The following is a 57,671-nucleotide window of genomic DNA, read 5'->3' as shown; positions in this document are numbered from 1 at the left end:
AAAATGGATTATGACATTGCAACGGATCTATTATTTGGAACACCACTATGCGTTCCTCATGGAAAAGGAAGATGCCTTATACCTTCATCTAATCTATAAATTCATGAAACATAAGAGCAATGGGGTTAGTGCTGTAGTTATAAAACCAAAAGATCATATAGAATAACATCAAAGCGTAGTAAGTCCAATGATATGGGGTTACTACGCTTGTTGTATTATCTAGTGATTTAAAATAGAATGTAGGCAAATGATCTGGGGGGAGATTATATGGATAAGCCATCTTATTTTTATCAGTTTCTTGAACCTATTTCAAAAGAGCTCGCTTTTGTGGCGCGTGAGCTTGAAAATAGTATTTTTACAGGTCCGCGTACGATGCTGACGCATGCAAGAATATTTGTTGAGAACATCTTGCAGCAGGTGATTCAAGCAGAGAAGTTACCAGATGATCAATGGACAAATTTGAAAGAACGAATTGATTTACTCAATGAGAATGGTTATTTGACACCCGACATTCGTGGTGCGCTTCATCATGTCCGGCAAGTTGGCAACCAAGCGGCGCATGATTCCCGAATGTTTCGCTATTCTGAAGCACTGCTGTCATGGGAAGCGGTGTATAAAATTGTTAAATGGTACGTCGAAGTGTACGGACCTGTAGAATTTACAGTTCCGATTTATCAAGATCCATCGCCTCAGACGGAACAATCGTATGATATTACTGAACTTGAAGAACGGCTCAAATCTTTAGAGAAGCTGCTCATGTCATCTATGCAAAAGCTGAAACAAGAACCGAAGACGAAAAAAACAGGGGAGCCTGCCGTGCCAGCGCTGCCGGAACTAGAACGACCAGGCTTCACAACGATTCGGACCATTATATACAAAGGTCAAACATTGGAAGTTCCGTATTTCCTGCGTGATGCCTTCTTATTGCCCCAGCGTTTTGCTAAGTCTGAAACCTTTCTTATTAGACTAGGCGCCGAGCAGCAAGCGCGCATCATGAGTGAATTGCCGAACAATTTCGAAGGACTACATGAACATGTGAAACGCTATAACGAAAAGAACGATGAAACCTTCTTTGAAGAATTAAAATTATTCACTGAAGAAGAGAAAATTCGGAGGCAGCTGATGCTCGAACGCCCAGGGGAATTATTCTTCTTTTATAAAGCCGAGCACATCATTGTGACAGAGGAATTGTCCAAAATATCTCTTAACGCAAATGAATTCACAGGCATTCCGAGCCTCATTAGACAGCTAAATGAAGATCAAATTGAAACAGTTGGGCAGCTGCCGCAAGAACTTGTCATTCTAGCTAAGTATGCAAATGTTGGGGTTGGGACAGTGGAGAAATTGTTTGAGCAATTGAAAGCAAAACAACAAAGCCTAGTGGAAATAAAGTGAACATCGATAGAAGAACCTCATCTATTTTTCCGAAATGTAAGCAGCGAAATACGGATGGCAATCTTCCATTAAAGTATTTTTTGATAGGTTATAATCTGGATTGAGCCCACTATTTAACTTTATTTACTTTTTATTGATGTTATAATCTAAAGTATTAGGTCATTAGTACTGAAAGGAGTAATAATGTGAAGAAATACCTTAGTGGACTATTAGTTTTTTGTCTGTTTATTAGTAGTACAATAGTGGCTTCGGCAGCATTTGAAGATGTTTCCAGAGAGCACTGGGCGGTCGATGAAATCACCTTTTTAACTGATAAAAAAGTGATTAGCGGATTCCCGGATCGAACGTTTCGCCCTCAAGCACAGGTTACGAGATTGCAAGCCATGATTTTAATGGCTCAAGCATTAAAACTTGATCTGAAGAATCGACCTGATCCTGGGTTTAAAGATTTGTCAAAATCGAACGCTAACTATAAATATGCGGCTGCCATCGTAGATGAAGGGATTTTCCCAAAAGTCACTTATTTGAATCCGAATCAACCGATTACACGTGAGCTTATGGCCCGTATGATTGCTATTGGCTTTAAGCTGAAACCTACCGGCCAAAATAAGTTTGCAGATGTTCCTTCCAGCCATTGGGCTCACCCATATGTTTCTGCACTAGCAGATAATAATATCACACTGGGTTACTCAGAAGGAAAATTCGAGCCATCTAAAACTCTTACGAGAGGGCAATTTTCTGTATTCTTGGCACGTGCATTAAACGATCGCTATAAAACTTTTAACTTTTATAATAAAAGATTCAACTTTATTCTCCCGCTTCCTAACTATATGAAGGATAAATTAACTTATAATACAACAATAGAAGGCGGCATTTATTACACAAGCTTTTATTATAATGATCAAACGTTTCTAAATAATTCGTTCTGGGTTGGGGGAATCGATCAAGTACATAAGAGTAAAAAGTCAATCTATGACAATCCATGGTCCGTATTTGTGAAACAATCCGGCGATTATTATTACTATTTCGAGCTGCCCCATGAACACCCTTATGCAAATGTGGATCCATACTATAGTTCGCGGGAAGCAAAAGAGTATTTTCAATATGCTAATCGGTTATTCAATATGTCCAAAAGCATTCAATCACAATAAGTAAAGAAGCTTCTTTTAGCGAACAGTGTTTAGTCCTGTTCGCTAAAAAATATGAACAAGAGGATCTAGAATTAAATGAGACAACAAAAAAGAGCCAGTTTGTCATTCTTGATGAATTATTGAAAGAAACCGATTTAAATGTATGAAACTGATATTTATAAAAATGGCTCTGTTAAATTACAATGTTGATAATTGGTCAAAAGTTAAGGGAAACCCAATAGATATGGGGTTTCCCATTTCTATTACTAACAAACTTGTTCGTTAAAGTGGTGGGGTTTCCACGCCTAAGTGAATCCAATCTTCTTTTGGTGGTCCATAAACCCCAAAAGGTTTTATTCCTGCTTGACGCATAAGAATGGTAACTTGTCCACGATGATGAACAATGTGCTTGACTAGTCCCATTAAAATTTGAGCATTTGTTTCTTCCCTGCCAAATGCAGTCTGCACTTTCTTCAAAGATTCGTCTGTCCATTGTTCTTCAATGACTTTGATTGCAGAAGAACTTATATGTTTAAAGGTTTCAGCAATTTCTCTAGCCGAGTCAGGGACATTTTCTGCATTTTCTACTTTATCTACTTTCAACCCGAAATGAGCTAAATATTCTGGAATATTTGTTGTGAAATGCCAAACAATTCTTCCCAAAGTACGCCCTTCTGGGTAAACTTCTTGTTTCAATGAATCATCAGTTAAACCTTCCAAAACCTTTTGAGTCAGCGCTGCCTCCCCATTCCATTCTCTGATAAAGTCTGAGATCGTTACATACATCTACAATACCTCCATAATCAACATTTCTATGATTTTTTATTTCAGAAGAAATATTACGAAACAATCGTTCGTGTTTTTTGAATTTCCTTCTTTGTTATCTTTCGTTACCACGACTATCAACAAATATAAATCAAGCAAGATAATTATCGCTATACTTTAACAAGATAATCTCACCGAATACGTGTTCTTATGTTGATTATATCAAGACTTTGAACAGGTATCAAAAATCAATAATTACCTTTAACAGGGCCATAAAAATAATCGTTTTGTGAAATTCCGAATGAATTCATTGGGGATTTTTTTAATTTTTGGTATGATCTGTTCAAGGTCAATCGAATGAATAGGGGTGTTTTTCATGGATTTACAATTACAAGGAAAGAATGTATTAATTACTGGCGGATCGATGGGGATAGGGAAGGCCATTGCTAAAGTGTTTGTCGCGGAGGGAGCGAATGTGTCGATTGCGGCACGCAGGATAGAAGCATTAACGAAGACGAAAGAGGAACTTAATGGGAACGTATCTATTTTTCAAGCGGATATTTCAAATGAGGATGAGCGGGAGAAGCTGATCCAATCTTTTATCGAGCAAAAAGGAACGATGGATGTTCTGATTAATAATGCAGGCGGCAGTAATGGCGGCAAAGCGGTGGAAACGGAGATGAGTTTGTTTTATGAGGCGCTGGAACTGAATTATTTTTCCGCTGTTCATCTAAGCAAGTTAGCGGTTGAAAGGATGAAAACAGCCGGAACAGGAGCCATTATTAATATTTCCTCTATATTCGGAAGAGAGAGCGGCGGCAAGGTGACATATAATAATGCAAAAGCGGCTCTCATCAGTTTCACGAAGTCATTGGCAGATGAAGTGATTTCCTCTGGCATTCGAGTGAACAGCATTGCGCCAGGAAGCATCCTGCATGAAACAGGAAATTGGAAGAAGCGTCTGGAAGAGAATCCTGAGGGGATTCAAGCGTTTATTGCTAACGAAATTCCGGCAGGGCGTTTCGGTACGCCGGAGGAAATAGCGAATGTGGCTGCTTTTCTAGCTTCAGAGAAAGCTTCTTGGATTGTAGGGGCAAGTATCAATGTAGACGGCGGGCAATCTAGGATGAATTTTTAGAAAAGAAAAAGCCGTTGAATGTTCAACAGCTGTCGCAGTTTAGGAGCGCTGGATTGTAGAGGTGGAAAAACTTTTAATTAATCTTTGTAAATTTCTATGTCCTTCTCTCACTTTAACCGTTTCTTCCATGATTTTTTGGAAACCTTCTAAATCTTTATCGGAGGCATTTAATACGGATTTGGTTACGCTTTCGGCGATTTGTTGTAAAGATAAATCTGAGCTCATACATAACGGCCACCTTTCCACTTATTTGTTGGGGGATGTGTATTTCTCTCTTTAAAAACTATTTAGCAAAGAGAGTGTATTTTCCTGCAAAAAGTATGATAAACTTCTCAACAAATCTCAACAGAATCCCCAAACTTAAGTGGAATGGCAAAAAGATAAGCGAATAGTGTCAAAGGCAAGGGTTGCTTTTGACACTATTCGCTTCAGGCTGTTGACAAACGCTCGCTTTCTTGGTTGCTTGTCAGGGCTTCACGCCTCGAAAGGAAAATGTTTTCAAGCAGCTTGAAGGCATCTGCAATGAACAAACGCTTTCTTTCATTTATAAATAATCACTCGCCTGCATGGAGTTTTTTATAAAATCGGTCTCTGATTCGTTTCATTTTTTGATGATATCGGAGGATTTCCAAGCGTGCTTTTTCTGCTTCAGGTGCGATCGGCCGTAATTTTTCAAGTTCCCAATACTCAACGATGACATCTAATACTTGATCAAAATATTCTAATGGACCATAATTTGCCTCTTTGGCAATAATGGACATTCTATCTTCAAAGTCAGGCATAACAGCCCCAGGCATTTGGAAGTTCATAATGACTTTTCCTAAATAGTAACAATAGTTTGGCTCTAATTCTAAATGATACTTGATGACGTCCCGATAAAAGGCATAATGTAACGTCTCGTCTTTTGCCAGTCTTTTTAAAAGGGCAGTTAAATTTTCATCATGTACTCTAGCATTCTTAGCGACGTTATTGTAAAACACCATTGTGGCTAATTCTTGCAGTGAAGTATAGACCATCGTTTCGAAAGGTGTATCGAAATCCGGACTCCAGCCCATTTCTACCGTTTGTTTATGAAGAACGTGTAAGCGTTTCGGATCGACATTTCTTGTGATCAATAGATAATCTTCAAGCAAGTTAGAATGCTGATCTTCCTCTGCTGTCCACGTGTGAACAAAGTCACGAACGATAGATAAGGAGCCTTTAAATGTTTGCTCCAAATGAGAAGTAAACCACGGTAAATTGACTTCTGTTAACAAGGCTGTTTCAACAGCAGTAATTAACCCCTTCGGCAGCGTAACCTGGCTTTCATCCCAAGGGACTCTTCGAAAGTCTTTCGCTTGATCCCATGGCAAGAATTCATGGTAGCTCCAATCTACTTTTTCTGATCTTTCTTTATGAAGCGCATACAATTCTTTTAATCTTGGCTCTAATCTGAAATCTAAATGATTTGTTAGCATGTTTATCTCCCATTTACGGTATATTATTGTACAGCGGTTTATTAGTTATACAAATCTTAAAAGTTCCAGCGGCGACGAGTAGAGTCTATAAAGTTATTTATACAAAAAAAGAACCCTGTTCACAGTCTGATGCTGTAAGGAATAGGGATGGCTTTTTGTTGATCGTTGTAATCTTGGTTGAAAAACCACTAGTCTACTTTCTACTATTATAAATGACGGTAAAGGTGATTTCAATTTTTACTTTAGATAGAAAAAATGATTGACAAACTAGTATATTTGTTAATGATGCTTCTGTTCATGTTAGCGGGCTATGAAGAGGAGAGAGTAGATTCTCTGCACCAGAAGAAGCAGAGGGGTGTTAAATAAGCTCGGAGAAAGCGGTTCAGCACGTTTGAGTGCTTCTATGTAATCAGAGAGCAGACAGTGGGGAGGGGAATGATGAATTGCACCCTAATTGCGTATATGACTAACTGAATGTCATGTTTTTATGCTTCTTCAGCCTTGCTTGATTCTCAGTGAATATTTTACCATTAACAAAAAAATAGTTGTTAATGGCAGCTGAATTAATGATTTTATTCTCCTTTTAAATGGAATCTCAATAGTAAGAGGGAAGAGGCCGTCCTATAATGGTCTGACAATTTGGGTTTGGAACGGCTCCTTCCCCTTAGAGGCATAACTTACACACAACTTGTCGGATGTTCGTGTGTAAATAACAAAAGAGGCAAAATGAGCTGTAAATGCTCATTGACGGAGCTTCCTCCTTATTTTTGCAATTTTCATGCCATGATTAATGAGTTTTCTTTGTTCATTAATGGATCGGTTGTGAATGCCTTGAAAAGTATGTCTTCAACAGAAAAAATTAATTCAACGAAGCTTGTCATTCATATGTGAAATAGGAAAAAAGTAAAAGAAAATTGACAAGATAATAAAAACTTTACCGTTGTCATTTGATTATTGATTCTCAGCTTCGTTAATGGCTGTTTGAGCCAACTTAGAGATGGTCATATCGTCCATTGGCGGATTATGAAGACCTGCTCTTACATCGCGATAGTATCTTTGCAGTGGATTAGACATTTGCAGGCTTTTGGCGCCAACGATTCTCATGGCCTGATCAACGATCGTAATGGCTGAATTCGTGACGATATACTTGGCTGCAGCCAGTTCATTTGTTATGTATGGACGGCGTGAAAGATCATCATAAGCAGCTGCTGTACTGTATAGAAAGTGTCTTGCCTTCATTAATTCTAAGTCCATTTGACCAATTAAGCGTTGGACGTTGGGCAGCTGACTAATGGATCCATGGATACTGTTTGGGGAATGCTCGATGGCAAATTTCACTGCATAATCACGGGCTGCCTGAGCAATGCCTAAGTAGCAAGCTGGAATATGTAGAATCCAGCCATTTATATTGCTGCTTCTCGGTCCGAAACTAAATTCTACAAAGTTTTCTTCAGTGACTTCCACACGGTCGAGCACGAGATCGTGGCTTTCTGTTCCTCTCATGGCGATCACATCCCATGTTTCTTTAATAGATAGACCACTAGAATTACGGTTAACTAGGAAGAATCCAATACCTTGCTTCTCTTCCACCCATGCAGATACAAGAAAGTGGGTTAACACGGGTGACATCGTTGTAAAGTTTTTTTGACCGGAAATGATCCATTTGTTTCCTCGTTTTACTGCGCTTGTTCCCGGACGGCCGCCGCGGGTCGGGCTGCCGGTTTGCGCTTCACTGGCAGCTCTGTTCACTAAAGCGCCGTTTAAGATTTCATTGGCGAACGTACGCAGTTTGTCTTCTTTCCAAATAATCTTCTCATACAACTCACCAACGACTCCTTGATGCCAGCCGATGGATAAACCAGTAGCGCTGTCGAAGCTGGCAATCGTTTCTTGGAAAAGAATCATATCTGTTACACGAATGCCATCGCCGCCGTATTCTTTTGGCAATGTCAGCCTCGTATAGCCTATATCAACAAGTGCTTGGATATTTGCTTTTGGAAACGCAGCTGTTTCATCCACTTCTTTTGAATAACTTTTAAAAGTATCCTCATATTTTTCTAGTTTTTGAAGCCAATCTCTCTGTGTATCAGTTGTAATAAATAATTTTTTTGACACAATTGCCACTTCCTTAATCATTTCTATTGCATCAGCCTGGGAGTGTCTAAAATAGACTTTGTCTAAGGTGTCTTCGTTAAATATGTCATAGTTTTAAACTAATCATCTCTCTATCATTATACGTGTTAAAAACTTACTTTAAAACCCAGGATGGCTAGTTAGGAATTGTCCAACAACTCCTCGTTAAAATCCATTTCACAATGTCAGTACTTGTTTAGAAAAGATTCACTCTCTTCCAAAGTCTGCTACTATGTTAATTAACTGATTCGAAAAAAATAAAAATGAAAGTGAAACGGAGGAGAAAACATGAATTTTACATTTGATCATTTAGTCCATTTTGTCGAGAAGCCAGATGAAGCGATGGCAATTTTAAAGGAGAAAGGAATATATGCGGTTGAAGGAGGAAGGCATGAAAATCGTGGTACGTATAATGGGTTAAGCTATTTTGATTTAAGTTATATTGAATTACTAAGTACATATGATAGAGAGTTAGTAAAGAAGACGAAACACCCGCAGCATAGCTTTCTAGCGACAGTCGTAAATGATCAGTTCGTTGAAGGGTTTTCCCGGATTGCGGTTCGTACGACAGATATTGAAGGAGCCGCTCAACACTTTCGCGACAAAGGATGGATAGTGAATGGGCCAGAGCCTTTTAGCCGGAAAAGACCTGATGGAACGGTGATTGAGTGGCAGCTTTTATACGTAGGAGATCCTGAAGGCGGGCTGGAACTGCCATTTATTATTCAATGGAAAGAGAGCGACAAGGAGAGAAGAAAAGAGTTAATCGGTCGGAACATGATTCAACCTCACCCTTCTGGAGCTGTTTTTTCACATGTTGCCTTTGCTGTTCATGAGTTGGAAAAAACAGTGCAGAAGTGGTCGAGTTTATTCGGTTTAACAGCCGGGGAAATGTTTATTGACGAATCACTGGGGGCACAATGCCAAATGTTAGAGCTTCGAGGAGGCAATCTGCTATTTAGCAGTCCGATTGGAGATGGAATGGTTTCAAATATTCTAAAGAAACGGGGAGAAAAGCCGTTCCAGGTGAGTTTTTCTGGCAGCCAAAGCAGCGATGTATTCGAATTATTTGGCGGTATCTATAAAATAGGATGATAAAATAGGTATTGTTCGTTCAAAAGTGTCGGCCCCGTTATCCATACATTGGTGATGCGGGGGCAGGCACTTTATTTTTTTGCTTTCGGGCTCTACATCTCATCAAGTTCGGTATCTGTATAAATGGCGATTAACACGATTGCCGGTTCATCCCCAATATTTTTCACTAAATGCGGGGCACACGCATTCCAGCTAAATGAATCTCCTTCTTCTAAAATGACGGAATCCTCTCCTTGTTCTGCAAGAATCTTCCCTTGTAATACTAAATGACACTCGATCCCTTTGTGAGTGTGAGGCTGCTCTCCTGTTGAAGTCCCTGGAGGAAACTCAACATGTTGTAATGTCAATCCATCTCTTGATATTAAATGTTCGACTTTAATATTTTCTTTCTTGTGAGTCGTATATTGCCGCTCATGCTTTCTAACGACATGCATGCGTTGATCTTTTTCTAAAAGAAGATAGGGCAAAGGCACACCAAGAAAGTGAGAGACTGTTTGTAACGTATTAATAGACGGTGACGTATTGTTATTTTCCATATTGCTAATAAAGCCTTTGGAAAGTCCGGTTCCTTCACTCATCTGTGCAATTGTGATTTTTTTTCTATTTCTGATCGATCGAATCGTCGAACCAATATCCATAGTATTTCACCTCTAGTGTTTTCTAATAAGAAACTTAATTACATATTAGCAAAAAAAACGTTGACAATCTATCGGTAATTTTGTTACCTTATAAACAACAAAGATTCATATTAAGAAACAAAAAGGGTTTTTTCAAAGATGTTAGAATGCAAACAAAACAAATGACACAGCAAAAGCTAGTTTTGATTAAGAATGAATGATTTATGTATTAAAAATATGAACAGGAAAAATGAAGGGAGACACATTCATATGATGCCAGCTTTTTTTATTGCTCATGGAGCGCCGCTGCTAGCGATTGAAGAGAATATGTACACAAGGTTTCTGAATCAATTAGGGAAGGAATGGCCGAGTCCGAAAGCGGTTGTCTTATTTTCAGCTCACTGGGAGTCAGCCGTTCAAAAGGTAAGTGAAGTTGATGAATATAAAACCATTTATGACTTTGGCGGTTTTCCTGAAGCTCTGTATCGTATTCAATATCCGGCAAAAGGTCAAAAGGAAATAACGAAGGAAATCGAAGAATTATTCACTAAGCACGGAATAACGTATGAAGTAGAAACAAGCCGCGGATTAGATCATGGAGCATGGATCGTTCTTAAAATGCTTTATCCGAATGCAGATGTTCCAGTGATTGCTATGTCTGTTAATCCCCGCCTGACGCCAGAGGAACAGTACAAAGTTGGAAAGTCGTTAGCAGCATTAAGAGAGAAAGATATTTTAATGATTGGCAGCGGGGGAACCGTGCATAATTTGGGTGCCTTAAGGATGGTGACAGACGATGGAGAAGTCGATGATTGGGCACTTGAATTTGATCGGTGGCTAGAAAAACATTTGAAAAGCTGGGATTTGGAAGCCCTTTTCAATTACAATACTTTAGCTCCTGCAGCGAGCTTGGCTGTTCCGCCATATGGAAACGAGCACTTTATCCCTATTTTTTACGCGATGGGTGCAGCACATAATCAGCCAACAGCGGCACTTATCCACCGGAGCTATCGGTACGGGAATTTAAGCCACAGTGTATGGCAATTTGGAGGAGTGGAAAAATGATTAACAAATCTGAATGGGGCACGTTCATTCTGCGTGTCGTGTTAGGTATCACTTTCTTTGTTCATGGGCTGGTAAAATTTCAAGGCGGCATTGAAAATATTGCCGGGTGGTTTGGAAGCATTGGGCTGCCAGGATTTTTGGCTTATGGTGTAGCCTTATTAGAAGCAGTCGGCGGAATCGCCTTAATTGTTGGTTTAGGCACTAGAATCGTATCCGCTCTTTTCGCTTTATTAATGATTGGAGCGATCTTCAAAGTAAAATTAGCTGCCGGCTTCCTTGGCAATGGGCAAGGTGCGGGATATGAATTAGACCTAGCACTTTTCGCTATGGCAGTATCTATTACCATCACAGGAAGTAAGATCTATGCGCTCGATCAAATGATTTTTAAAGGGAAAGATTATGGGAGTGACACTCCTAAATCGATTTGAATAACTTAACAGTTCCTATGATGTGGGGTTATATAATAGAAGATTATGAGCGGCTGATTAACAGCTTATCTAAAGAAATTCGAATAAATATGTTTAGAGCTTATTTTTGATTAAACTTTATGTCAAAAATAAGCTCTTTTTTTATTTGATAAATCAACAATTGAAGCCAGCAGCAACGATCGTTACCATAACATCATCTTTTAAGTTTTCGTTAATGACAGAACCGAAAATCATGTTTAAATCGTGATTTGAAGCGGAAGCAATAATATTTGCTGCTTCTTGTACTTCGTGCAGACTTAAATTGGGACCGCCTGTGAGTTTCATTAGCACACCTTGCGCCCCATTGATGGAAGTATTAAGCAATGGGCTGGCAATGGCTTTTTTGGCAGCTTTCACAGCGCGGTCTTTACCTGCTGCTTTGCCAATGCCAATTAAGGCAGAGCCTTTATTAGACATGATCGTTTTCACATCAGCAAAATCAACGTTGATTAAACCTGGCACGGTAATTAAATCAGAAATACCTTGAATACCTTGGTGAAGGACGTTGTCCGCTTCACGGAACGACTCAAGTAATGGTGTGTTTTTATCTATAATCTCTAATAGGCGATCGTTTGGAATAACAATTAATGTATCCACTGCTTTCTTCAGTGAGGCAATTCCGTCTGTTGCTTGTGTTGCACGCTTACGGCCTTCAAACGTAAACGGACTTGTTACAACACCAATGGTGAGTATACCAAGCTCACGGGCAATTTGAGCAATAGCAGGAGCTGCTCCTGTTCCTGTACCCCCGCCCATTCCAGCTGTAATGAACAGCATATCCGTATCTTGTAATGCCTTTTGGAGTTGCTTTTTGCTTTCTTTAACTGCTTCTTTGCCTACCTCTGGATTTGCGCCCGCTCCTAAACCTCTTGTCAATATTGTGCCGATTTGTATCGTCAGCTCTGCTTTTGATAAATTAAGAGATTGCGCATCTGTATTAACAGCAATAAATTCTACACCTTGAACTTTGTGCTCGATCATACGGTTAATGACATTGTTTCCGCCGCCCCCAACACCGATTACTTTAATGGTGACTAGAGGGGCCGTACTTGTATCAAACTCCATCTTATAGTTCCTCCTAGTTTATCGAATGTACCGTTTTTCAAATCATTCAAATAAATATTTATAGCCCATAAATTCACTTTATTTGACAAGTTTTGCTCTTTTTTTGATTTAGTAGTTGTTAAAGGACGGACTGCATCCCAATCATTGCTTCTTTTACTGAGTGATTTTACATGTGTTAGATACGTTAGATGAAGCTGTTCAAAAACACGAAACAACTGAATTTTTTTACATAGGAATCAAGGTTCTTTATATAGGATCCATACCTATCAACATTTAGCCAAAGAAAAAGGCATTGTCACCAGCGTACCCCGTAGGGAAAGCTGCTTTGACAATGCCTTTCATCGAATACCTTTCCCTCTTGTTAAAGTTGGAAGGATTCACTCCCCTGAAAAGGGAATCTTTACTTTATTTTAAGGTAATCTAACTTGTAAATCAATATATACGTTAGCGCCCGCAATCGAATACACATTCAAGAACGCGGTTCTAGTGTGTCAGAATGGTTATAACATCCATTTTAGATCAAATTCAGCTTTTTTAAGATGGGATTGACGTTGTCTAAAATAGTATCGTCTTTCAAAAGAGATGGAGTAAAATAAAAACCTTTCATTTGGCTGCCCTCAACAGATTCTTCTTTTAACAAATAAAGTTTGTCTATTCATTTTTTCATGAATTAGTACAATGTGCATAAGTCTAACTCTCTTCATAAAGGCCCGGGACAAACTTCATCTTTTCATATTTCAACAAAGGAATAACATTTCACTTTGGAAATGTTATTCCTTTGTTTGCTTTATCTATAAAGTAGTTAACAATGATCTTTTTTAGGAGAGATGCCTGCTGTTTAGAGAAAAAGTGAGAAGAATTTGTCCTTTTTCAAAAGATGGCACGAATATTGCAAATATTCATAAAAGCATTTTTTGGATGTTTTCTTTTTATTTGTAAATGCTTGAGAAATGGGGGAGGTTTTATGGAGAATTTAGGGACTTATGTGATTTATGTCATTATGGCCTTTGCGATTATGGGGGCGATTGCTGCCGTCCGTAATGAGGAGGAAGGAATGGGAAAGGAGTTTATGCAAGGGATTTATACGATCGGTCCTATCTTCATTCCGATTGCCGCTACGTTAGCATCGATTCCGTATTTATCAAAGTTCATTGAGTTTGCATTTGGTCCTATCTTTTCAGCAATTGGGGCTGATCCGGCGATGGCGGCAACGACATTGATTTCTAGTGACATGGGCAGTTACCAGCTTGCTGATGTGTTAGCCAGTGATCGTGAAAATTGGATTATTGCTACAGTCAATGGGATTATTATGGGGCCTCATATTATTTTTACGATTCCCGTTGCGCTCGCGATGCTCCAAAAACGTGATCATAAATATTTAGCCCTTGGTATGATGTCAGGTGTGCTTACTGTGCCGATTAGTGTATTCATTACGACGAGCATTCTTGCTCTAACGGACACGAAAATTAGAGACACGATTAGTACAACGGCTGAGCCGACGTATCAATTGTCCATGTCCATCAGTACGATCTTGATTAATCTTATCCCTCTAACGGTTGTTGGAATATTTATCGCTGTAGGATTACGGATGTTCCCTAATGTGATGATTAAAGGGTTTATGGGAATCGGCTGGTTTATGAGCACAGCGATGAAATTAGTGCTGGCATGTTCGATTGTCGAATATTTTACGGGTGTGTTTTCTACTGTGTTCGGGAGCTGGGGATTCGATCCGATTATTGCTGATGCAGAAGATCAATTTAGAGGATTAGAGATTGCTGGTTACATTGGAATTATGCTCGCTGGTGCTTTTCCGATGGTCTATGCCATTCAGAAATATTTAGCGAAGCCGCTTCAATACTTCGGTAAAATGCTCGGCTTAGGCAGTATCGGCAGTGCAGGAGTGATTGCCGCGACAGCGAATCCACTGGCGCTTTTTAAAATCATTAAAGACATGCCTGCTAAAGATAAAGTGTTAACGATTGCTTATGCTATTTCCGGCGGCTGGATGATTGGCGATCAGCTTGCTTTTCCGGCTAATTTCCAGCCGACTATTATTATCCCCGTCATGCTAGGTAAATTTCTTGGAGCTGTGTTAGCAATTATTTTATGTTACTGGATTTCTATTCCAAAAGCGCTTGAACTTGAACGAATGGAAAAATTAGAGGAGGAAGCGAAGAAGGGGAGCGGTGACTCAAATGGAGCTCCTCTGGAAGCAACAAGCTGATAGATACTATCACATAGCTGCACTTTTAACAGAAAGAAGGGATCTCAAAGTTTTTTTGGGATTCCTTCTTTTCTTTCTTTGAAACTTAAAGGCATGGCTATGTTAACGATCATTATTAATTTTGCCTCTTTGTTGATTGGAGCGGAAGGTATGAGATTCCTGTGGACAAAGCGTGTTTACGGGAGACTCCATGGAAAGCGAGTGCCTGCAGCGGAAATCAACAGGGGAGTTTATAAAATAAAAGATTAAAAAATTTTAATAATGATCTTATGATTTTTTTATGAACACTTCATTTCATTTTTAGATTCTTAGGATAAGATTCTTTGTGTAAGGTCAATCAACTAGGAGGTAAGAAGAATGAAGAAAAAAATAAATAAATTTGTTATTCCAGCATTAGCGGCGATTGTTATCGGTGGAGGGGCAACGGGTGCAGTCTATGCATCTGCTGTAAAAGGCGGTACTGTGCAGCAAGAGGAACTAAATGATCGGCAAGAACAGGACATGCTGGCGAAGCAAGCAAAGATCTCAGAAAAAGAAAGCATCCAAATCGCTTTGGGGAAAGTGGCTGGGACTGTTAAAGAAGCAGAATTAGATGATGAAGATGGAACAGTTATATATGAAATCAAAGTGCAGGGAAAAGACGGCAGTGAACAAGAAGTAAAAGTGGATGCCCAAACAGGAAAAGTGATCAACGTTGAGAAAGAGGAAGAAGACGATGATGATCAGCAAGAACAGGAAATGTTAGCGAAGCAAGCAAAGATCTCAGAAAAAGAAAGCATCCAAATCGCTTTGGGGAAAGTGGCCGGGACTGTGAAAGAAGTAGAATTAGATGATGAAGATGGAACAGTTATATATGAAGTCAAAGTGCAGGGGAAAGACGGCAGTGAACAAGAAGTAAAAGTAGACGCCCAAACAGGAAAAGTAATAGGAACAGAGAAGGAAGATTAAAAAAGCATATGGTAAAATCTTTTTAAATACAATCAGGCTGATGGGAAACGTTAGTCTTTCGAGGGGCAGGATGACTATAAAGTTCATAAGCACCGAAGAAAGCGGGCGGCTTCCATCAGCCCGTTTTTTTTATTTTTTCAGCTTGAGACGATAATCGACACCGCGAATCGTTTGAATATAACTATAAATAGATAACTAATATTGAAAATTGTAACATGTTAACTAGAATGATTGGTCATGGATTCTAATAAATATGTAAAATTTGTATTTTATTTGAATAAATAGTAAAAATATGTATAAAAAAGACAAGAAAATTGTTATATCGTGTCTATTTTTTACTTTAATAATAAAATAATCTAGTTTTTTTTTATGGTTGTGTTGTATAACTATATAAAGAAGCGATAGATTCGAAAGATTCAAACTAGTCTTGCGGAGGTGGTCATACTTAACGAAGTGAATCTATTTGCCTCTACTTGATGTGTCATACGACTGACTCAAGGGGAAAAGACAAATTTGAATGAAATGTGGAAGCGATTGCAACGAAGTGTAGATCACCGTACATGATTTTTCTTTTCTTGAAACAGCTTTTAATTTAATCAACCGTGTAAAGACAAAACGGAATAAAGGAGAACTGTGTATGACCGTGGAAAAAAATCAAGCTCCTACTGAATTAAAAAGAACCATGACAAGCAGACATTTATTTATGATCTCTTTAGGAGGAGTGATTGGAACCGGGTTATTTTTAGGTTCCGGATATACGATTAACCAAGCTGGACCAGGAGGAGCTGTTCTAGCGTATATTGTAGGCGGATTACTTATCTATCTTGTAATGCTGTGTTTAGGAGAACTATCCGTCGCCATGCCTGTCGCCGGTTCATTCCAAGTATATGCGAGCAAATATATCGGACCAAGTACCGGTTTCGTCATCGGATGGATGTATTGGTTAAACTGGTCTGTTACTATAGGTGTAGAGTTTACTGCATCAGGTATGCTAATGCAGCGTTGGTTCCCTGATGTGCAGATATGGATATGGTGTGTAATCTTTGCCGTACTTCTCTTTACTTTAAATGCTATCTCTGCCCGCAGCTTTGCGGAATCAGAATTCTTGCTTTCAAGTATTAAAGTTGCTGCGATCGTGTTATTTCTTATCATAGGCGCCGCAGCTATGTTCGGATTTGTTCATGTTGATGGAACTGATTCAGCCTCTGGTTTTTCAAATTTCACGAATAACGGCGGACTCTTTCCAAATGGTTTTGCTGCTGTCTTTCTTACTATGATTGCCGTTACTTTTTCATTCCAGGGAACCGAGTTAATCGGGATCGCTGCTGGAGAAAGTACGGAGCCGCACAAAACGATTCCTAAAGCGATCAATAATACAGTATGGCGGACGATGTTCTTTTACGTATTAACTATGATTGTACTCGTTAGTCTGATTCCATGGCAAAATGCCGGTGTGATCGAAAGTCCTTTCGTAATGATTTTTGATGGTGTTGGTATCCCATATGCAGCGGATCTTATGAACTTTGTTATTTTGATTGCTGTCCTTTCAGTAGCAAACTCCGGGCTGTACGCTTCAACACGTATCTTGTGGTCGATGTCCCGCGATGGAATGTCAAGCCCTGCTCTTAGTAAGTTAAGTAAGCGTGGTGTGCCGCTAAATGCTTTACTCGTTACTCTTGCTGTTTCTTGTTTATGTCTTTTGTCAAGCATTGTAGCAGCAGATACTGTATATATATGGTTAGTATCTATTGCAGGAATGGCTGGTCTTGTCGTGTGGACTTCAGTCACTGTTTGTCAATACTTGTTCCGCAGACGCCTTCTTGCAGAGGGAGGAAAAGTGGAGGATTTACAGTACCGTACTCCTCTTTATCCGATCGTACCTATTGTAGGTTTTATCATGTGCTCAACTGTCCTAGTCAGCATGGTATTTGTTGAAGACCAAAGAATGGCGATTTACTGTGGAATTCCATTCATGATCATTTGTTACCTATATTATTATTTAAGAATTCATTCGAAAAAATCATCATTAATTTCGGAAGAAGTGTCTGAATCAACGTCCGAAGAAAATAATCTGAAAATTTCTAATTAACAACCCGTTTAGAATTTTCAGCGTCCTTTTGCTTAAGTTTTTATATAGATATCAGATAATGAAAGATACTTCAGTGGTTGACTCTTTGATTTCGAGTCAACCTTTTTTATTGTTTAGAGAATTTTTGGATAAGTGTACGATCTCTAACTTCAGCGTCCAGCCCCCCTCGGACTGACCAAGGTGCTTGCGCTTTTGTTCTTTTCTCTATTAATAGGGAGATATGACTGCCTAAACTTTATTTTAAATAGACTATACGAAAAAGAGTTCAATGAAATTAATTGTTAAGGTTATCATTGAAAGGAATAGCTGAATATACTATAAAAAAGCATAGTTTTCGTTTGTGCTGCTCATCATGTCGCGGGAATGGACCGGGAAAACAAAACCCGCAAAGGCGGGAGATGGGGGCATTGATTTGTATAAAGCAGGAGCTTGGGTAAAAGTTAAAAACAGGAATGTTATCGGGTTTGTGTTGGAGGCAAGTTATCACGGGGCTGTGCTCTTCGTCATCAAAAACGGGCAGCCGATTGGGGCGCACAGATACAGTTATCATCAGCTGGCACTGATGAATGATGAGTTAACAGCGGAAGAACTTCTTGACCTGGCTAGACTAACGGTAGATTTAAATCAAAAAGAATGGTTTATGGAAGTGACAAAGCGGATGAAAGAGATATCCGGGTGAGCAAATCGGACAATATGTCAGGTTGTCAGTCACAAAAGTAGAGGCTCCTGCGCATTTGGCGTAGGAGCCTCCTTTAGGCTGTTGGCAAACGTTCGCTTTCTTCGTTGCTCGCCTGTCTGTGGTGCTCATGACCCCTTGGTCACTCCGCTCCTCGTCAGGTTTCGCGTCTCGAAAGACAAGCGTTTTCAATCAGCCTAAAGATATCTGCCTTAGTCAAACGCTCGCTTTCTTCGTTGCTCGCCTGTCTGTGGTGCTCATGACCCCTTGGTCACTCCGCTCCTCGTCAGGTTTCGCGCCTCGAAAGACAAGCGTTTTCAATCAGCCTAAAGATATCTGCCCCAGGCAAGCGTTCGCTTTCTTCATTGTTTACGCTGTCTAATGATTAAACTGAATGGTCTTCTTTCAATTCTTTTCCCATGCCTTTGAGAAAATGAATGCCGAATCCAACGGCGCGGTTAATGTCGGGGTCTTTTAGCACTTTTAACAAGTCAAACATGTTGATTTGCTTATCGTCATGTAGATGTTTATTTGCTTCTTCCATGCCCGCTGTCATGCTGCCAGCCAGTTTTTTCGTCATGTTCGGGTCCATATTTGCCAAAGCCCCTGTTGCACCTAAAAAGTGATTGATCAAATTAGTTACTGGTTCACGCGATGCCTGGTGTAGAGCGATATCCACAATTTTTTCTTTGGCCTGCAGCATAGCATTTGCTGCCTCGAGTGCTCCAATATCGTTCAATTCACTAACGATGCTGAAGATTTTATTTAATGCATCTTCATTGTCTGCCAGAAGTTTTTGTAAGTCTTCTAGGTTTTGCTGAGTGCGTTCTTCTGTTTGTTTATGTTCTTGGATAGAAGTGATCGGTGCAGCCATGAGTAAACACTCCTTTCTTTTATTTTGTTGTTAAATGTACATATCCTGGGCGCTCCCATTTGCGCTGAACTTCGACGCCGTTTTGCGGATGGCGTTTTTTGTTGCGCGGGTTCGTTTTTGGAAGTGGATTTTCTCCATCTACACGAAGTACTTCCATTCGTACTTTCGTTTGTTTATAGGCCGGTGTGTTTGTACGCTGATCGACAGCAGGACCTGTTAAAAAGTTAATTGCTGATTCTTTATCGACAGAGTTCATTGGCAAAAACAGTTCGTTCTCTTTAACCCGATCGGTAACTAAAGCTGGTAACTTAACGGCTCCATATGGAGAGACTAAGCGCACGAGCGACCCGTCTTTAACTCCCCGTTCTTTGGCAAGCTCTGGGGATACCTCAACGAAAATTTCTGGTACTTTCGCCTGAATTCCTTTTGATTTATTTGTCATATTGCCTTCATGAAAATGTTCCAGCATCCGGCCATTATTAATATGAAGATCATATTCTTCTGGAAACTCAGCTGGTGAAACCCAGTCAGACAAAGCAAAGCGTGCTTTCTTGTCCGGGAAATTAAACCCATCTACGTAAAGAAGAGGAGTGCTCGATCCATCATGACTTCCCCAAAGGAAGCTGTTCCACCCTTCCAGCTTTTCGTAGCTTGCTTGACTGAAAAGGGGGACAAGGCTTGTCATTTCGGCAAAAATGTCGCCGGGATGACTATAGTTCCAATTGGCCCCTAAGCGGTTAGCGATTTCTTGAACGATCCACCAGTCCGGCTTAGCCTCACCGAGCGGAGGAAGGACTTGGTATAACCGCTGCACACGACGTTCGGTATTCGTAAAAGTTCCTTCTTTTTCAAGAGACGGTGCTGCCGGTAAAATGACGTCTGCATATTGAGCTGTCCGGGAAAAGAACATATCCTGAACGACAAAGAAATCAAGTGATGATAATACATCGTGAACATGATTAGCGTTAGAGTCAACGAGCGCCATATCTTCGCCGACGACATACATCGCTTTCATATTGCCGGCTTCGATAGATTGAAGCATTTGAATGTTATCAAGACCCGGGACTGCAGAGATTTTTACGCCATACGTCTTTTCAAATTTTTCACGTGCCGCATCATCTGTCACGTGCTGATACCCAGGAAGCCAGCCAGGAAGTGTTCCCATGTCACAGGCGCCTTGTACATTATTGTGGCCGCGAAGCGGATAAGCGCCAGCTCCCGGACGACGGTAGTTGCCGGTAGCAAGCAGCAAGTTTGAAATAGCCGCAGACGTATCAGAGCCGCCGGTATTTTGAGTAACGCCCATTCCCCAAAGAATGCAAGTACCATCGGCATCACGAATCATTTTAGCTACTTCAATGAGCGTCTCTTTGGAAATGCTTGTTACTTTTTCGGCATATTCGAGTGTATAGGTCTCAAGCACTTTTTGATACTCATCAAAGAAGTTTACGTTTTCTTTAATGAATGTTTGATCATGCCAGCCTTGATCGATCATGTATTTTGTTACGGCCATCAGCCATACTTGATCAGTTCCTTGTTTTGGACTGATAAAAATGTCTGAGCGTTCCGCCATTTCATGTTTGCGGACATCAGCGACGATGAGCTTTTGGCCATGCAGCTTATGAGCACGTTTGACCCGAGTAGCCAGAACAGGGTGTCCCTCAGCAGGATTGGCCCCGACAATGATCACGAGTCCAGCTTTTGCAATATCTTTAATTGTGCCGGCATCACCGCCCATGCCGACTGTCCGGAATAGTCCATCCGTTGCCGGAGACTGGCAGTAACGGGAGCAGTTGTCGACATCGTTCGTTTCAAAGACTTGGCGTGCTAGTTTTTGAATGACATAGTTTTCTTCGTTTGTGATTTTAGAAGAAGAAATAAAGCCGACTGATCCTGGCCCATGTTCTTGTTGAATCGAGCCTAATCTGCTGGCCACTAAATCCAAAGCTTCTTTCCATGTCGCTTCCACAAACTCTCCGTTTTTGCGGATTAAAGGAGTAGTGAGGCGCTCTTCAGAGTTAATAAAATCCCAGCCGAATTTTCCTTTTACACAAGTCGAAATAGCATTCACTGGTGCTTCGGAAGTTGGCTGGACTTTAAGAATTTTGCGTCCTTTTGTCCATATCTCAAATGAACAGCCGACACCGCAGAATGTACAGACTGTTTTTGTTTTTTGCGTACGCGTTTCACGCATGGCGGCTTCGATTTCGGATATCGCAAAAATACTGCTGTATCCTGGTTCAACCGCTTTGACGAGATCAATCATTGGACTTAGAGTTTCTTCTTTCATTCCTGTCATAAAGCCGGCTTCCCCGAGCATCGATTTTTCCATTAAAGCGTTGCAAGGACAGATGGTCACGCATTGGCCGCAGCTGACACAGGAAGAATCGTTAATCGTGCTGCCCTTATCCCATAGAACGCGGGGCCGCTCGGCTTCCCAGTCGATGGAAAGGGTTTCATTGACTTGCAGGTTTTGGCACACTTCCACACATTGGCCGCACGCAATACATTGATTGGGATCATAGCGATAGAAAGGGTGGGACATATCGACTTGAGATACGTCTGCTTTTGGTGTGTAGGGATACTTTTGATGTTCAATTTCCATTTGCTCGACGGTATTGTGTAATTTACAGTTGCCATTATTGTTGTCACAAACCGTGCAGTAAAGTAAGTGGTTTTCTAAAATACGATCCATTGCTTCTGTCTGTGCCGCTTTGGCCGATGGAGAAGAAAGTTCAATATTCATGCCGCTTTTTATAACAGTGGAACAAGACCGGACGAGTTCTCCATTCACTTCAACGATACAAGTATCACATGTTTGAATGGGGTCTACTTCGGGCACGTAACAAATTTGCGGATGGGGAATATGATGCTGATTAATGACCTCTAAGATGGTTGAGCCGACATTAGCCGAATATTCTTTGCCATTGATCGTGATCGCTGCCATATGGAAATTCATATGTATGCCTCCTTTTTAAAAATAGGTGATGTTAATGATTTGTCCCTTTGTTGATTGGAGCGGAAGGCTAGAAACTCCCGTGCGATAGAGAGACGAGGAGGTTCCGGGAACGCCCTCAGCGGAGATCAACAGGGGCGTTTAACAAAGCCTTAAAATAAAAAAATCCACCATGAAACTATGCCTAGGTAATAGACACAATGTGCTCATGGTGGAATAGTTCTTTAGCAGTTCATACTAAATAGCCAATCCAGTAAAATGTTAAAATTTGAAAGAACCAAAACAATCTCCACTATTCTGATTCCATCTTTGTTATTATTATTATTATTATATTATTTATGTTAAAAATAAACAAGATATACTGACTTAGGACTAGTAATAATACTAAATACAATTAGGAGACTGCTAGTATGTCCAAAAAAATTCATGAATTTAATGATATTATCCGTAAGCTGCGTAAAGATCTATTTGGCAAAGGCCCAGAGCGTATTCATAGCGTGTTCGTTGATAATATGGCTATTTCCACCTTGTATGGGAATTTAACTCCAACGGAAAAGTTTATTGCCAAAACGCCCGAGGGGAAGGAGATGGTGCATGCGGCCAGAACGAAGTTAATTCAGGACGTGTATGCCGACCATCCTCCCGAGGGGCTGGAAGAGCTAATTGGAGCGAAGCTGGTTCATTTATTTTCAGACATCAAAGTAGAAGAAGATATTGCGGTTTCGGTATTTATCTTTGATAAGAACATTATTTAGGGGTGACCAAAGTGAAAGAGATAGAGGTGAAGAGAGAGGTTCTTCGCTTTACGAATGGCTGGTTTGAACATGTGGAAGATCGTGTTGTGACAGAATATCCTTTAACGATCAAAGTCAACGGTGCAGAATTTGTAACGATGGTTTGTACTCCAGAGTATATCGAAGAGATGGTGATCGGCTACTTAGCTTCCGAGGGAATAGTTCGCCGCTACGAGGATATTAAAGATATGTGGCTTCAGGAAAAGGAAGGATATATTCATGTTACCGTAGATAAAATGAATCCTTACTCGCAGAGCTTTCAAAGTAAACGGTATATCACATCGTGCTGTGGTATGAGCAGACAAGGGTTTGTTTTTGTTAACGATGCACTGACAGCTAAAAAAATGAAGGATATCCACGTTGTTCTCTCCCCGGAAGATTGTTTTCGGCTCATGGACGAGATGCAGAAGTCGGCTGCTCTCTTTCATGGAACGGGCGGCGTTCACAATGCAGCTTTATGCGATATAAATGGAATTGTCATGAGCAGAATGGACATCGGCCGTCATAATGCTCTTGATAAAATTTATGGACATTGTATCAAAAATCATATTTCCCTGCGTGACAAAGTTCTTGTGTTCAGCGGCCGTTTATCTTCAGAGATTTTATCAAAAGTGGCTAAAATCGGCTGTGAGATTGTCTTGACAAAGTCTGCCCCAACGGAACTTGCTTTACAGTTGGCAGAAGAATTAGGAATTACCACCGTCGGGTTTATCCGCGGTCAATCATTGAATGTGTATACACATCCGGAACGGATCCGTATGGATACTGTGCATGCGGCAGGTGACAGGCAAGAGAGTGATCTGCCTTAAGAGATTGAGGGGGAAAAGTTAACTAGTGAATAAAAAGGTGTACAGCAATGGAAGGGTTTTCTAGAAAGTGAGTAAATGACTTTCGGGAAGCTCTTTTTTTATGGCTTTATTATAGGGCAATATTATCAAGATCTGACACTTTGGTTTGGAGACGGCTTCATCAACTTATAGTGCCGTCATGCAGTATCGTTTTTCTACGAGAAAACCTACGGGTCATATTTCTTGTTTTATTGGGATGTCTCGTTGTATACAATCCTTTCAATACGCACAAATTAGAATCACAGGCCGAAGTCTGTGAAATCTCATTTATTTGGAGGGATAAAGTGAATATTGCAGATTCTTTAATTGTTATGGGCTTCATTTTGATCGTAATTGTTCTTATAGCATTAATTATTTTGGTCGTATATATGCTTTTGTTTGATAGGAATCAGAAGCATCATGCCATTTTAAGAAATTATCCGCTGCTTGGCCGAGTTCGTTACTTTCTAGAAAAGATAGGTCCAGAAATGCGGCAATACTGGTTCAACAGCGATACAGAAGGCAGACCTTTTTCACGAGATGATTATGAACATATTGTTAAAGGAGCTAAATATAATCGTGACGTTGTTGGATTTGGTTCAAAACGTGATTTTGAGGAAGAAGGATTTTATGTCCGAAATGATATGTTTCCTAAATTAACAGAGGAGCTGAAGATGGACAAGGAAGCGAGGGTTTCAACTAAAAGATATATTTTATTGAAGGATCCGCTGTTTTCACAAAGAGAAGAAAAATGGGAGAATGAAGATTCGCTGGCTTATTTGCTGCATGATGATGATGCAGTGGTGATTGGTCCGAATACAAAACACCCTTTCGTTCTAAAAGGTTTGATCGGGATGTCAGCTATGAGTTATGGATCATTAGGAAAAAATGCGATTACGGCACTTTCAAAGGGACTGGGAATTGCCCAAGGAACGTGGATGAATACTGGTGAAGGAGGGATTTCACCGTACCATTTGGAGGGTGGGACTGATATTATTATGCAAATAGGCCCTGGCTTATTCGGTATTAGGGATAAAGATGGGGGAGTTGATTGGGATGAGCTGAAGAGAAAGAGTGAAATTCCACAAATAAAAGCATTTGAACTTAAGCTTGCTCAAGGGGCAAAAACACGCGGAGGTCATATTGATGCGGAAAAGGTAACTCCGGAAATTGCCGAGATCCGTAAAGTCGAACCTTACAAATCTATAGATAGTCCAAACCGCTTTCATCAGTTCAGCGATGTACCATCTATGTGCGAGTTTATCGATAAAATTCGTATCCACACCGGAAAACCGGTTGGATTGAAGATCGTAGTCGGCGGCAATGACAGTGTGGAAGAACTAGCAAAATATATGAAAGAAACAGGAATAGGCCCTGACTTTATTACAGTCGATGGGGGAGAGGGAGGAACGGGGGCATCCTATCAGGAGTTGATCGATAGTGTTGGATTACCGATAAAATCAGCTTTGCCGATTTTGGTTTCGACGCTTCAAAAATATGGTGTACGCGATCGGGTGAAAATTATCGCTTCCGGCAAGCTGTTTACCCCGGATCGGATTGCGATTGCACTAGCGATGGGGGCGGATTTAGTCAATATTGCCCGAGGATTTATGATTACAGTAGGGTGCATTCAGACATTAAAATGTCAATCAAACGCCTGCCCTGTCGGGGTTGCGACAACAGATCCGGGACTACAAAAAGCCTTGGTCATTGATGAGAAGAAATATCGGACGGCCAATTACCTCATTACTCTTCGGAAAGGGCTGTTTCGTCTTGCAGCGGCCGCTGGTTTAGATTCACCTGTTCACTTTAAGCCGAAACATATTATGTATAAAGACGACAAAGGAATCGTCACTTCACTTGAAGATATTTATCATGACATCAAATGGCAAATAGAAGCTGATCGGGAAAAAGTCAATCATCAACGATGGATAACTGGACAAGTCAATACAGCGGATACAATCATTAAACCGTAGGATATTCTGCTTTTTATCGAGAAGAAACGGAATATTTACGCGGCTGTCTCAAAGGAAAGAGTCAGATTCCTCCGGCCGGATAGGTATGGCTGGAGGGATCTGACTTTTTATGAGAAAGCTGTTCTCTTTGTTGGGAGTTTTTTTAATCCATGCTCACTCTATATATTTTTCTCGGTCTCCCTTTTGATGTAGGGGCTTCTTCACCGATAATTTCGGCGATCCCGTGTTCGACTAAGCTGTTAAGAATTCGGCGGGCATTTCTAGGTGTCATTTTTAGCCATTCTGCGATATTGGCAGCAGTAATAGAGTGATTTCCTGTTCTTTTTTGTACGGAAAGAATCTTGTTAAATGTCGTAATCGTCACGCCGCATTTTGTCAGTTTTTCGCTGATTTCCTTATTCTCGGTCCGATAGCCAAAGGAAATGCTCTCTTGTTCTTTCAGCGGTCCTTCTATCGTTCCATTATTGTCGACGAGGAAGGCACAAAAGGCGTCATAATTTTGTGCGTGATTTAAAGCAAGCCGGGCATTTTCTTCCGCTACGAGTGCCGTATCTCCGTACCCGATGCCAATATTAGAAGGCAATTCTGTAATTAATGCCATTTTTTCCAAAAGAGCTCCGATTTGCTGGCGGGAATCTTGTAAAGAGCCTCTTGTTGAAAAAATGATAAAAGTGCCAATTCCAAGAGGCATAAATGAACCAGAAATAGATTCTGAAAAGCTTAAGACAGCTGATTGCATCTCTAAATTTAAGCGATGTTGATCGTACGACACCATTTGATAATCCGCTTTTTTCTCCATAATTTCTACTTTTATGAGCAGGGCAGTAATTTGCGATTGTTTAAAATGCATCGTTTCCCATTGTTGGGCTGCTGTCGTTAATGTTTCCCGAATGTTGCTGCGAGTAGGAGTTACCCAATAGGCAGGAATCCCTTCTGAACGTAAGTGTTCGTAGATGGAATACAAACAAGTAATGCAAATATCAACTTTCCCTTCATGAAATAACTTCTGATGAAAAGTTAACAGGTCTGTGATCGGTGTGTCATGTGAATATTCATGAACGTATACTTCCTCACTAGGGATCCCAAGATCGCGATACGTTTCGTACACATCCCGTTCTGTCAGCATATCAATACTTACGCGATCCAGTTTTTTTTTGTCTTTATATCCAATTTCTACAAGTGTCTTCGTTAAACTTGCTCCATCTAAGTGAAGATAGAAAAAAGGCTGTTTCGCTCCGCTTTTTTGAGAAGGACTATAAAGAGCGGGTCCTGCAAACACCCACAAATCTGCTTGATTTTGATTTTGCTTCAAAATCTCTGTCGCTTCTTCCGTATTTTGATAGATAAATGGAACAGGAAGCAGCCTGTCATTATATTCTTTCGCAATATCGGATATAAGATGAACAGAATCACTTGGTCCGACGATTCCAGCTCTTGGTTTCATTAGTGCCACCACCTGATTAATAGTTAAGTACATATATCGATGAATAAATGAATGGATATTCGTTGTCTTATTATAACCACGAGAGGAAGTATTCGTACAAGCGTTTACTCTATCTTCATCTGTTTATCGTGAGATATTACATAAGGATAGAAAAAAAGTGTGAGTTTATTCAAAAGCATGTCGACTTTTAATGTTATAATTTTTCTGTTAATTTAAACTATTTAAAAAATTCCGTTGACAAGACATCGCTTTTTGCTATATCATCTCATTAAGGAATAATTCCTTAATGATTCCTTAAAAGAGAATTATTCAAATTAGAAAAGATAAAGTGATGGAGGGATAATCATGACAGAAGAACAATTTTGGACTGAGTTTAATCAAATTAAGCAGGATTTGATGGATCGCGCACGCGAAAATGCTGAAAGATTTTGGAACAATGAAAACCTTACACAGGAAGATGTATTTAAAGCCATTGCTCCGAGGGACTGGTTTGAAATTGCTTACGTATCTTTCCTTAGTGAACAAATAAGCAGCTACTGGAAAGAGTTTGATAGACCATTTGTAACCGCTTTATGTAAGCATATGTGGGATGAAGCGAATCACTATGAAATTATTAGCAGGGTCCTTGAAAAGCATGGATATGAAGTTCCGACTACGACTCCAGAAGTTTCGCGGGAATGGGAAGAGCTGCACTTAGAGGCGCTGAAAAAGGATAGCACATGTGCAATTGCTGTATGGAATGTATCAGAAACATCCACTACTCCTACGATGGACGTCGTTATTAATAACTGCCGCAGAATCGGATTAGAAGAACTAGCACGAGTTTATGAAAAAATTAAAAAGGATGAAGATTTCCATTGTAAGCTTGGAGTCAGCATCTTAGAGCGCCACATGACTACAGAAGAACAACGTAAAAATGCGATATGGGGAGCAAGAAAACTGAAAGAGCAAATGTTTAAATTTTACGATTCTATTTATGCGGTACCGCAGTCACAGTAATGTACTAGGAGTAATGTTTTCAATAGGGACAGCGGTATAAAAAGAATATCAGGGAAAGCGATTTACCCCGAATCTGAGCAAATAAGAAACGAGTAACCAGCAATGTAACCGCCTTATTTGCTCAGACTGCTGATAAATTCTTAGGTGTATAGGGTAGAATTTTACCAAACAATAGAAGGAATTTCAAATTTTAAGTTGAAAAATGACAATCTATTTTTAGTTTCAGTTTTCTATGGATGAAGACAATCCTAGTTTTTAGGAGTGTGACAAATGACGAAATATACAATTGTAGATAAAGAAACATGCATTGCTTGTGGAGCGTGCGGCATTACGGCTCCAGACGTTTTTGATTATGATGAAAGCGGCCTTTCTTTTGTAATGCTTGACGATAATCAGGGAACTGCTCAAATACCAGAAGACCTCTTTTATGATGTGGAAGATGCCTGCTTAGGCTGTCCGACAGAATCTATTAAAATAGGCGAGCAGCCTTTTCACGGTGATCCTTATCGGGCACAGACAGCGGCTAGATAATGAAAGGGGTTTTCTGTCATTTCATTTAGGGAGGTGTCTGTGTAAGAAATGAAGTATGACTTAGCAATTATTCATATTGATCGGCTGCTGCCGTTTGCAGGTGACCCACATAGGGGGCTGCGCGGGAAAGAGATGGATCTTTCTCCCGAAATTAAGGACGGCGCTATCGCTATAAAAGATGGAAAAGTTTCTTTCGTTGGTCAAACGGAAGCGTTTCTTCAACTTGAAAATGTAGAGATAGAACAGACAATTAACGCCAGGGGCAAAAGTGTAATTCCTGGATTTATTGATGCGCATACACATCTCCCTTTTTACGGATGGAGAGACGGGGAAGTTGCACGAGGACGGGGGGCTTCTTACGGCGATGTCATTGAAGGCGGAGGCGGGATTAAGCTATCGGTAAAGGAAATGGAAAATGCTTCTGATGATGAAGTGCTTCATTTTGTAAGCGGTTTACTGAATCATGTGCATAACTGGGGAACGACTACGGTAGAGATGAAGTCTGGCTATTCACTTAATGTTCCTGGTGAATTGCGAGAACTCCGCCTTATTCAAGAGCTAAGCAGATCATGCCCTGTGGACATTGTTTCCACCTGCTTAGCTGCTCATTATGTACCAGAAGGATATACGAGCCGTGAATGGGTTGAGGAGATTATTCATGATCTTTTGCCGGAAGTAGCGCAGAAAAATCTCGCGAGCATGGTGGATATTTACATTGAACCATTTACTTTTGATGTATCAGATGCCCGGCGTTTAGCGGAAGCTTCCCGTGCTTTCGGTCTAATACCCAGAGCCCATACAGATCAAGTGAACGCTATTGGAGGTTGCAAAGAAGCGGTTAAGCTAGGATTCTCGAGTGTAGATCACCTCAATCAAATTAGTGAGGAAGAGCTCGAGATGCTGGTAAAGTCAAATACGGCTGCAGTGATGCTTCCTGGGGCAGACTTTACCATGAGAGAAAAACTTCTCCCCCCTGCAAGAAAATTGATTGATTTGGGTGCTTTGGTTGTGGTGTCAAGTAATTACAATCCTGGAACATCTCCTATAGGGGCTATGCCGGTTATTATCGGACTTGCCTGCGCGCTTTATGACTGGACACCGAAAGAAGCGATTGCCGCAGCCACTATGAATGCTGCTGTTTCGTTGGGAATTGGCACGGAACGGGGGTCTATTGAAGTTGGAAAGGCTGCTGATATATTGATTTTGCAAGATCAATGGTATGAGATGATGCCTTATCGTATAGGTGAGAACCCGATTTCCACAATTATTAAAAATGGAAAGGTTACTAAAAATCAATTGACTCGCGACAAGAATCATGAACTTTATAACACGGGAGTGTAGATATCAAATTCCTCTTAGTTTTTCATCCTATGACTGAATGTGTGTATAAGAACGCTAGAGCCAACGGAAAAGTGTACCTGACAGTATGTGAATGAAAAGATTATTGTGTCAATTTGTCTGATTCAGGTTTGGATCATCAATCGTTATTGATTGAAAACACTTTGGTTCAGCTGTTGAACGGGGCGAGATAGGTTTCGTTGTGATGGCAGTATGGGCTAATGAAATGAAATAGGGGGAATGAATTTGAAAACTAATATTGAAGCTCGCCGCGCGTTTATCGCATCGGGTCTTGGATGGGGACTAGATGGTTTTACATTTACGATGTTTGCGCTCGCCCTGCCAGGCATCCTTATTGCTTTAAATATGGACGTGGCTCAAGGCGGCTGGATCACAACCTTTAGTCTATTGGCTTCCGCAGCTGGGGGAATTACCGGCGGAATGCTGGCAGACCGATTTGGACGGGCTCGTGTCCTAATGTTTGTTATTTTAGCCTTCTCCGTCTTTACAGCTTTAACTGCAACGGCCCAAAACCCTACACAGCTTGCGATTTGGCGTATTCTTGAGGGGTTTGCTTTCGGTGCAGAATGGCCTGTTGGTGCGGCTTTGCTTGCTGAATACGCATCTTCCAAAACTCGCGGGAAAACGATGGGCTTTCTCCAATCGGCTTATGGAATTGGCTGGGCGTTGTCTACATTGAGTTATTTTCTCGTCTTCTCTATGTTTCCGGCAGAAGTAGCATGGAGATATTTGTTCCTTATTGGAATTTTGCCAGCTTTAGCTATTTTCTATATACGAAGAAACGTAAAGGACCGGGTAGAGGTAAAGAAAGAAAAGAACACAAAAAGCCCTATAACGGAGCTATTTGGACGCTCTCAAATTAGAATTACACTTTTTGCTATTCTTTTAGGTTTCGGTGTGCAGGCTGTTTATTATTCTGTGTTCAGCTTTTTGCCATTGTATTTAAAAACGGTTCGAAATTTAAGTTTAATCGGAACGACAACATATCTGTGGATTACCATTGCCGGATGTATGATCGGCTATATCAGTGCAGGAATTTTACATGATAAATTAGGCAGACGGCCTACATTTACACTTTATTTCTTAGGTTCTGCTGCAACGATCGTTACATTTATCTTAATGCCTGTTGAAGGCGGTTTCCTTTCTTATGCTGTCGCCTTGCTTCTTGGAATCTTTGCTGCTGGGCAGTCTGCAGGGATTGGAGCCTATTCATCAGAATTATTCCCTACACGCATGCGTGCGACTGGACAAGGTTTCGTCTATAACGTTGGACGGGGAATTGCAGCTTTCGGACCTGCCTTTATCGGAGTGTTTACAGCGAAAATAGGAATGGGCAATGCGATTATGACTGTTGGATTAACGGCATGTACGTTAGCTATTATTACAGTATGGTTATTGCCGGAAACAAATGGAAAAGAAATTATTGAAGAGTCCGATGTAAACCTGCAAGGTATGAATATGGCAGGGGGATCGAAGACGAACGTCAATTAATTACATGTATGAATGGGAAAGACCACAATTTGTGGTCTTTTTATTCGCCTGCTGAATGGGATGAGCAAAAAGTAAAGGATAAATTTCAAAATATAAACTTAATAGTATAGGAGAAAATAAAATGAAACGTGATGAAAAAGTATACGAAATTACTATTATCGGAGGAGGCCCGGCTGGTCTTTTTACGGCATTTTATGGAGGGATGAGACAATGTTCGGTTAAAATAATCGACAGCATGCCGCAGCTTGGCGGACAGTTATCTGCTTTATATCCGGAAAAATATATTTATGACATCGCCGGATTTCCGAAAATACGTGCGCAGGAGTTAGTGGACGCATTAACAGAACAAGCTTTTCAATTTCATCCAACCGTTTGTTTGGAAGAGAAAGTGATCGATATTTTTAAAAATAAAGATGATATTTTTGAAATTACCACAAATACAGCCAGTCATTTATCAAAAACGATCATCATTACCGCGGGGGTTGGTGCTTTTGAACCGCGGCGTTTAGAATTGGAAGGTGCTTCACAGTATGAGGGAAGAAATTTGCATTATTTTGTGCAGGACATGAACAAGTTCGCAGGAAAGAAAGTGGCTGTTTTTGGCGGGGGGGATTCGGCTGTAGACTGGGCGCTCATGTTAGAAGAGGCTGCTGGACAGGTGACGTTGATCCATAGGCGCGATAAGTTTCGGGCACATGAACATAGTGTAGAAAGATTAATGAGTTCTAACGTTCAGGTGAAGACATTTATGGACCCTATTAAATTAGAAGGCGAAGAAAAGGTGGAAAGCATTCATCTTTTACACAATAAAACGAAAGAAGAAGAGATTCTCGAAGTTGATGAAGTGATCGTTAATTTTGGTTTTATTTCATCCATCGGGCCGATAAAAAATTGGGGAATTAATATTGAAAAAGGAAGCATCGTTGTCAACTCGAAAGGAGAAACGAATATTCCAGGAATATATGCAGCTGGAGATATTACTACGTATCCTGGAAAAGTGAAGTTAATTGCAGCTGGATTTGGAGAGGGTCCAACGGCTGTGAATCATGCGAAAGCTTATATTGATCCAACAGCAAAAGTTCAGCCTATGCATAGTACGAGTATGAGTTTTTAATGTTTCTTTAGAGAGGAAAGTTGATTGTGTTTCACTTTACATGCAAAGCAGCATCTATGATTGGAGAATTGCTTTGCACGGAAGCTAGTAAGCTCAAGCCGGATGGACTGTTTTATACGACCTGTCTGGCTTGGGCTTGTTTTATTCTGATTTACGTTTAATTAAGACAAGCGATGAATTTATGAGCTGGATGAAATGATTTAAATTTTTAGAAAATTCTGTTGACAGTTATTTTATTTTCTTGTACTATACATTTAAGGAACATTTAAAGAAATAATCCGTAAATTGAAATAAAGGAAGGGGAATAATGAAATGAGCACGATTTCTTCGAAAGCAAATAATAATAAGCAGCTCGTAAGTTCTGAAGAGTATAGAAATGTCATTGGCCATTTCACTAGCGGGGTGTCAATTATCACAGTAAGGGAAAATGGAGTGGATTACGGCATTACGGCCAGCGCAGTGAGTTCTGTATCTCTTGACCCGCCTATGCTTCTCATTTGTGCAAACAAAAGCACTGGCACATGTCATGCGATCTCCAGAGAAGGATCTTTTACGGTAAATATTCTTGCTGAAAACCAAGGAGAGCTTGCGTATCAGTTTTCTAGAGCAAACACAGATAAGTTTGCAGATGTCACCATGTCTTATGGGAAACTTGGTAACCCTGTACTGGATGATACACTAGCTCAGCTTGAATGCCGGGTAGTGGAGGAAGTAACAGGGGGCACTCATTCTGTTTTTATCGCAGAGGTACAGAAGGCGGACGCAGCAGAGAAGGATCCTTTAGTTTACTTTAAAGGGAAGTTTGGCCAATTCAAACAATTGCAAAGAACAGATAAGGATTAAACTATTTTGTGGAAGCCTTTTCTATAAAACAAAAATTAAACATTAAAAGGGGGAAGTAACATGGCTTTAATGACAGGTAAGCAATATCGTGAGTCGTTGAATGACGGCCGGGAAGTGTATATTGATGGGGAGAAAGTGACAAACGTTGCCGAACATCCATCATTCAAACCAATTGTGGATGTAAAAGCAAGAATGTATGACATGGCTTTTGAATCTCAATATAAAGATATCTTAACTACTACATTGGAAGATGGCGAAGTCGTTTCCCGCGCTTATAAAACACCGAAAACAAAAGAGGATTTAACGGCGATCCGCACACACGTAGAGACTGTACTAGATGACCTCGGCGGAGTTGTTTACCGGGTCGGCGACGAAACCATTGGCGAGATGTGGTCTTTATATGACGCAAAGGATAAATTAAATGAAATTGATCCTACCTATGCAAAAAATATTGATTATCATATTGATCGCGTAGCTAGAGAAGATTTATTCCACGTATCTGCTAATACAGATCCAAAAGGCGATCGGAGTAAGTTATTCGCGGGGAAAGATGGCGGAACCCTGCTTCATGTTGTTGAAGAAAACGACAAAGGCATTGTTGTAAAAGGTGCCAAGTTTGAAACAGCGGCTGCTTATGCGCACCAAGCTTTCGTAAAACCAACGATTTTAGATTGGAATGCCGGTTCTGAAAAAATGGCTCCTTTCGCCTGCGGATTCATTTGTGATATGGGATCACCTGGATTAAAACATATTTGCCGAACGTCTCTTGGGACAGGTAGAAATGAAAAGGATTATCCGGTTGCTACTAAATTTGAAGAAATTGATACTTTACTGATCTTTGATAACGTTCTCATTCCATGGGAAAACGTATTGTTTCACCGTTCTTTAGAATCAGCTGCTTACATTCGTTCCACTCTTCATCGCTATTCTGCCTTTAACTATACGCTTAGAATGCTGCGCAGAGCGGATTATTTAATTGGAGTTGCTTTACTAAACGTAGAACAAACGGGTCTTACGCAGCTGCAGGCTGTAAAAGAAAAAATCTCGCAATTAATCAATTATCGTGAAGGGATTAACGCCCACTTAACGGCAGCGGTTGCTAACGCAGAAGTCAGCCCGGGCGGACTAATGATGCCGAACCAGTCACTTCTTTACACAGGTCGTGTGTTTGCGCTATCTAATTTCCCTGCGATGGCTCATTTAACGAGAGAACTTGTTGGAGGACAATTAGCAGTTACTCCAGATTCCGCCACGATGGCTGATCCAGCCATTCAAGAATATGTAGATAAGTATTATTCTGTCGGTGAGTGGAGTGCAGAGGACAGAGGAAAGTTATTGTATTTTGCAAGAGATCTCTTGAACTCTTCTTATGCAGGACACCGAACAACCTTCGAATTATTTGCCCAAAGTCCGCCATTCGCTCAACAAATGGCTGTGTTCAGCAACTTCGATCCAGAAGCTCAGCGTGAATTAGTTCGTAAAGCAGCCGATTTAAAACCAGCTGTACCTGCTGCGAATATGTAATTTTAAGTCTATGTTAATGCTTATTGATGATTAGAGCGGAAGGCGCAAGGCTCCTGTGGGAAACGCATGTCCAAGGAAGACACCGCAGGAGCGATAGTGACGAGGAGGCTTCAGGACAGCCTACAGAAAGCGAGTGTCCTGAAGCGGAATCAACAGATAAGTTTAACATAGCCAATTTTAAAAATAGAAAGGGGAAGGTTTCATTGGATATTCATACACCAGGTACTTTGCAGCTTCCTGCATCTGTTCTAACGATCGGTGCTCTCGACGGTATTCATAGGGGTCATCAGGCATTACTAGTAAAGGCAAAAGAACGAGCTGAGAAGATTGGGGTACCTTTTGTTGTCTATACCTTTGACCCTCCTCCGAAAGTTTTCTTTAAAAGGTGTCAGCAGTTAATGTCGATAGAAGAAAAGCTGAATCGGCTGGAAGTAATGGGAGCGGATCACGTCATTGTCGGCCCGTTTGACGAAGCATTTACTAAAAAGGAAGTCCCTGAATTCATTGAAGAATTACAAGAAATGAATCCCGTTGAAATCTGGGAAGGGCCGAACTTTTTATTCGGTAAAAATAGAAAGGGCACCATTGAAGTTCTGCGCCGCTATTTTAAAGTAGAAGTTTTACAGCCTTTGATGTGTGAGCAAGGCGAAATGATCTCTTCCACACGAATACGCAATCTTTTAAAGCAGGGGAAATTCTCCCAAGCGGTGAAGTTAATGGGAGAGGAACGTTTTACTACATCGATTTTAGGAAGTACTTACACAATGAAAGCAGCCTCTCATTAAGTTTAAAAAATAAATATAAGTTAAAGGAGACATAGCATAATGAAAACTGAAACAGTGAAAATTGAAAGATTCCGCAAGTTTGAAACAGCAAAGTTTTATCCATCTCATATGGGAGAAGAATCCCATCACGTAGCTAATGAGTTCTCCATGGTCGTTCGCGCTGGAAATCGTATCTTCATGAGAGGACAAACAGCGTTTGATTTAGATGGCAACTTTCATGGCGAAAATGACGTAATTGCTCAAACAGAAAATGCTTGCCGCTGTATTAAACAGCTTCTTGAAGAAGCCGGCGGAAAAATAGAGGACGTTTGCAAACTTACAACTTATGTAACAGATCGCTCTTATCGAAAAGATGTGTATAGCGTGATCGCAAAACATTTCAAAGGTGTATATCCAGTAAGTACAGGATTAGTCGTTAATGGGCTGGCTCTTCCTGAAATGCTTGTAGAAATTGACGTGGAAGCGGTTATCAGCGATCACGAATAAATGAACGTAATTGATGTAAATAGAGTGGCTGGAGCGACAACGATGAGTATCATCACATTTGTTGCTCCTTATTTTGTATCCCGCATTAACTGGCAGTAAGCCCCCTTCAAGGCTTTAGGTTGTTTCGAGGAAAAATAGGCGGGGGATCAACTGCCAGTAAAAGCGCGATCCATTCAACCAACCATCAGTGGGGATGAAAAAACCCCACTGATAGAAGTTTCATTTTATAAGGGGGAATAGAAATGAACGTAACGAGTACATTTTCTGTAGCAGGACGCTGTGAAAAGACAGGAGCGTTAGGAGCCATTGTTACTTCCAGCAGTCCAGCGGTGGGGGCGAGATGTCCTTGGATTAAGTCAAATGTAGGAGTCATTCTATCGCAGAATGTCACAGATCCCAGATTAGCAGATATTGGACTTGCCACGCTGGAAAAAGGATACGATGCAGAGGCCGCTATCCGGACGATGAAAGCAGCCTCTGATTTTCCGGAGTATCGTCAGCTCGCTGTTGTTGATGCAAGAGGAGGATCTAGTGTCTTTACCGGCGAGAAAGCACTTGGTGTTCATGAAGACTTTCATGCAAGCAACGTTGCCTGCGTTGGCAATTTGTTGAGCGATCCAACCATCCCGCGAGCGATGGGCCGGCATTTCATTGAGCAGCAGAATCTGCCATTGCCAGAGCGGTTAATTTCTGCACTGGAACTTGGTTTTGACATGGGGGGAGAGCTGGATGACGAGCATTCAATCGCATTATTAGTCTATCATCCAGACGCCCCATTTGCTTATGTTGATTTGCGTGTTGATTATAGCGATGACCCATTAAATGATTTAAAGAAAGTGTGGGAGATTTATGGACCGCAGGCAAAAGATTATAAGACGAGAGCTATTGAACCGGAATTGGCACCTTCCTATGGTGTAAAAGGGGACGAATAAAACGTCAGCTTTCTTTGTTGTCTGCCTGTTATCTGTAAAACAATCTATCATTTCTACATATTATAATTGAGAGGAAAGAGAGGCGCATAATGGGCCATGAAAATAAATATGGATCGCCTGCTGCTAGATATCGAAAAATATGCTCAGTATGGAAAAAGCGAACATGGGGGAGTGACAAGACCGAGCTTTTCCAAGGCTGATCATGACGTTCGGAAGTTATTTATTCAAGAATTAAAGGATATGGGCTTACTCGTTACGATTGATGGCGCAGCTAACATTTGGGGCAGACGAAAAGGAACAGGGAAAAAACAAGGAACGATCGTCATTGGTTCCCATTTAGATTCTGTTCCAAACGGAGGGAAATACGACGGGCCATTAGGTGTACTCATGGCGAAAGAATTGATCAAGACGTTAATAGAAAATAATATACATTTAGATCATGATCTTGAGATTGTGTCGTTTACAGCTGAGGAATCAAACGATTTTAATTTATCGACATTTGGAAGCCGCGCATTTGCCGGTAAACTGACGGCAGAGGTGTTGGAAAAGGCCAGCGATTCGAAAGGGACTTTGATTAAAGATGAATTAGAAAAAGCCGGCGGAGGATTAGACAAATTCCCGGTCATGGCAGAGGCAGCAAAACAGAAAAAGGCATTCATTGAACTTCATATTGAGCAAGGCAAACGGCTGGAAAGCCGTGGCCTTTCGATGGCAGTCATCAATAAATTTGTCGGCATGTACCGCAGTACAGTTCAAGTCATTGGGCAGGCAAATCATTCTGGTACGACGATGATGGAGCATCGCAATGATGCCTTGTCTGCAGCGGCGGAAATGGTGCTGGAAGTAGAGCGTCAATGCAGGGAGGATCAAACTGATTTAGTCGGTACAGTCGGCAAGTTAAATGTCTTTCCTAATGCAACAAATATTATTCCGGGTCATGTGACATTTAATTTTGAAGTGAGGGGAGAGAACGGGCAGCATATTCACGACATTGTGAATAGCATTCGAGAAAGGTGGAAAGAAATCGCTCGAAAACGACAAGTGGACATTCAAGAAGATGTATTTTTGGATCAAGATCCCATTGAGTTGGATCACGACATTGTTCATGTTTTGGAGTGTACGGCTGAGGAAATGAATGAACCGTGCATAACTTTCGCGAGTATGGCTGTTCATGATGCAGCGCATATGGCCGCTGTAACAAAGTCAACGATGATTTTTGTAAAGAGCATAGGTGGAAAAAGCCATTGTCCTGAAGAATACAGTGTACCCCACGATATTGAGAAAGCCGGCAATTTGATGTTGTGCGGTGTAATCAATATTGATAAAGAGCTAGACAAAGAATACAAGTCTGTTACAATGGTGACGAGGGTTAACAACTAAGCCATCAGTGGGAAGAAGAGGTTGACATCAGAAGGGTCTGATTGCATTTTCAATGTATTGTATAAAGAAGCTTTTCATTAGTCTAATATACAATTGTTGTCATGCGGGATATGCCATTTTTGAGTTTAAGTCGACCTCTTCTTAAACATGTATGCCGTAAGGGAGAAGGAAGGATAAATGGAAATGTTAAAAGATCAAGTAAGAATTGAAAAAGATTTCTTAGGTGAAAAAGAGATTGATATAAATGCATATTATGGTGTTCAAACGATGCGTGCGGTGGAAAACTTCCCGATTACTGGTTATCGCGTGGATGAGTCTTTGATTAAGGCGCTGGGAATGGTAAAAAAGGCAGCGGCATTAGCGAACATGGGAACTGGCCGCTTAAGCAGTGAGTTTGGTCAGGCGATTGCACAGGCAGCGGACGAAGTGATTGAAGGAAAATGGAACGATCAGTTTATTGTTGACCCTATTCAAGGCGGCGCCGGTACTTCAATGAATATGAACGCAAATGAAGTGATCGCTAATCGTGCACTTGAATTGTTAGGATATGAAAAAGGCAGCTATACTTATTTAAGTCCAAATAATCACGTAAATATGTCACAATCAACAAATGATGCCTTTCCTACAGCCATTCATATTGCGACGCTTATGTTATTAGAAAAGCTGCTGGCGACGATGAATGATATGCATAAAGTATTTAAAGAAAAGGCACAGCAGTTTGACCATGTCATAAAGATGGGACGTACTCATCTTCAAGACGCCGTTCCTATTCGTCTTGGTCAGGAGTTTGAAGCTTACAGCCGCGTAGTAGAAAGAGATATTCAGCGTATTAAGCAATCACGCTTACATTTGTATGACGTGAATATGGGAGCTACAGCTGTAGGAACAGGATTAAACGCTGACCCTGATTATATTAAAGATGTGGCGAAACATCTGGTAGAAGTAAGCGGATTTCCGTTTATAAATGCCGCTCATCTTGTGGATGCGACACAAAATACAGATGCGTATACTGAAGTGTCCGCAGCTTTGAAAATTTGTATGATTAATATGTCAAAAATAGCAAACGACCTTCGTTTAATGGCATCTGGGCCGCGCGCGGGATTAGCTGAGATTACATTGCCGGCACGTCAGCCGGGCTCATCGATTATGCCTGGAAAAGTAAATCCGGTTATGCCGGAAGTGATTAACCAAATTGCTTTTCAAGTGATGGGGAATGATCATACGATTTGTTTAGCTTCCGAAGCGGGGCAATTTGAACTGAATGTGATGGAGCCTGTATTAATCTTTAACTTGCTTCAGTCTATTAGTATCATGAACAATGGATTCCGCTCCTTTACAGATCATTGTCTTTCTGGTATTGAAGCTAATACGGATCGTTTAAAAGAATATGTAGAAAAAAGCGTAGGGATCATTACAGCAGTGAATCCTCACATTGGTTACGAAATGGCGGCTCAAATTGCGAAAGAAGCGATCGCAACTGGAAAATCAGTACGCGAATTATGCCTGCAGCAAGGAGTTTTAACAGCAGAAGAAATAGATACTATTTTAAATCCATTTGAAATGACTGAGCCAGGTATTGCTGGTGCGGCTTTTTTACGTGAAAATGCTGCAGTTGCGACAAGAGGAAAATAAGGTAATAGTGTAGAGGGAACGAAAAGGTGAGGATTATTGCTCACCTTTTTTTTTATTTAGCAGCTTTTTCAATAATATCTATCCGGCTGAGATAATATTTCTAATTTTGGGATAGAAGTTCGTTTTATTAACTGAATATTAAAACTATTTGTAAGGAATGAAACATGTTTTGTAAGTAATGGGTAAGGGGGTTCGCTTATTATTCAAACTATACTACCTGTGCAGAGTATAAGGTAATAGGATTTTAGCAAGGAGGGAGGGACTGCGCTTCGTTAAGTAGGAAGCAGACTAGATGGATTTTTTGAGAGTTTCATGGATCTGGAAAGAAAAAATAAGGAGTGAAGATGAGTGAAGAAAAATGAGAGCGCTGTCAATTCAGTAAAAACACCTCCTCTTTGGTTAGCCTTAGTGCCTATTATGTTTATGGTTATTGTTCTGCCAATTGGAATTATGGTTTATGACGCTACTCCGCATGTTCCGCTCATACTAACTACAATTGTTGCGGTGATTGTCGTGATGAGTTTAGGTCACTCCTGGGAGTCAATCGAAAAACGTATGTTAAAAACGATTGCTTTGTCACTGCAGGCCATTGTGATCATATTGATCATAGGCGCTCTTGTTGGGTTATGGCTGGCAGCTGGAATTGTTCCATCAATGATTTATTACGGCTTAGATATTTTGTCGCCAACGTTTTTTTTGGTTGCCGCTTGTATGATAAGTGCTGTGGTTAGCTTAGCGGCTGGGAACTCGTGGGCAGCAGCAGGTACAGTCGGAGTAGCGTTAATCGGGATAGGTCAAGGACTAGGCGTTCCATTACCGATGGTCGCAGGGGCCATTATTTCAGGTGTATATTTCGGTGACAAAATGTCTCCATTGTCGGAAACAACCAATTTAGCGCCTGCCATTGTAGGTACCAACCTTTTTGACCATATTCGAAATATAGCATGGACCACAGGGCCAGCGTTTCTGATCGCTCTTGTTTTGTACCTAATTCTAGGATTCAAGTACTCTGGAAGCGGTTCTAGTATGTCAGAGATTGCTTTAATACAAAATGCGCTTAGCGGTCACTTTGTTATTTCACCCTTTTTATTAATTCCTCCATTATTTATTCTCGTCGTGCTCATATTTAAAATACAAGCCATTCCGGGATTAACGTTTGGTGCGGCGATGGGTGCCTTTTGTGCTCTTTTTGTGCAAGGAAATACAATAGGAGAAGTGATTGAAGCGATTCAATTTGGTTTCACTGCTAATACAGGAACAGAACTAGTTGATGAGTTGTTAAACCAAGGAGGGATTGAGGGGGTATTAAGCGTAGTAGCATTCGTTATTATTGCCTTGGCTTTTGGAGGTGTCTTAGAGCAAGGAAAGATTTTGGAAACCATTCTTTCAGCATTAGTCAGTAAGGTAAAACGAACAGGCAGTTTAATTAGTACAACTGTAGCCACATGCTATACGACCAACATTATCGGGTGTGAACAATATTTATCTATCGTTATTCCGGGACGCATGTATCTAAATGAATATAAAAAACGTGGACTTCATCCTAAGCTGCTCAGCCGGACGCTAGAAGATGCAGGAACGATGAGCTCACCGCTGATTCCATGGACGACCTGCGGTATTTTTATGTACTCGGTACTCGGTGTTCACCCGTTTCAGTATGCTCCTTATGCATTTTTAGCTTATACAAGCGGTGCCATGGCCATTCTTTACGGATACTTAAATATTAAAATTAGCCGTTTACCAATAGAGGAACAAACAGAAGTAACCATTGAGCAGAATGAAGAAATGAGTAAAGCAAATGTATAGATGAGCAGATTATGAAGAATTCTAGCTTTCTAGAAAATTTGTAAGGTTCCCCCATAATATATTGTAAGAACTCGGTAAGGTCATTCACTTATTATACAGTTAAGGCAGCGTTCACACGTTGTAAAAATATAAAAATTCATTTGGAGGGATTATTTATGGTAGAAAGCATAACAATGAACAATGTCAATATAGAGCGTTTAAAGGAAATCGATAAGAAGCATTACTTCCACCCAATCTCATCGGTTAAGCAGTTTAAAAAAGGGCCATCTATGATTTTTACAGAAGCAAAGGGCATCCATGTAAAGGATGTATACGGAAAGGAATACATTGATGGTGTATCTGCATTGTGGAATGTAAACATTGGATTTGGAAGAGAAGAGCTTGCTGAAGTGGCGAAACAACAAATATTGAAACAGTCCTATGCTTCATCATTTTATAATTTCTCCCATGATGCGGTCATTCATTTATCAGAGAAGCTTGCCTCTATTACACCTGGGGATTTAAATGTTTTCTTCTATACTTCCGGCGGATCTGAATCAAATGATACAGCTATTAAGCTTGCCCGCCATTATTGGAAGCTAAAAGGAAAGGAAGAAAAAACAAAAATTGTTAGTTTTGAAGGCGGATATCATGGCATTACGATCGGGGCAACGAGCGCGACGGGTATACAAGAGTACAAAGACATGACCACTTCGAATCCTGCTAATTTCCTGCATGCCAAGCCTCATCTGTTAAATTGTGAATTGGGCGATAAAAATGATCCAAACTATGGAAAGAGCATTAGGGGAATCATTGAGAAAGAAGGAGCAGATACGATTGCGGCTATTATCCTCGAGCCAGTTCTAGGAGTTGGCGGTGTGCGGATTCCACCTGCAGGATATTTAAAGGCCCTTAGAGATCTTTGTGATGAACATGGGATCTTAATGATAACGGATGAAGTGATTTGCGGGTTTGGCCGTACGGGGAAAATGTTCGGTGTGGAGAATTGGGATGTTGTCCCTGATATGATGTCGATGGCAAAAGGAATTACAAGCGGCTATGTACAGCTTGGGGCAGTTGCCTTTAAAGAAAGCTTACGTGATGAAATCATTGAGTTGTCTGGAGATAATTTCTTCTTCCACGGATTTACTTACAGCGGCCATCCGACAGCTTGTGCAGTCGCACTGAAAAATATTGAAATCATTGAATCAGAAGACCTTGTGGGCAATGCAAAGCGTATGGAACAAGTCATGATGAAAGGATTTCAATACCTTGAGGAAAAGCACAGCATTGCAGCAAAGTCCCGGGGAGTTGGATTAATGGGCGGTATTGAATTGTTAGCGGATCGCGACATTGGCAAAGAGTTTGATCCATCTGCCAATGCTGCACCTACTGTAGTCGAAGAATGCTTAAAACGAAACGTTATTTTGAGAGCGCTTACGTTTGGAGGGAGAAATGTCGTTCCGCTTGCTCCTCCTTTAATTATCAATAAGAGGCAAGTAGAAACGATCATCGAAGTTCTTTCCGATTCTATTACTGCTTTCGAGAAAAAGAGATGAGGTAAGGGAAGTTCCTTAACAGTATGACGCAATGAGCAGTGAATGAGAAATTAAGAAATAGATGAATACGGCATGCCAGAGAACATAGGAATCTATCAATTTGTCCTCTGGCATGTTTATTTTTAAATAGGCCATGTTAAACTCCCCTGTTGATTCCTGTTGGGAGCGCTCGCTTTCCGAGGGAGACCGGGAGCCTCCTCGCCGCGGTCGCGTCTTCCGCTTCAATCAACAGTAGTCATTAACATAGCTTTTAAATAAAGAAATGAGTGGAGGATTATAAATGACGAATCAAACGCTTGTATTAAGCAGCAAAGTAAGTGAGTTTTTAAAAGGCACGAAAAAGCTGTACATTGATGGGAAGTTTGTTGCTTCTGCTAAAATATTTGAAACGATTAATCCAGCTACAGAAGAAGTGCTGGCGACAGTGTATGAAGCAGAGGAAAAAGAGATTGACCTTGCCGTGAAAGCAGCAAAAAAAGCATTTGAAAAAGGTCCTTGGTCGAAAATGAGCGCTGCGGAAAGGGCGAAGTTAATCTTTAAGTTAACCGACCTTCTTGAAGAGCACAAAGAAGAGCTGGCACAGCTGGATACTTTGGATAATGGAAAGCCAATCAGTGAATCGCGGGCTGTGGATGTTCCTAATGCCATTGAAGAATTCCGCTATTTTGCCGGATGGGCGACGAAGAATATGGGACAGACGATTCCTGTTTCGGGGAATTTCTTAAACTATACACGCCATGAGCCGGTTGGAGTTGTTGGACAGATTATTCCATGGAACTTTCCTCTTAGTATCCTTTCATGGAAAGTGGCTCCGGCATTAGCTGCAGGCTGTACAGTCGTATTAAAGCCTGCTGAACAAACACCGCTGTCCGCTCTTTATTTTGCTGAACTCGTTGAAAAAGCCGGATTCCCCGCAGGTGTAGTAAACATTGTTCCCGGCTTTGGTCCGAAGGCTGGACAGGCACTTGTGGAACATCCAGATGTGAATAAGATTTCTTTTACCGGTTCTACAGTCATTGGAAAGCAATTGATGAAGCACGCTGCTGATACGATGAAACGAGTGACGCTTGAACTAGGCGGCAAGTCTCCGAATATTATTCTTCCAGATGCTGATCTTTCAAAAGCGGTTCCCGGTGTATTCAGCGGTATTATGTTTAATCAAGGAGAAATTTGCAGTGCTGGTTCAAGGATATATGTTCATAAAAATCAATATGATAAGGTGGTTTCTGGCCTAGTGGCGTTAGCGAAAGACGTTAAGATTGGAAATGGGTTAGATCCGGAAACAACGATGGGACCGCTCGTATCTAAAAAACAGCAGGAACGGGTGTTTGAGTATATTCAACTTGGAATAAAGGAAGGTGCCAAACTAGCGGCTGGGGGCGGGAAATCAGATCAAGGTTTCTTTGTCGAGCCAACGATCTTTATAGATGCAGAAGAGCACATGTCCATTGCAAAAGAAGAAATCTTCGGTCCGGTCGTCGTTGTTATGTCTTATGATTCAATAGAGGAAGTGATTGAACGGGCAAATAACTCCGCGTATGGATTAGGCGCAGGAATATGGACGGAAAATTTAAAAACAGCTCACAATGTAGCGAATCAATTAAAGTCTGGGAGTGTGTGGATCAATTGTTACGACGCCATCGATCCAGCTTCTCCATTTGGCGGCTATAAAGAGTCGGGATTCGGCAGGGATATGGGGTCTTATGCATTAGAAAACTACACGGAAGTAAAAAGTGTGTGGGTGAATTTAGACTGACTCCATGCAAGGAAGGTACTAAAACCGCAAAACCTGAAGTACAGGGTTTGCGGTTTTTTGAATGTTTTTATCCTTTTATCCAATAAAAACGGGTGAGGATTGAAATTTTGTAAACAGTTGCTGAAGGTCCTCTTGTACATCAATGCCCATTTCTTTTTCCATATAATTGATCATTTTGTTAGCAAGGTTATTCGCCTGTAAAGAGAAGTTTTGCTGTAATAGCCGCTCAATATATTCAAAGTAAATGTGTTCTTGATACGGATCTTTATTTAAGATTTTCTCGAAATATTCAAAGCACTTCTCATAGTTATTTTCTGTATAGTAGTAGCGGGCTAAATTTCTCATCATTTTAAAGAAGATAGAGCGTAACTTTTCGCGTTCGGACTCTAAGAACGTTTCGTATGGATATTCTTCAAAATAATCACCTGTATATAATTGTTCTGCTTTAAGAAGCTTCTCAATGGATTGGGGGGAAGGCTGTTCATCGAAGTCAGATATTAATATGGAAAACTCCTCAATATCCAAATGGACTTCATCAATATTAAATAGGTAATGATTGTCTGAACGGACGATATACCGTGATTGAATACCAGACTTCAAATTAGGTTCTAATGATTTTCGCAAGATAGACAAAGAAACATAAAGCTGATTGTTCATTGAATCGACCGATCCACCAGGAAACAAATCCTCAAGCAGTATGTCCTTGTTGATTTTCTTCTTTCGGTTTGTAATCAAATACTGCAGCAGTCGAACACTAGAATTTCTTTTTATCGCTATCGGCTGGCCGTTACTATACAATCTAAAGTTTCCTAGTGTCCGGATGGATAACGTATCTACAGGCTTCTCTGCGACCCTTATCTGTTTTGTTGGCTTTTCAAGTGTTATCCCATCCATCATCCAATGAAAATTATGCTCATTGCAAAGTTCAAGAAGTTCAGTCCGCTTTTTCGATGCTTGGCTAGTGTCTCCTTTCTTTTCATATAATTTAATTTGTGAAAGGATGACCATACCGCGGTAATGCGTAAAGAGAGAAAAAGTATCAAACGCTTTCGATAAACAGCGCTCGGCATTTTCCCATTGATGGTCAGCAAGGAAACTTTCCCCTAAATGCAAGTGCGACCAGCCGACATCAAAGGTAATATTATACTTTTCGGAAAAGTTAACTGCTTTTGTTCCCCATTCGATGGCTTTCGTTATGTCCTCTTTCTTTTGAAACAGACTGCCCATCGTTGTATAGACGAATGCGAGGGAGGAGTGATCATAGTTCGTCGCAATGTCTAATGCTTGTTGGATGGATGAAGCAGCTTCATCCAACTTTTCCATTTCAATGTAGATTGTTGCAATCGTATCAAGAGCATGGAGCTGAGTGTGCTTAATACTGTATTTCTCTGAAATAAATAATGATTGACGGACCGATTGTAAAGCTTCTGAATAATTCCCCAAATACTTTTCCACTTCGGCAATGAGAGTCAGGTTTAAGGCAGTCATTGGATGATCGTGGAAAAGCTTGGAGCCTTTTAAAGACTCTTTGAATAGTTTCTTCGCCTTAATGATCTCTCCGCTCATAAAATAAATATAGCCCAGCCGATGCTGAAGACTGCAAATCCATAATTGATTGTTATTTTCTTTTAATATTGAAATGTTTTGTTCAAAGTAGGTAATCAATTCATTTAATGTTGATAAAGGGATGCAGCGGATTAAAAATAACGTATTACTCGCTAACGATTGCCCGGGAGAGATCTCCTCTAGCCAGCCGTCTAAGAAAATCATTGATTCAATCGGGTTATAGCGATCCCTAATTAAGTTCATTAGTTTGACTGCTTTCGGATAATCTTGTCCGATTGTTGAATGGGCAAAAGCATGGACAAATTGATACATATTTTCATAAATGGATGCAAGGGCGAGGTGGTCTTTGGCAATGGCGTCTCCGCCAGCTGCATCTTTATACGATTGATACAAAAACTGCCTGAATAGAGGATGATATCGAATAATACCTTGATCATCTTGGAAAATAAATAAATGATGCTTTAGAAGGTGTGTTAAAAACTTTTCAGCATCATCCATTGCTAGAAACTGTTCAATCACAGCTGGATCTAGTTCGGATAGTAAGCTTGTTTTATATAAAAATTGTTTTGTTCGTTCATCCTGTAATTCAAGAACTTCGGTCGATAGATAATCAAAAATATGAGGAACGTTAGGGAACTTTGACCAAAAGTAGGCACGTTCCGTACAGTTCATTTTGTTGATGATGCCAAATAGAAGCTGATAACTGGCTGCCCAGCCTTCTGTTGCTTTATAAATTAAATCAAGTTCCTGATCTTCAAGTTTTAAATCGTAAAGAGTGTTGAAAAAATCATGCGTTTCTTTTCGGGTAAAAGCTAGAACAGAAGTACTTATTTCTTTATACGGCCGGCGTATTTTTAATTTCATCGGCAAGTTTGGACGGACCCGGCTTAAAATAATAAATGTGACCATGGAGGAGCAATGGGTAAATAATTTATTAATAATGGGTTCTAATTCCGAACTTTGATCCACTAAATGATAATCATCCAGCACAATGATTAGCGGTTCTGATCGATTGGATAAAAAAGTAACAATTGCCTCGAGTTCTGTTTCTACATCCTCCGGTTGGATAATAGTATCAGACTCGCGTTTACTAGATAGCTGATAAAGGCCGGCTTTTAAATAAGTAAGGAAAACGTGAGCATAACGATCACTGCTCTCTAGCTCATACCAAACGGCAGGTATATTTTTCTCACGGATATAACTTGAAACGAGCGTGGTTTTTCCGTAACCACTTTCGCTGGTGATCTCGATGATGGAGGCTTCGTGGCGCTTTTCTAAATAAGAGAATAGACGATCCCGCTTCAGCGACGGAGAATAATTGGGAATTCTTAATTTTGACTGAATAATCTTCATATCATACCTCCATCGTTATTTTTAACAAATATCATCAAGTGTACATGTTCAAATAATCCAATAAATAGTAAGAGATGAAACCTGTTTTGTAAGGAGTGAGTGAGATTATTATCATAATATTCAAATTATATCACATGCGTACAATTTACAACAATGCATCTTCATAGGAAAGGGGCCACAGTGTGGGAACAGAGCACAAACGATTGGTTTCTGGTTTAATAGTAAGAACAATATGCGTTCATACATCGATTATATCGGGCAGCCATATACCATTGAGAAGAATGAAACGACACAAATTTAGTTGGGAAGCAAGGCTTCAATTGATAGATATGTATACGGAAATGAGGAATGGATCTAGGATGATGCTGAAATTCTCAATTCATATATAAAATTTATATTTAAATACTTTGATATGAATTGAAAGTGCTTGCTTTTTAAGGTGTAAAATCTGACGAGAAAAGAACGAAGAAGGAAAGAGTATACTAATAGTTTAAGGACTCCAGGATGATGCTGGAGTCCTCTGCAGCCTGTTTCGTTTTTCTATCTTTGGAAACGTCCTTTCATATCTAACTGCACACGGGCTGCCAATCTTTTATCGTAATATCCGCTGGCTGTCTCTTTAACAACAAAACGATCGATCCATTTTCTTCTTTTACTTGGAATGTTTTTATTTTTAATTTCGGATCAAACAATGATACACCTGTTTTCATATCAAATCCCCATCCGTGTAACGGGCATCGGACTACTTCATTATGACGGCCGTATTCATATTGATGAGGCTCCGGGGACATCATTACGCCAGAAATGGAACCGCATTCAAGTGGGGCTCCTTGATGTGGGCACATATTTAGAAACGCATAAAGTTGATTATCCATATTTACTATTACTATAGGAAGAGAGTCGATCGTTACGATTTTTCTGCAGCCTGGAGTAAGTTCATTGGCAGGGCAAATGGAAACCGGATAAAGTGTGCGAGTGCTCATGTCAATCTTCCTTTCCTGATGAAAATCGGTATGTCTTTAAGGCATTTTCATATAACACTTTTTTCTTTAAGTCCTCTGGGAAATGAGCAAAGATTTTTGTGCTGTATTCTCCGTCCCAATGCGGATAGTCGCTTGAGAAAACGAGCATATCTTCTGCTTTAATCATTTCGATTATGGTTAAAATGTCTTTCGGATGGAATGATTCTTCAAATGGCTGAGTTGCCAGCCGGACGTTTCTTCTAATATAGTCACTCGGAAGCATTTTCACCCAAGGGATTTCGTCTCGAAGTGATTTCCAGTTCTTATCCAGCCGCCACATCAGATGCGGCATCCAGGAAAATCCATATTCAACAAAAACAAATTTCAAATTCGGGAATCGTTCAAAAACCCCTTCGCAAAGCAAACTATTAATTTGTCTTTGAGGTACAAGGGAAAGAGAAGAGTGCCATTCCATATAAGTAGACGCCGGGCCAATGAATTGGGAAGGAGCATATTCACCGGATCCTTCAGAATCTGGATGAAGCACAATTGGAAGTCCATACGCTTCAGCAATTTCATAGACAGGCCAAAAAAACCGCTTGCCTAGTGGAATGCTGATGTTTTGCATATTGATTCCTACTACACCGCTTTTTTTGCCTATGCGTTCAATTTCTTTTACCGTAGCCTGAGGATCGATCGTCGGAACAACCATATCCATCTTAAAACGTTCATCAAGGCCAATCCATTTATCGTAAAGCCAATCATTGCATGCAGAGCTATAGGCAATAGTTACATCTGCATTATGATAAGAGCTCATCGTTCCGTGGCCAACATTTAAAATGCCGTACGTTGTCTGAAAGCGCTCAAATAAATCTTCAATAACAAAAGACGGAGAGGAGCCCGGAACTCCGCCATTAGGCGTAGTCGCATCAAGGCGCAAAACATGGTTGGGATTATGATATCTTGTTTTTGGAAAATCAAAGGATCCTGCCGTTTGGTTTTTCAAAAAGTCGTTATTAAATTTTCCGAAGTTCATCATTTTTTGCAGCCATTCATCAGAGTAGGGGATTAACTCATCTAAAGAATGTAAATAACAGTGTACATCACAGTCGATTAAACGGACATCTGTCCGTTTAGTTGATTGTTCTTTTTCATGTGAAGTTAGCATGCTTAACACCTCTTTGGTTTGTTGGAATGAAAAGTTTTGTCTTATCTGCTGCTTGTGGAGACAATAACGATCACTATGTAATCGTGATTATAAAATAATCATATTCATTTTTATGGATCATAGCATATGAAAAAAATTTAAACAATATTGAATTTTCACTTTTACAAATTTTTATTTTGTTTGGAAGTTTTATATAAAAAAGCCCTCCTTGGATAAAAAGGAGGGAGAGATGCTCACTTTATTGTTGTTGGACAGAGATGTTTTTCTGAAAATCAAACACATTAGCATGGAGAACCATTTCAGAGATATAGTTCATCGTAATTTTTGCTGCTTCTTCAAAATCGTAGTTCATGCGATTGTTAAGGATATTTGTAAACATGCCGTACCAGATTAAAACGGTTAATTCGCTAATCGAATCAATATTTTCCTCTTTAATGAATCCTTCTTTTTCTACAGCTTCTAAAACGGATCGGCTCCTTTTTGACATGTTCCGCTCAAATAAGATCGATTTTAATTCTTCAGGAATGTTAATCAAGTCATTTGGATAGATCTTGTAGTAGTCTTCAATCAGTTTTTCTGGATGATCTCCTAAATCCATAATAAACAGGGCATGGAAAATATCAGGATGCTGGAATGAGTGTTTGCAAAAACATTCCCAGGACAATAAATATTTTTCTAGAGGATCTTTCCCTTTCTTCATGTATTCACCGAGATCACTCGTGTAGTTTTTTAAAAACTTCATTGAGGCAAAAAAGATCAAATGAGAAATTTCCGTAAAATAATTATAGATCGTTGCACTATTATAGCCGGCTTTATCAGCTACTTTTCTAATTGTAACGCTTTCTACTCCTTCTTCCTCGATAATTTCAGCCGTTGCATCTATGAAATATTTCCACATACGGCTCATTTGGATTTCTTTCTTCTTCATGGTTATCCCCTCACTTTATTCATTTGTTTTTATGTTAGTTAATTTAAAGTTACCGAATATTTTACAAAAAAGCATCCTTTTTTGTCGGATTTTCATAGTAAAATATCCAAAATATACAGGTCCACTTTTCTGAAAATTTTTATTGTTATCGTTTTCGTCCTGTGTTACGATAATCGCACAGAAAAATATAATCATGATTATAAAAGCTATTTTACCATTAAGGGAGGTACTTCGAAATTACTTTTCTTAAAAAACTAAAAATAAAAAAGGAGTTGAATGAAGTGAATAAAGTAAAAATCGATCCTATCGTTTTTTGGTCTTCTTTTGTTGTTGTTGTTGCAGCCACATTAGCTTTAGTGTTAAATCGTGAAACAGCGGAGCCAGTATTAAATCAGCTAATGACGGATATTACATTTCAGCTTGATTGGGTGTTTCAATTCTTAACTGTAGGATTGTTTGTGCTGCTGCTTTGGTTAATTTTTGGGCGTTATGGACGCATCAAATTAGGTGAAGGGAATCCAGAGTTTTCTAACTTTAGCTGGGGAGCTATGTTGTTCTGTGCAGGAATGGGGACAAGTATTATGTTCTGGTCCATTATGGAGCCAATCTATTATTATACTGGACCACCTTTCGGAATTAAGCCAAACAGCAATGAAGCTGCTGAATGGGCAGTTACTTATGGATTGTTTCACTGGGGAATTTCAGCATGGTCACTATATGCGCTTCCAACTGTTACGATCGCTTACTCATTCTTTGTAAAGAAACAATCTTCTTTAAAAATCAGCACAGCTTGTCGAGGAGTACTTGGTAAATATGCAGACGGCTGGGTTGGAAAGTTAATTGATATTTTAGTCATTTGGAGCCTTGTCGGCGGTCTTGGTACTTCTTTAGGATTGGGTGTTCCGATGATTTCTGCTGTCATTGGTGAAGTATTCGGGATGGAGCAGTCGCTTAAATTAAGCATCATTATCATTTTAATTTGGACAGTTATTTATTGCTCGAGTGCATACCTTGGTTTGTATAAAGGAATTAGAAAGTTAAGTGATTTTAACGTATATCTTGCTTTAGCGCTTGCTGTATTTGTTCTTATTGCAGGTCCTACTTTGTTTATTCTTTCTAACTTTTCGAACAGTCTTGGATTGATGCTTCAAAATATCGTTTATATGAGCTTTTACACTGATCCGATCAATAAAGGTGGATTCCCGCAGTCATGGACCGTGTTTTATTGGGCTTGGTTTGCTGCAACAGCTCCTTTTATGGGCTTGTTTGTCGCCCGTATTTCAAAAGGCAGAACGATCAGAGAGTTAATTAGCGCGATCCTGTTATGGGGAACATTAGGAAGCTGGTTATATTTTGCGGTGTTCGGCGGCTATTCTCTTCATTTACAAATCAATGACATTTTACCGATCACTCAAATACTTGAAGCCCAAGGAGGCCCGGCTGCGGTTGTTGCCGTCTTAAAAACATTGCCGCTTAGCGGAATTGTGCTGCCGTTTTTCGTGATCTTAGGCTTTATTTTCCTTGCTACTTCACTGGACTCAGCGACTTACATTCTTTCAGCTATCGCAACAAAGGAGCTAAAGGACGGACAAGAACCAGCCCGCTGGCACAGACTATTATGGGGAGCAACATTGGCGATCATGGCTGTTGCCTTACTGATTATTGGTGGATTAAAAGTGATTCAAACGTCTGCGGTTATCGTATCTGTTCCTGTTATTATCATCTATTTGCTGCTCACGTTCTCTTTACTGAGATGGCTAAAGAATGATTACGGTGTTTCTTCTTCCATTACAAATGAGCCAGAAGTAAAGACAGAAACACAAAAAGTACAGTAGGTGCTGTCCTCTAAGAAGCTGACTACACGCAGCTTCTTAGAGTTCTTCAGAATTTTTAACTTGTAAAAAGAATTGTTTGAAGCAACTATGGAATGTTTTAGGAGGGTTTTTGATGGTTTTTAATGTTCGTGATTCTGAATTATCCATTAAAACGGAATATCCACGGAAGATTCGTGAGATTGAGCATGTGTGGATCCCAATGTCTGACGGCACTCGGCTTTCGGCACGCATTTGGATTCCGATAGATGCTGATGAAAATCCAGTACCAGCGATTTTGGAATATATCCCTTATCGTAAAAATGACTTTACTGCCTTGCGTGATTCGATCCGCCATCCGTATTTTGCGGGCCATGGATATGCGAGTATTCGTGTTGATATTCGTGGATCTGGTGATTCAGACGGCATCCTTTATGATGAATATTTGCCGCAGGAACAAGATGACGCAGTGGAAGTCATTAATTGGATTGCTTCTCAGCCTTGGTGTACGGGAGCTGTAGGCATGATTGGAAAGTCATGGGGCGGGTTTAATGGCCTTCAAGTAGCAGCACGCCGTCCTGATCCGCTTAAAGCTGTGATTACACTCTGTTCAACAGATGACCGCTATGCCGATGATGTTCACTATATGGGTGGATGCATGCTGGCCTCTGACATGCTTTGGTGGGCATCCACGATGTTTGTTTACAATGCCCGTCCAGCTGATCCCCGTGTTGTCGGTGATCAGTGGCGCGAGCAGTGGCTTGAGCGGCTGGAGAAAACTCCGCCATTTGTGGAAGAATGGGTGAAACATCAGCGCCGGGATGATTATTGGAAGCACGGTTCTGTATGCGAGGACTATTCAGATATTAATATCCCTGTTTTTGCTGTAGGCGGCTGGGCGGATGGATATACGAATGCGATTCTTCGTCTGATGGAGGGATTGCCGGGACCGCGTAAAGGTCTCATTGGCCCGTGGGCACATGAGTATCCTGAAGTTGCGGTGCCGGGTCCGGCTATCGGTTTCCTTCAAGAATGTCTTCGCTGGTGGGATCAATGGCTGAAAGGGATCGACACCGGCATTATGGAGGAACCGATGCTGCGGTCGTGGATGCAGGAGAGTGTGCCGCCGCAAGTAGATTACGACATGCGGCCGGGACGCTGGGTGGCTGAAACAGCATGGCCTTCACCAAATACGAAGCCTGCTGATTACTGGTTCGGTAGTCAACAGTTAATAGAGAAGCCGGCAGAGGCGCAGGAAGTGATTGTATCTAGTGTGCAGGAGCACGGGCTATATGCAGGGGTTTGGTGTCCTTTTGGCCAGCCTGGTGATTTAGCATCGGATCAGCGTCTGGAAAATGGAATGTCTGTCTGCTTTACTTCAGATCCGCTTAAAACACCAATGGAGATATTAGGTTTTCCAGAGGTAACGGTTGAATTGACGTCAGACCGCCCGAATGCTCTACTCGCTGTTCGATTATGTGATGTCGCGCCTGATGGAGCGTCTACGTTAGTCAGCTGGGGAATGCTTAATTTAACTCACCGGGAGAGTCATGAGCATCCAACACCTTTAGTTCCAGGTGAACGCTACACAGTAACTGTACGCTTAAATGCCGTCGGCCATATTCTTCCGGAAGGGCATCGCTGGCAAGTGGCTCTGTCTCCAAATTATTGGCCTCATGCTTGGCCTTCTCCAGAGCCGGTCACGTTAAAGGTGATTACTGGGGAAAATACGAAGCTGATGCTGCCGACGAGAGAATCGCATCCGATTGATGATAAACTTCCTCCTTTTGGCGCACCTGAAACGGCACCTGTAGCTAAAAAGGAAGTTCTAAGAGAAGAAAGCCGTACAAGGAAAGTGGAATACGATCTTATTAAAGGTGTGTGGAGGCTTGATGACTTTTCGGATGAAGGGGCACGAAGACTGCTTTCGGACGGCATTGAGTATGGCAGCACAAACCGTAACATTTACACAATTAAAGAGGGAGATCCTCTTTCCGCCGAAGTGCGCTGCGAATGGACGTTAGATGTAGGGCGCGGCGAATGGCAGACGCACCTAAAAAGTGTAAGTATCATGTCGGCAGATAAAGAACAATTCTTTATTACGAATGAGCTCCATGCCTATGAAGGTGATGAGGAAGTGTTCAAGAAGACGTGGAAATCCGTCATCCCGCGTGACCATGTGTAAAAATCTTTAAAAAATATATCAGACATTGAATCCCCTTGCGGCTATAGTATTCTTTTTATGTGAAGAATCTCGGTTCTCTCAAGGGGATTTTTAGATTGTCTACATAGATACATGTCATTAGATCATTAATAGGACTGTGAAAAGAGGGGTTTTTGATGAAAGCTGCTAATAGACTTGAAGGCTTTCGCAGCTATATGGATGAAAAACAAGTGGAGTTAAGTCTTGTATGGGAACCCGATAATCAATATTATTTGAGTGGTTTTCGTGCGATTACTTATTCCCGGCCGATCGTGACTCTGATTAGCCGTGATTCAACCGAGCTGATTGTTCCTGGCTTGGAAGAAGTTCATGCGAAGGAAAAAGCAGCGGTTGATCGTATGTATGTTTACTATGAACAAATAGATAAGAGTCACAAGGAAACCTCTTATCTTGACCACTTAACCAAATTGTTAAAGAAATATCCATCTGGTTCGCGTATAGGAATTGAAATGGATAGTCTTCCGTCAAGCGTATACATTTATTTAAAGGAATTTGGCTTTCAGTTAATCGATATCGGAAGAAAAATTATTGAAATGAGAACAATCAAAGACGAAAAAGAAATTGAATTGTTAAAAATTGCTGGCAAGCTTTCCGATTATGCCATTAGCGAGTCTTTAAAACATGCACGTGTAGGGATCAGCGAGCTTGAATTTGATTCTTATGGCGACAAGCTATTGCTAGAGATTGCCTCTAAGCAATATGCTGAAGAGCTGATTGGATATGAAAACTGGACTTGTTCAGGGGTGACACGGAGTGAAATGCCTCATTTATACTCAAGTACGAGAAAGTTTGAAGATGGGGACATGGTTGTTCATAGTCGTCAAGTGTGGTTTAACGGCTATAGAGCAGAAAATGAACGAACATTCTTCGTCGGTACTCCTACTGAAAAACAAAAAGATTTGCTGAAATTGGCCATTGAGGCTCAGCAGGTCGGAATGGAAATAATTAGACCCGGAATAACAGCAAAGGAAGTAGATATTGCTGCTTATAAAGTGTTTAAAAAAGCGGGATACGGCGAGTTTGTCAATCACCGAATTGGTCATGGATTAGGATTATCGGAACATGAAGAGCCATATCTGCGTTTTGACAATGACTTAGTCCTGCAGGAAGGGATGGTCTATACGATCGAGCCAGGTGTTTACGTTCCTGGATTAGGCGGATATAGACATTCCGATACAGTAATTTTAACGAAAGATGGCAGCTATTCCATTACTCAATACCCAAGGGATATTGAACATCTCATGTTTTAACAGATTAAAAAAGATGGACGGGGTGTTGTGATGACATCTATTATTCTAGCTATTATTGCTATTAATATCCTATATGTATCCCTATTTACGTTAAGAGTGATTCTCGTTATAAAAGGGTATAGGTTGTTGGCTTCCTTATTGTCGATGGGCGAAGTATTTATTTACTTAATGGGATTAAAGATTGTCCTCGATAACTTGGATAAACCAGCCAATATTGCTGCTTACTGTGTTGGATGGGCAATGGGAGTTTATCTTGGAGGCAAAATTGAAGTATATTTGGCTCTTGGCTATACTGTCCTAGAAGTTGTCATTGATTCAATAGAAAGTGACTTGCCGGAGAAAATTCGTGAACAAGGATATGGAGTGACGACATGGATTGCAGATGGCAAGGACGGAAAACGCTTAGTGTTAAAAATACTTGCTAAAAGAAATTACGAACAAAGGTTGAGAAGACTTGTAACCTCTTTAGCACCAAAAGCATTTATTATTTCTTATGAACCAACACAATTTAATGGAGGGTTTTTAACACCTAAAGGGCTGAACGCTTTACCGCATATGAAATAAAGTGAACAAAAACCGGAAGAAGAAGGAAAAGTGGAACTGCACTGCACCTCACTTGTTAGATGCAATTAACAAGTGAAGGTGCAGTTTTCTTATGAGAAAGTTTTTACCCGAAATAAAAATTGCCTTTGTGTTGTGGTAATGCCGGCTTCTTTCGGTCCTTTCTGCGTTGGAGTTGAATATATATAGTTAGGATAGTTGTAAAAGATTAAAAAGATAGGCGGGGTGTTGTTATGACATCTATTATACTCACTATTATTGCTATCAATATTCTATACGTATCTTTATTTACCTTAAGGGTCATCTTGGTTATTAAAGGATACAGATTATTCGCTTCTTTATTATCTATGGCAGAAGTGTTTATTTATTTGATGGGATTAAAGATCGTTCTGGATAACTTAGATAAACCGGCCAATATTGCTGCTTACTGTGTTGGATGGGCAATGGGAGTTTATCTTGGAGGCAAAATTGAAGTATATTTGGCTCTTGGCTATACTGTCCTAGAAGTTGTCATTGATTCAATAGAAAGTGACTTGC

At 40.5% G+C, this 57,671-nt stretch carries 45 protein-coding genes and 2 pseudogenes (1 of these 47 running past the window's edge); 34 read left to right on the top strand and 13 right to left on the bottom strand.

The window, feature by feature from the left end:
- The 3 genes and pseudogenes from QYG89_RS08915 to QYG89_RS08905 all read left to right on the top strand — a co-directional run.
- A pseudogene (locus QYG89_RS08915) lies at positions 1 to 5 on the top strand (ATP-binding protein); its annotated part reaches 672 nt to the left of the window's first position; the annotation flags it as partial.
- A gap of 262 nt (positions 6 to 267) precedes the next feature.
- A complete protein-coding gene (locus tag QYG89_RS08910; protein WP_404316645.1) occupies positions 268 to 1,395 on the top strand; it encodes a DUF4145 domain-containing protein in 1,128 nt (375 codons plus the stop codon).
- A gap of 185 nt (positions 1,396 to 1,580) precedes the next feature.
- Positions 1,581 to 2,546: an S-layer homology domain-containing protein gene (locus QYG89_RS08905; protein WP_404316643.1), complete on the top strand. Its 966-nt coding sequence runs from the start codon at positions 1,581 to 1,583 to the stop codon at positions 2,544 to 2,546.
- Positions 2,547 to 2,807: 261 nt separating this feature from the next.
- Here QYG89_RS08905 and QYG89_RS08900 read toward each other — a convergent pair whose 3' ends face one another.
- The gene (locus QYG89_RS08900; protein ID WP_404316642.1) at positions 2,808 to 3,311 is read right to left on the bottom strand and encodes a DinB family protein; all 504 of its coding nucleotides are present in this window, start codon (positions 3,309 to 3,311) and stop codon (positions 2,808 to 2,810) included.
- A 355-nt stretch (positions 3,312 to 3,666) separates the two neighbouring features.
- Between QYG89_RS08900 and QYG89_RS08895 the strand changes: the two genes are divergently transcribed.
- Complete coding sequence (locus tag QYG89_RS08895; RefSeq protein ID WP_404316641.1) at positions 3,667 to 4,428, top strand: SDR family NAD(P)-dependent oxidoreductase; 762 nt, start codon at positions 3,667 to 3,669, stop codon at positions 4,426 to 4,428.
- Between the two features lie 39 nt (positions 4,429 to 4,467).
- Here the strand turns inward: QYG89_RS08895 and QYG89_RS08890 are convergent, their stop codons facing one another.
- The 3 genes from QYG89_RS08890 to QYG89_RS08880 form a co-directional block, all read right to left on the bottom strand.
- On the bottom strand, positions 4,468 to 4,653 hold the full coding sequence (locus QYG89_RS08890; RefSeq protein WP_404316640.1) for a hypothetical protein: 186 nt from the start codon (positions 4,651 to 4,653) through the stop codon (positions 4,468 to 4,470).
- Between the two features lie 329 nt (positions 4,654 to 4,982).
- Positions 4,983 to 5,885 carry an acyl-ACP desaturase gene (locus tag QYG89_RS08885; protein ID WP_404316639.1) on the bottom strand — a complete coding sequence of 301 codons (903 nt, stop codon included), beginning with the start codon at positions 5,883 to 5,885 and terminating at the stop codon, positions 4,983 to 4,985.
- Positions 5,886 to 6,836: 951 nt separating this feature from the next.
- Positions 6,837 to 8,000, bottom strand: a complete 1,164-nt coding sequence (locus QYG89_RS08880) for an acyl-CoA dehydrogenase family protein (RefSeq protein WP_404316638.1) — start codon at positions 7,998 to 8,000, stop codon at positions 6,837 to 6,839.
- A gap of 306 nt (positions 8,001 to 8,306) precedes the next feature.
- Between QYG89_RS08880 and QYG89_RS08875 the strand changes: the two genes are divergently transcribed.
- Entirely contained in the window at positions 8,307 to 9,113 is an 807-nt protein-coding gene (locus QYG89_RS08875; RefSeq protein ID WP_404316637.1) for a VOC family protein, read from the top strand.
- 92 nt (positions 9,114 to 9,205) lie between these two features.
- Here QYG89_RS08875 and QYG89_RS08870 read toward each other — a convergent pair whose 3' ends face one another.
- Positions 9,206 to 9,751 (bottom strand): helix-turn-helix domain-containing protein, encoded by a 546-nt coding sequence (locus QYG89_RS08870; protein WP_404316635.1) that lies wholly within the window; start codon positions 9,749 to 9,751, stop codon positions 9,206 to 9,208.
- Positions 9,752 to 10,000: 249 nt separating this feature from the next.
- Between QYG89_RS08870 and QYG89_RS08865 the strand changes: the two genes are divergently transcribed.
- Positions 10,001 to 10,795, top strand: a complete 795-nt coding sequence (locus QYG89_RS08865) for a DODA-type extradiol aromatic ring-opening family dioxygenase (protein WP_404316634.1) — start codon at positions 10,001 to 10,003, stop codon at positions 10,793 to 10,795.
- On the top strand, positions 10,792 to 11,223 hold the full coding sequence (locus QYG89_RS08860; RefSeq protein ID WP_404316633.1) for a DoxX family protein: 432 nt from the start codon (positions 10,792 to 10,794) through the stop codon (positions 11,221 to 11,223). Before QYG89_RS08865 ends, QYG89_RS08860 begins: the two co-directional genes overlap by 4 nt.
- A 162-nt stretch (positions 11,224 to 11,385) precedes the next feature.
- Here the strand turns inward: QYG89_RS08860 and ftsZ are convergent.
- Positions 11,386 to 12,327: pseudogene (gene ftsZ / locus QYG89_RS08855) on the bottom strand (cell division protein FtsZ); the annotation flags it as partial.
- Between the two features lie 964 nt (positions 12,328 to 13,291).
- Here ftsZ and eutH point away from each other — a divergent pair.
- The 4 genes from eutH (at position 13,292) to QYG89_RS08835 (ending at position 18,267) form a co-directional block, all read left to right on the top strand.
- Entirely contained in the window at positions 13,292 to 14,551 is a 1,260-nt protein-coding gene (gene eutH / locus QYG89_RS08850; RefSeq protein ID WP_404316632.1) for an ethanolamine utilization protein EutH, read from the top strand.
- Positions 14,552 to 14,908: 357 nt separating this feature from the next.
- Entirely contained in the window at positions 14,909 to 15,499 is a 591-nt protein-coding gene (locus QYG89_RS08845) for a PepSY domain-containing protein (RefSeq protein ID WP_404316631.1), read from the top strand.
- A 637-nt stretch (positions 15,500 to 16,136) separates the two neighbouring features.
- Positions 16,137 to 17,588 (top strand): amino acid permease, encoded by a 1,452-nt coding sequence (locus tag QYG89_RS08840; RefSeq protein ID WP_404316630.1) that lies wholly within the window; start codon positions 16,137 to 16,139, stop codon positions 17,586 to 17,588.
- Between the two features lie 412 nt (positions 17,589 to 18,000).
- The gene (locus QYG89_RS08835) at positions 18,001 to 18,267 is read left to right on the top strand and encodes a hypothetical protein (protein ID WP_404316629.1); all 267 of its coding nucleotides are present in this window, start codon (positions 18,001 to 18,003) and stop codon (positions 18,265 to 18,267) included.
- Between the two features lie 382 nt (positions 18,268 to 18,649).
- Here QYG89_RS08835 and QYG89_RS08830 read toward each other — a convergent pair whose 3' ends face one another.
- On the bottom strand, positions 18,650 to 19,138 hold the full coding sequence (locus tag QYG89_RS08830) for a DUF1641 domain-containing protein (protein ID WP_404316628.1): 489 nt from the start codon (positions 19,136 to 19,138) through the stop codon (positions 18,650 to 18,652).
- 19 nt (positions 19,139 to 19,157) lie between these two features.
- Positions 19,158 to 22,097, bottom strand: coding sequence for a formate dehydrogenase subunit alpha (gene fdhF, locus QYG89_RS08825; protein WP_404316627.1), 2,940 nt, complete (start codon positions 22,095 to 22,097; stop codon positions 19,158 to 19,160).
- A 407-nt stretch (positions 22,098 to 22,504) separates the two neighbouring features.
- Between fdhF and QYG89_RS08820 the strand changes: the two genes are divergently transcribed.
- The 3 genes from QYG89_RS08820 to QYG89_RS08810 all read left to right on the top strand — a co-directional run bounded on the left by QYG89_RS08820 (position 22,505) and on the right by QYG89_RS08810 (position 25,691).
- A complete protein-coding gene (locus QYG89_RS08820; RefSeq protein ID WP_404316626.1) occupies positions 22,505 to 22,849 on the top strand; it encodes a DUF2294 domain-containing protein in 345 nt (114 codons plus the stop codon).
- Between the two features lie 11 nt (positions 22,850 to 22,860).
- The gene (gene fdhD, locus QYG89_RS08815) at positions 22,861 to 23,697 is read left to right on the top strand and encodes a formate dehydrogenase accessory sulfurtransferase FdhD (RefSeq protein WP_404316625.1); all 837 of its coding nucleotides are present in this window, start codon (positions 22,861 to 22,863) and stop codon (positions 23,695 to 23,697) included.
- Between the two features lie 323 nt (positions 23,698 to 24,020).
- Positions 24,021 to 25,691, top strand: coding sequence for an FMN-binding glutamate synthase family protein (locus QYG89_RS08810; protein ID WP_404316624.1), 1,671 nt, complete (start codon positions 24,021 to 24,023; stop codon positions 25,689 to 25,691).
- Between the two features lie 142 nt (positions 25,692 to 25,833).
- Here QYG89_RS08810 and QYG89_RS08805 read toward each other — a convergent pair whose 3' ends face one another.
- Entirely contained in the window at positions 25,834 to 27,135 is a 1,302-nt protein-coding gene (locus QYG89_RS08805; RefSeq protein WP_404316622.1) for a helix-turn-helix domain-containing protein, read from the bottom strand.
- A gap of 345 nt (positions 27,136 to 27,480) precedes the next feature.
- On the opposite strand from QYG89_RS08805, the gene QYG89_RS08800 reads away from it, so the two are divergent.
- From QYG89_RS08800 to QYG89_RS08730, 15 genes are all read left to right on the top strand, one after another.
- Positions 27,481 to 28,134, top strand: coding sequence for a hypothetical protein (locus tag QYG89_RS08800; protein ID WP_404316621.1), 654 nt, complete (start codon positions 27,481 to 27,483; stop codon positions 28,132 to 28,134).
- 270 nt (positions 28,135 to 28,404) lie between these two features.
- Positions 28,405 to 28,665, top strand: a complete 261-nt coding sequence (locus QYG89_RS08795) for a ferredoxin (protein ID WP_404316620.1) — start codon at positions 28,405 to 28,407, stop codon at positions 28,663 to 28,665.
- A gap of 48 nt (positions 28,666 to 28,713) precedes the next feature.
- A complete protein-coding gene (gene hutI / locus QYG89_RS08790) occupies positions 28,714 to 30,006 on the top strand; it encodes an imidazolonepropionase (RefSeq protein ID WP_404316619.1) in 1,293 nt (430 codons plus the stop codon).
- Positions 30,007 to 30,249: 243 nt separating this feature from the next.
- Positions 30,250 to 31,515, top strand: coding sequence for an MFS transporter (locus tag QYG89_RS08785; protein ID WP_404316617.1), 1,266 nt, complete (start codon positions 30,250 to 30,252; stop codon positions 31,513 to 31,515).
- 121 nt (positions 31,516 to 31,636) lie between these two features.
- The gene (locus QYG89_RS08780; protein WP_404316616.1) at positions 31,637 to 32,629 is read left to right on the top strand and encodes an NAD(P)/FAD-dependent oxidoreductase; all 993 of its coding nucleotides are present in this window, start codon (positions 31,637 to 31,639) and stop codon (positions 32,627 to 32,629) included.
- Positions 32,630 to 32,941: 312 nt separating this feature from the next.
- Complete coding sequence (locus QYG89_RS08775) at positions 32,942 to 33,472, top strand: flavin reductase family protein (RefSeq protein WP_404316614.1); 531 nt, start codon at positions 32,942 to 32,944, stop codon at positions 33,470 to 33,472.
- Positions 33,473 to 33,532: 60 nt separating this feature from the next.
- Positions 33,533 to 34,996, top strand: a complete 1,464-nt coding sequence (locus tag QYG89_RS08770) for a 4-hydroxyphenylacetate 3-hydroxylase family protein (RefSeq protein ID WP_404316613.1) — start codon at positions 33,533 to 33,535, stop codon at positions 34,994 to 34,996.
- Positions 34,997 to 35,199: 203 nt separating this feature from the next.
- Positions 35,200 to 35,781 carry an FAD synthetase gene (locus QYG89_RS08765; RefSeq protein ID WP_404316612.1) on the top strand — a complete coding sequence of 194 codons (582 nt, stop codon included), beginning with the start codon at positions 35,200 to 35,202 and terminating at the stop codon, positions 35,779 to 35,781.
- A 39-nt stretch (positions 35,782 to 35,820) separates the two neighbouring features.
- Positions 35,821 to 36,267 (top strand): RidA family protein, encoded by a 447-nt coding sequence (locus QYG89_RS08760; RefSeq protein ID WP_404316611.1) that lies wholly within the window; start codon positions 35,821 to 35,823, stop codon positions 36,265 to 36,267.
- 242 nt (positions 36,268 to 36,509) lie between these two features.
- Positions 36,510 to 37,199 carry a DUF1028 domain-containing protein gene (locus QYG89_RS08755; RefSeq protein ID WP_404316609.1) on the top strand — a complete coding sequence of 230 codons (690 nt, stop codon included), beginning with the start codon at positions 36,510 to 36,512 and terminating at the stop codon, positions 37,197 to 37,199.
- 96 nt (positions 37,200 to 37,295) lie between these two features.
- Positions 37,296 to 38,579, top strand: coding sequence for a Zn-dependent hydrolase (locus QYG89_RS08750; protein ID WP_404316608.1), 1,284 nt, complete (start codon positions 37,296 to 37,298; stop codon positions 38,577 to 38,579).
- A gap of 177 nt (positions 38,580 to 38,756) precedes the next feature.
- Entirely contained in the window at positions 38,757 to 40,211 is a 1,455-nt protein-coding gene (gene aspA / locus QYG89_RS08745) for an aspartate ammonia-lyase (protein ID WP_404316607.1), read from the top strand.
- A gap of 348 nt (positions 40,212 to 40,559) precedes the next feature.
- Positions 40,560 to 42,017 carry a Na+/H+ antiporter NhaC gene (nhaC, locus tag QYG89_RS08740; protein WP_404316606.1) on the top strand — a complete coding sequence of 486 codons (1,458 nt, stop codon included), beginning with the start codon at positions 40,560 to 40,562 and terminating at the stop codon, positions 42,015 to 42,017.
- 155 nt (positions 42,018 to 42,172) lie between these two features.
- Positions 42,173 to 43,555, top strand: coding sequence for an aminotransferase family protein (locus QYG89_RS08735; RefSeq protein ID WP_404316605.1), 1,383 nt, complete (start codon positions 42,173 to 42,175; stop codon positions 43,553 to 43,555).
- Between the two features lie 280 nt (positions 43,556 to 43,835).
- Positions 43,836 to 45,311: an aldehyde dehydrogenase family protein gene (locus QYG89_RS08730; RefSeq protein ID WP_404316604.1), complete on the top strand. Its 1,476-nt coding sequence runs from the start codon at positions 43,836 to 43,838 to the stop codon at positions 45,309 to 45,311.
- A gap of 75 nt (positions 45,312 to 45,386) precedes the next feature.
- Here QYG89_RS08730 and QYG89_RS08725 read toward each other — a convergent pair whose 3' ends face one another.
- The 4 genes from QYG89_RS08725 to QYG89_RS08710 all read right to left on the bottom strand — a co-directional run bounded on the left by QYG89_RS08725 (position 45,387) and on the right by QYG89_RS08710 (position 51,288).
- Complete coding sequence (locus QYG89_RS08725) at positions 45,387 to 48,230, bottom strand: tetratricopeptide repeat protein (RefSeq protein ID WP_404316603.1); 2,844 nt, start codon at positions 48,228 to 48,230, stop codon at positions 45,387 to 45,389.
- Between the two features lie 566 nt (positions 48,231 to 48,796).
- Complete coding sequence (locus tag QYG89_RS08720; protein ID WP_404316602.1) at positions 48,797 to 49,213, bottom strand: Rieske (2Fe-2S) protein; 417 nt, start codon at positions 49,211 to 49,213, stop codon at positions 48,797 to 48,799.
- Between the two features lies 1 nt (position 49,214).
- Positions 49,215 to 50,360 carry an amidohydrolase family protein gene (locus QYG89_RS08715; protein ID WP_404316601.1) on the bottom strand — a complete coding sequence of 382 codons (1,146 nt, stop codon included), beginning with the start codon at positions 50,358 to 50,360 and terminating at the stop codon, positions 49,215 to 49,217.
- 238 nt (positions 50,361 to 50,598) lie between these two features.
- Positions 50,599 to 51,288 carry a TetR family transcriptional regulator gene (locus QYG89_RS08710; RefSeq protein ID WP_404316600.1) on the bottom strand — a complete coding sequence of 230 codons (690 nt, stop codon included), beginning with the start codon at positions 51,286 to 51,288 and terminating at the stop codon, positions 50,599 to 50,601.
- Between the two features lie 281 nt (positions 51,289 to 51,569).
- On the opposite strand from QYG89_RS08710, the gene QYG89_RS08705 reads away from it, so the two are divergent.
- From QYG89_RS08705 to QYG89_RS08685, 5 genes are all read left to right on the top strand, one after another.
- Positions 51,570 to 53,123 (top strand): BCCT family transporter, encoded by a 1,554-nt coding sequence (locus QYG89_RS08705; RefSeq protein ID WP_404316599.1) that lies wholly within the window; start codon positions 51,570 to 51,572, stop codon positions 53,121 to 53,123.
- 112 nt (positions 53,124 to 53,235) lie between these two features.
- Positions 53,236 to 55,284, top strand: a complete 2,049-nt coding sequence (locus QYG89_RS08700; protein ID WP_404316598.1) for a CocE/NonD family hydrolase — start codon at positions 53,236 to 53,238, stop codon at positions 55,282 to 55,284.
- A gap of 155 nt (positions 55,285 to 55,439) precedes the next feature.
- Entirely contained in the window at positions 55,440 to 56,573 is a 1,134-nt protein-coding gene (locus QYG89_RS08695) for a M24 family metallopeptidase (protein ID WP_404316597.1), read from the top strand.
- A 30-nt stretch (positions 56,574 to 56,603) separates the two neighbouring features.
- Positions 56,604 to 57,137 (top strand): DUF2179 domain-containing protein, encoded by a 534-nt coding sequence (locus QYG89_RS08690; protein ID WP_404316596.1) that lies wholly within the window; start codon positions 56,604 to 56,606, stop codon positions 57,135 to 57,137.
- A 230-nt stretch (positions 57,138 to 57,367) separates the two neighbouring features.
- The coding region (locus tag QYG89_RS08685) for a DUF5698 domain-containing protein (RefSeq protein ID WP_404316595.1) at positions 57,368 to 57,671 on the top strand (304 nt) is incomplete at its 3' end.

Source organism: Bacillus lumedeiriae (assembly GCF_044891285.1).
In the GTDB taxonomy this organism is placed as follows: Bacteria; Bacillota; Bacilli; order Bacillales; family Domibacillaceae; genus Pseudobacillus; species Pseudobacillus lumedeiriae.
The sequence above is the reverse complement of the archived record's forward strand: the minus strand, read 5'-3'. Positions and strand labels throughout refer to the sequence as shown.

Coding starts and splice junctions, on each gene's coding strand:
- QYG89_RS08910 (WP_404316645.1), top strand. CDS start 268: ATGGATAAGCCATCTTATTTTTATCAGTTTCTTGAACCTATTTCAAAA.
- QYG89_RS08900 (WP_404316642.1), bottom strand. CDS start 3,311: ATGTATGTAACGATCTCAGACTTTATCAGAGAATGGAATGGGGAGGCA.
- QYG89_RS08895 (WP_404316641.1), top strand. CDS start 3,667: ATGGATTTACAATTACAAGGAAAGAATGTATTAATTACTGGCGGATCG.
- QYG89_RS08890 (WP_404316640.1), bottom strand. CDS start 4,653: ATGAGCTCAGATTTATCTTTACAACAAATCGCCGAAAGCGTAACCAAA.
- QYG89_RS08885 (WP_404316639.1), bottom strand. CDS start 5,885: ATGCTAACAAATCATTTAGATTTCAGATTAGAGCCAAGATTAAAAGAA.
- QYG89_RS08875 (WP_404316637.1), top strand. CDS start 8,307: ATGAATTTTACATTTGATCATTTAGTCCATTTTGTCGAGAAGCCAGAT.
- QYG89_RS08870 (WP_404316635.1), bottom strand. CDS start 9,751: ATGGATATTGGTTCGACGATTCGATCGATCAGAAATAGAAAAAAAATC.
- QYG89_RS08865 (WP_404316634.1), top strand. CDS start 10,001: ATGATGCCAGCTTTTTTTATTGCTCATGGAGCGCCGCTGCTAGCGATT.
- QYG89_RS08860 (WP_404316633.1), top strand. CDS start 10,792: ATGATTAACAAATCTGAATGGGGCACGTTCATTCTGCGTGTCGTGTTA.
- eutH (WP_404316632.1), top strand. CDS start 13,292: ATGGAGAATTTAGGGACTTATGTGATTTATGTCATTATGGCCTTTGCG.
- QYG89_RS08845 (WP_404316631.1), top strand. CDS start 14,909: ATGAAGAAAAAAATAAATAAATTTGTTATTCCAGCATTAGCGGCGATT.
- QYG89_RS08840 (WP_404316630.1), top strand. CDS start 16,137: ATGACCGTGGAAAAAAATCAAGCTCCTACTGAATTAAAAAGAACCATG.
- QYG89_RS08830 (WP_404316628.1), bottom strand. CDS start 19,138: ATGGCTGCACCGATCACTTCTATCCAAGAACATAAACAAACAGAAGAA.
- fdhF (WP_404316627.1), bottom strand. CDS start 22,097: ATGAATTTCCATATGGCAGCGATCACGATCAATGGCAAAGAATATTCG.
- QYG89_RS08820 (WP_404316626.1), top strand. CDS start 22,505: ATGTCCAAAAAAATTCATGAATTTAATGATATTATCCGTAAGCTGCGT.
- QYG89_RS08805 (WP_404316622.1), bottom strand. CDS start 27,135: ATGAAACCAAGAGCTGGAATCGTCGGACCAAGTGATTCTGTTCATCTT.
- QYG89_RS08800 (WP_404316621.1), top strand. CDS start 27,481: ATGACAGAAGAACAATTTTGGACTGAGTTTAATCAAATTAAGCAGGAT.
- QYG89_RS08795 (WP_404316620.1), top strand. CDS start 28,405: ATGACGAAATATACAATTGTAGATAAAGAAACATGCATTGCTTGTGGA.
- hutI (WP_404316619.1), top strand. CDS start 28,714: ATGAAGTATGACTTAGCAATTATTCATATTGATCGGCTGCTGCCGTTT.
- QYG89_RS08780 (WP_404316616.1), top strand. CDS start 31,637: ATGAAACGTGATGAAAAAGTATACGAAATTACTATTATCGGAGGAGGC.
- QYG89_RS08775 (WP_404316614.1), top strand. CDS start 32,942: ATGAGCACGATTTCTTCGAAAGCAAATAATAATAAGCAGCTCGTAAGT.
- QYG89_RS08770 (WP_404316613.1), top strand. CDS start 33,533: ATGGCTTTAATGACAGGTAAGCAATATCGTGAGTCGTTGAATGACGGC.
- QYG89_RS08760 (WP_404316611.1), top strand. CDS start 35,821: ATGAAAACTGAAACAGTGAAAATTGAAAGATTCCGCAAGTTTGAAACA.
- QYG89_RS08755 (WP_404316609.1), top strand. CDS start 36,510: ATGAACGTAACGAGTACATTTTCTGTAGCAGGACGCTGTGAAAAGACA.
- QYG89_RS08750 (WP_404316608.1), top strand. CDS start 37,296: ATGAAAATAAATATGGATCGCCTGCTGCTAGATATCGAAAAATATGCT.
- aspA (WP_404316607.1), top strand. CDS start 38,757: ATGGAAATGTTAAAAGATCAAGTAAGAATTGAAAAAGATTTCTTAGGT.
- QYG89_RS08735 (WP_404316605.1), top strand. CDS start 42,173: ATGGTAGAAAGCATAACAATGAACAATGTCAATATAGAGCGTTTAAAG.
- QYG89_RS08730 (WP_404316604.1), top strand. CDS start 43,836: ATGACGAATCAAACGCTTGTATTAAGCAGCAAAGTAAGTGAGTTTTTA.
- QYG89_RS08725 (WP_404316603.1), bottom strand. CDS start 48,230: ATGAAGATTATTCAGTCAAAATTAAGAATTCCCAATTATTCTCCGTCG.
- QYG89_RS08720 (WP_404316602.1), bottom strand. CDS start 49,213: ATGAGCACTCGCACACTTTATCCGGTTTCCATTTGCCCTGCCAATGAA.
- QYG89_RS08715 (WP_404316601.1), bottom strand. CDS start 50,360: ATGCTAACTTCACATGAAAAAGAACAATCAACTAAACGGACAGATGTC.
- QYG89_RS08710 (WP_404316600.1), bottom strand. CDS start 51,288: ATGAAGAAGAAAGAAATCCAAATGAGCCGTATGTGGAAATATTTCATA.
- QYG89_RS08700 (WP_404316598.1), top strand. CDS start 53,236: ATGGTTTTTAATGTTCGTGATTCTGAATTATCCATTAAAACGGAATAT.
- QYG89_RS08695 (WP_404316597.1), top strand. CDS start 55,440: ATGAAAGCTGCTAATAGACTTGAAGGCTTTCGCAGCTATATGGATGAA.
- QYG89_RS08690 (WP_404316596.1), top strand. CDS start 56,604: ATGACATCTATTATTCTAGCTATTATTGCTATTAATATCCTATATGTA.